The organism is Polynucleobacter sp. IMCC 30228 (assembly GCF_021395205.1).
Lineage (GTDB): Bacteria > Pseudomonadota > Gammaproteobacteria > Burkholderiales > Burkholderiaceae > Polynucleobacter.
Genome location: NZ_JAJVCS010000006.1, coordinates 1 through 56,853, shown reverse-complemented (window position 1 = coordinate 56,853; position 56,853 = coordinate 1). Strand labels below are relative to the sequence as shown.

General features: G+C 46.2%; 56 protein-coding genes and 2 tRNA genes (1 of these 58 only partly in view). 41 read left to right on the top strand and 17 right to left on the bottom strand.

All coding sequences use genetic code 11. The annotated features are described in order from the left end of the window. Positions 1-382: the beginning of an argininosuccinate lyase gene (gene argH / locus LZT21_RS11030; RefSeq protein WP_233990836.1), read on the bottom strand. Its footprint begins 1,043 nt before the window's first position; 382 of the gene's 1,425 nt are visible here — the first part of the coding sequence; the start codon lies at positions 380-382; the stop codon falls past the left edge of the window. 38 nt (positions 383-420) lie between these two features. Between argH and hemC the strand changes: the two genes are divergently transcribed. Then, the gene (gene hemC / locus LZT21_RS11025; RefSeq protein WP_233924736.1) at positions 421-1,374 is read left to right on the top strand and encodes a hydroxymethylbilane synthase; all 954 of its coding nucleotides are present in this window, start codon (positions 421-423) and stop codon (positions 1,372-1,374) included. Between the two features lie 21 nt (positions 1,375-1,395). After that, positions 1,396-2,244 carry a uroporphyrinogen-III synthase gene (locus LZT21_RS11020; protein WP_233990834.1) on the top strand — a complete coding sequence of 283 codons (849 nt, stop codon included), beginning with the start codon at positions 1,396-1,398 and terminating at the stop codon, positions 2,242-2,244. On the opposite strand, the gene LZT21_RS11015 is transcribed toward LZT21_RS11020, so the two are convergent. After that, positions 2,201-2,806 (bottom strand): chorismate lyase, encoded by a 606-nt coding sequence (locus LZT21_RS11015; protein WP_233924733.1) that lies wholly within the window; start codon positions 2,804-2,806, stop codon positions 2,201-2,203. The genes LZT21_RS11020 and LZT21_RS11015 overlap by 44 nt on opposite strands. A 2-nt stretch (positions 2,807-2,808) precedes the next feature. Then, entirely contained in the window at positions 2,809-4,353 is a 1,545-nt protein-coding gene (locus LZT21_RS11010) for a DEAD/DEAH box helicase (protein ID WP_233990832.1), read from the bottom strand. A 270-nt stretch (positions 4,354-4,623) separates the two neighbouring features. Between LZT21_RS11010 and leuE the strand changes: the two genes are divergently transcribed. Then, a complete protein-coding gene (leuE, locus tag LZT21_RS11005; RefSeq protein ID WP_233937572.1) occupies positions 4,624-5,295 on the top strand; it encodes a leucine efflux protein LeuE in 672 nt (223 codons plus the stop codon). An 80-nt stretch (positions 5,296-5,375) separates the two neighbouring features. Continuing rightward, positions 5,376-5,927 (top strand): peptide-methionine (S)-S-oxide reductase MsrA, encoded by a 552-nt coding sequence (msrA, locus tag LZT21_RS11000; RefSeq protein ID WP_233937573.1) that lies wholly within the window; start codon positions 5,376-5,378, stop codon positions 5,925-5,927. A gap of 56 nt (positions 5,928-5,983) precedes the next feature. Here msrA and pdxH read toward each other — a convergent pair whose 3' ends face one another. After that, on the bottom strand, positions 5,984-6,640 hold the full coding sequence (gene pdxH / locus LZT21_RS10995; RefSeq protein WP_233990830.1) for a pyridoxamine 5'-phosphate oxidase: 657 nt from the start codon (positions 6,638-6,640) through the stop codon (positions 5,984-5,986). A 22-nt stretch (positions 6,641-6,662) separates the two neighbouring features. Between pdxH and LZT21_RS10990 the strand changes: the two genes are divergently transcribed. From LZT21_RS10990 to LZT21_RS10980, 3 genes are all read left to right on the top strand, one after another. Beyond that, positions 6,663-7,469, top strand: coding sequence for a ThiF family adenylyltransferase (locus LZT21_RS10990; RefSeq protein ID WP_233990828.1), 807 nt, complete (start codon positions 6,663-6,665; stop codon positions 7,467-7,469). Positions 7,470-7,653: 184 nt separating this feature from the next. After that, positions 7,654-8,019 carry a hypothetical protein gene (locus LZT21_RS10985; protein WP_233924726.1) on the top strand — a complete coding sequence of 122 codons (366 nt, stop codon included), beginning with the start codon at positions 7,654-7,656 and terminating at the stop codon, positions 8,017-8,019. A gap of 274 nt (positions 8,020-8,293) precedes the next feature. Beyond that, complete coding sequence (locus LZT21_RS10980; RefSeq protein ID WP_233924725.1) at positions 8,294-8,497, top strand: hypothetical protein; 204 nt, start codon at positions 8,294-8,296, stop codon at positions 8,495-8,497. A gap of 11 nt (positions 8,498-8,508) precedes the next feature. Here LZT21_RS10980 and LZT21_RS10975 read toward each other — a convergent pair whose 3' ends face one another. Next, a complete protein-coding gene (locus LZT21_RS10975) occupies positions 8,509-8,724 on the bottom strand; it encodes a hypothetical protein (RefSeq protein ID WP_233924724.1) in 216 nt (71 codons plus the stop codon). A 172-nt stretch (positions 8,725-8,896) separates the two neighbouring features. Between LZT21_RS10975 and LZT21_RS10970 the strand changes: the two genes are divergently transcribed. Together LZT21_RS10970 and ald are read left to right on the top strand one after the other, a co-directional pair. After that, the gene (locus tag LZT21_RS10970; RefSeq protein WP_233990936.1) at positions 8,897-10,222 is read left to right on the top strand and encodes an amino acid permease; all 1,326 of its coding nucleotides are present in this window, start codon (positions 8,897-8,899) and stop codon (positions 10,220-10,222) included. Then, positions 10,219-11,343 (top strand): alanine dehydrogenase, encoded by a 1,125-nt coding sequence (gene ald / locus LZT21_RS10965; RefSeq protein ID WP_233990826.1) that lies wholly within the window; start codon positions 10,219-10,221, stop codon positions 11,341-11,343. The genes LZT21_RS10970 and ald overlap by 4 nt, the downstream gene beginning before the upstream one ends. An 8-nt stretch (positions 11,344-11,351) precedes the next feature. Here ald and LZT21_RS10960 read toward each other — a convergent pair whose 3' ends face one another. After that, positions 11,352-11,936, bottom strand: a complete 585-nt coding sequence (locus LZT21_RS10960) for a DUF3501 family protein (protein WP_233924722.1) — start codon at positions 11,934-11,936, stop codon at positions 11,352-11,354. Positions 11,937-11,964: 28 nt separating this feature from the next. Further along, positions 11,965-13,302 carry a heterodisulfide reductase-related iron-sulfur binding cluster gene (locus LZT21_RS10955; RefSeq protein WP_233937577.1) on the bottom strand — a complete coding sequence of 446 codons (1,338 nt, stop codon included), beginning with the start codon at positions 13,300-13,302 and terminating at the stop codon, positions 11,965-11,967. A gap of 109 nt (positions 13,303-13,411) precedes the next feature. Here LZT21_RS10955 and LZT21_RS10950 point away from each other — a divergent pair, with 109 nt between their 5' ends. The 16 genes from LZT21_RS10950 (at position 13,412) to LZT21_RS10875 (ending at position 29,003) form a co-directional block, all read left to right on the top strand. Beyond that, entirely contained in the window at positions 13,412-13,990 is a 579-nt protein-coding gene (locus tag LZT21_RS10950; RefSeq protein WP_233924720.1) for a TMEM165/GDT1 family protein, read from the top strand. Between the two features lie 15 nt (positions 13,991-14,005). Further along, complete coding sequence (pepN, locus tag LZT21_RS10945; protein WP_233990824.1) at positions 14,006-16,651, top strand: aminopeptidase N; 2,646 nt, start codon at positions 14,006-14,008, stop codon at positions 16,649-16,651. Between the two features lie 4 nt (positions 16,652-16,655). Next, complete coding sequence (locus tag LZT21_RS10940) at positions 16,656-17,648, top strand: class 1 fructose-bisphosphatase (protein WP_233924718.1); 993 nt, start codon at positions 16,656-16,658, stop codon at positions 17,646-17,648. 18 nt (positions 17,649-17,666) lie between these two features. Beyond that, a tRNA-Thr gene (locus tag LZT21_RS10935) sits at positions 17,667-17,742 on the top strand. A 124-nt stretch (positions 17,743-17,866) separates the two neighbouring features. Further along, entirely contained in the window at positions 17,867-18,232 is a 366-nt protein-coding gene (locus LZT21_RS10930; protein ID WP_233990822.1) for a glycine zipper family protein, read from the top strand. 155 nt (positions 18,233-18,387) lie between these two features. Further along, complete coding sequence (locus LZT21_RS10925) at positions 18,388-19,389, top strand: tripartite tricarboxylate transporter substrate binding protein (protein WP_233990820.1); 1,002 nt, start codon at positions 18,388-18,390, stop codon at positions 19,387-19,389. A gap of 82 nt (positions 19,390-19,471) precedes the next feature. Continuing rightward, positions 19,472-19,990, top strand: coding sequence for a tripartite tricarboxylate transporter TctB family protein (locus tag LZT21_RS10920; RefSeq protein WP_233924715.1), 519 nt, complete (start codon positions 19,472-19,474; stop codon positions 19,988-19,990). Between the two features lie 42 nt (positions 19,991-20,032). Beyond that, complete coding sequence (locus tag LZT21_RS10915; RefSeq protein WP_233937581.1) at positions 20,033-21,538, top strand: tripartite tricarboxylate transporter permease; 1,506 nt, start codon at positions 20,033-20,035, stop codon at positions 21,536-21,538. Between the two features lie 272 nt (positions 21,539-21,810). Continuing rightward, complete coding sequence (gene pufB / locus LZT21_RS10910; protein ID WP_233924713.1) at positions 21,811-21,960, top strand: light-harvesting antenna LH1, beta subunit; 150 nt, start codon at positions 21,811-21,813, stop codon at positions 21,958-21,960. Positions 21,961-21,975: 15 nt separating this feature from the next. Then, entirely contained in the window at positions 21,976-22,203 is a 228-nt protein-coding gene (locus LZT21_RS10905) for a light-harvesting protein (protein WP_233924712.1), read from the top strand. Positions 22,204-22,282: 79 nt separating this feature from the next. Further along, on the top strand, positions 22,283-23,683 hold the full coding sequence (locus tag LZT21_RS10900) for a PucC family protein (RefSeq protein WP_233990818.1): 1,401 nt from the start codon (positions 22,283-22,285) through the stop codon (positions 23,681-23,683). A 171-nt stretch (positions 23,684-23,854) separates the two neighbouring features. After that, positions 23,855-24,280, top strand: coding sequence for a DUF2946 family protein (locus LZT21_RS10895; protein ID WP_233990816.1), 426 nt, complete (start codon positions 23,855-23,857; stop codon positions 24,278-24,280). Positions 24,281-24,397: 117 nt separating this feature from the next. Further along, positions 24,398-26,644, top strand: coding sequence for a TonB-dependent receptor (locus LZT21_RS10890; RefSeq protein ID WP_233990814.1), 2,247 nt, complete (start codon positions 24,398-24,400; stop codon positions 26,642-26,644). A 79-nt stretch (positions 26,645-26,723) separates the two neighbouring features. After that, entirely contained in the window at positions 26,724-27,992 is a 1,269-nt protein-coding gene (locus LZT21_RS10885) for a sialidase family protein (RefSeq protein ID WP_233990812.1), read from the top strand. Next, positions 27,989-28,462 carry a TlpA disulfide reductase family protein gene (locus LZT21_RS10880; protein WP_233990810.1) on the top strand — a complete coding sequence of 158 codons (474 nt, stop codon included), beginning with the start codon at positions 27,989-27,991 and terminating at the stop codon, positions 28,460-28,462. Before LZT21_RS10885 ends, LZT21_RS10880 begins: the two co-directional genes overlap by 4 nt. Positions 28,463-28,526: 64 nt before the next feature. Next, entirely contained in the window at positions 28,527-29,003 is a 477-nt protein-coding gene (locus tag LZT21_RS10875) for a copper chaperone PCu(A)C (protein ID WP_233924705.1), read from the top strand. A gap of 25 nt (positions 29,004-29,028) precedes the next feature. Here LZT21_RS10875 and ilvD read toward each other — a convergent pair whose 3' ends face one another. After that, on the bottom strand, positions 29,029-30,759 hold the full coding sequence (gene ilvD, locus LZT21_RS10870; protein ID WP_233990809.1) for a dihydroxy-acid dehydratase: 1,731 nt from the start codon (positions 30,757-30,759) through the stop codon (positions 29,029-29,031). A gap of 132 nt (positions 30,760-30,891) precedes the next feature. Between ilvD and LZT21_RS10865 the strand changes: the two genes are divergently transcribed. Then, a complete protein-coding gene (locus LZT21_RS10865; RefSeq protein ID WP_233990808.1) occupies positions 30,892-31,872 on the top strand; it encodes a RodZ family helix-turn-helix domain-containing protein in 981 nt (326 codons plus the stop codon). Here LZT21_RS10865 and glnK read toward each other — a convergent pair. Genes glnK through ppa form a run of 3 tightly spaced genes read right to left on the bottom strand, consistent with a single transcriptional unit; the run spans position 31,869 to position 34,432 of the window. Beyond that, a complete protein-coding gene (gene glnK / locus LZT21_RS10860) occupies positions 31,869-32,207 on the bottom strand; it encodes a P-II family nitrogen regulator (RefSeq protein WP_233924702.1) in 339 nt (112 codons plus the stop codon). The two genes, LZT21_RS10865 and glnK, sit on opposite strands and share 4 nt — an antisense overlap. Positions 32,208-32,255: 48 nt before the next feature. Beyond that, positions 32,256-33,884 (bottom strand): NAD+ synthase, encoded by a 1,629-nt coding sequence (locus LZT21_RS10855; RefSeq protein ID WP_233990933.1) that lies wholly within the window; start codon positions 33,882-33,884, stop codon positions 32,256-32,258. Next, positions 33,884-34,432, bottom strand: a complete 549-nt coding sequence (ppa, locus tag LZT21_RS10850; protein WP_233924701.1) for an inorganic diphosphatase — start codon at positions 34,430-34,432, stop codon at positions 33,884-33,886. Before ppa ends, LZT21_RS10855 begins: the two co-directional genes overlap by 1 nt. A 106-nt stretch (positions 34,433-34,538) precedes the next feature. Between ppa and LZT21_RS10845 the strand changes: the two genes are divergently transcribed. Then, positions 34,539-36,596, top strand: a complete 2,058-nt coding sequence (locus LZT21_RS10845; RefSeq protein ID WP_233924700.1) for a sodium-translocating pyrophosphatase — start codon at positions 34,539-34,541, stop codon at positions 36,594-36,596. Positions 36,597-36,614: 18 nt separating this feature from the next. Here LZT21_RS10845 and trxB read toward each other — a convergent pair whose 3' ends face one another. Next, positions 36,615-37,571 (bottom strand): thioredoxin-disulfide reductase, encoded by a 957-nt coding sequence (gene trxB, locus LZT21_RS10840; protein WP_233924699.1) that lies wholly within the window; start codon positions 37,569-37,571, stop codon positions 36,615-36,617. Positions 37,572-37,621: 50 nt separating this feature from the next. Here trxB and LZT21_RS10835 point away from each other — a divergent pair, with 50 nt between their 5' ends. The 3 genes from LZT21_RS10835 to serS are packed head-to-tail and all read left to right on the top strand — an operon-like array spanning position 37,622 to position 41,998. Then, positions 37,622-39,931, top strand: coding sequence for a DNA translocase FtsK (locus LZT21_RS10835; protein ID WP_233937589.1), 2,310 nt, complete (start codon positions 37,622-37,624; stop codon positions 39,929-39,931). Continuing rightward, on the top strand, positions 39,931-40,686 hold the full coding sequence (locus LZT21_RS10830) for an outer membrane lipoprotein carrier protein LolA (RefSeq protein ID WP_233990806.1): 756 nt from the start codon (positions 39,931-39,933) through the stop codon (positions 40,684-40,686). The genes LZT21_RS10835 and LZT21_RS10830 overlap by 1 nt, the downstream gene beginning before the upstream one ends. 4 nt (positions 40,687-40,690) lie before the next feature. Beyond that, positions 40,691-41,998, top strand: a complete 1,308-nt coding sequence (gene serS, locus LZT21_RS10825) for a serine--tRNA ligase (protein WP_233990804.1) — start codon at positions 40,691-40,693, stop codon at positions 41,996-41,998. On the opposite strand, the gene LZT21_RS10820 is transcribed toward serS, so the two are convergent. Beyond that, entirely contained in the window at positions 41,995-42,417 is a 423-nt protein-coding gene (locus LZT21_RS10820) for a type II toxin-antitoxin system VapC family toxin (RefSeq protein WP_233990802.1), read from the bottom strand. The genes serS and LZT21_RS10820 overlap by 4 nt on opposite strands. Next, positions 42,417-42,662, bottom strand: a complete 246-nt coding sequence (locus LZT21_RS10815; protein WP_233990799.1) for an AbrB/MazE/SpoVT family DNA-binding domain-containing protein — start codon at positions 42,660-42,662, stop codon at positions 42,417-42,419. Before LZT21_RS10815 ends, LZT21_RS10820 begins: the two co-directional genes overlap by 1 nt. Positions 42,663-42,775: 113 nt before the next feature. On the opposite strand from LZT21_RS10815, the gene LZT21_RS10810 reads away from it, so the two are divergent. From LZT21_RS10810 to LZT21_RS10800, 3 genes are all read left to right on the top strand, one after another. Beyond that, positions 42,776-42,865, top strand: a tRNA-Ser gene (locus LZT21_RS10810). A 91-nt stretch (positions 42,866-42,956) separates the two neighbouring features. Then, on the top strand, positions 42,957-43,607 hold the full coding sequence (locus LZT21_RS10805) for an outer membrane protein (RefSeq protein ID WP_233990797.1): 651 nt from the start codon (positions 42,957-42,959) through the stop codon (positions 43,605-43,607). 24 nt (positions 43,608-43,631) lie between these two features. Beyond that, entirely contained in the window at positions 43,632-43,940 is a 309-nt protein-coding gene (locus LZT21_RS10800; protein ID WP_233936475.1) for a hypothetical protein, read from the top strand. Between the two features lie 33 nt (positions 43,941-43,973). Here LZT21_RS10800 and LZT21_RS10795 read toward each other — a convergent pair whose 3' ends face one another. Continuing rightward, a complete protein-coding gene (locus LZT21_RS10795) occupies positions 43,974-44,927 on the bottom strand; it encodes a reductase (RefSeq protein ID WP_233990795.1) in 954 nt (317 codons plus the stop codon). A 195-nt stretch (positions 44,928-45,122) separates the two neighbouring features. Here LZT21_RS10795 and LZT21_RS10790 point away from each other — a divergent pair, with 195 nt between their 5' ends. From LZT21_RS10790 to nadB, 6 genes are all read left to right on the top strand, one after another. Further along, the gene (locus LZT21_RS10790; protein WP_233990793.1) at positions 45,123-46,355 is read left to right on the top strand and encodes a cytochrome c peroxidase; all 1,233 of its coding nucleotides are present in this window, start codon (positions 45,123-45,125) and stop codon (positions 46,353-46,355) included. Between the two features lie 94 nt (positions 46,356-46,449). Beyond that, positions 46,450-46,596, top strand: a complete 147-nt coding sequence (locus tag LZT21_RS10785; protein WP_233924685.1) for a hypothetical protein — start codon at positions 46,450-46,452, stop codon at positions 46,594-46,596. Next, on the top strand, positions 46,597-46,821 hold the full coding sequence (locus LZT21_RS10780) for a hypothetical protein (RefSeq protein ID WP_233990791.1): 225 nt from the start codon (positions 46,597-46,599) through the stop codon (positions 46,819-46,821). It abuts the gene before it with no gap. A gap of 223 nt (positions 46,822-47,044) precedes the next feature. Further along, positions 47,045-48,859 carry an NAD(P)H-dependent oxidoreductase subunit E gene (locus LZT21_RS10775; RefSeq protein WP_233990789.1) on the top strand — a complete coding sequence of 605 codons (1,815 nt, stop codon included), beginning with the start codon at positions 47,045-47,047 and terminating at the stop codon, positions 48,857-48,859. Further along, complete coding sequence (gene fdhF, locus LZT21_RS10770; RefSeq protein ID WP_233990787.1) at positions 48,856-51,741, top strand: formate dehydrogenase subunit alpha; 2,886 nt, start codon at positions 48,856-48,858, stop codon at positions 51,739-51,741. The genes LZT21_RS10775 and fdhF overlap by 4 nt, the downstream gene beginning before the upstream one ends. Positions 51,742-51,754: 13 nt before the next feature. Beyond that, positions 51,755-53,371 (top strand): L-aspartate oxidase, encoded by a 1,617-nt coding sequence (gene nadB / locus LZT21_RS10765; RefSeq protein WP_233936491.1) that lies wholly within the window; start codon positions 51,755-51,757, stop codon positions 53,369-53,371. A 7-nt stretch (positions 53,372-53,378) separates the two neighbouring features. Here nadB and nadC read toward each other — a convergent pair whose 3' ends face one another. Together nadC and nadA are read right to left on the bottom strand one after the other, a co-directional pair. Further along, positions 53,379-54,248, bottom strand: coding sequence for a carboxylating nicotinate-nucleotide diphosphorylase (gene nadC / locus LZT21_RS10760; protein ID WP_233990784.1), 870 nt, complete (start codon positions 54,246-54,248; stop codon positions 53,379-53,381). Between the two features lie 17 nt (positions 54,249-54,265). Further along, positions 54,266-55,411 (bottom strand): quinolinate synthase NadA, encoded by a 1,146-nt coding sequence (nadA, locus tag LZT21_RS10755; RefSeq protein ID WP_233990782.1) that lies wholly within the window; start codon positions 55,409-55,411, stop codon positions 54,266-54,268. Positions 55,412-55,499: 88 nt separating this feature from the next. Here nadA and LZT21_RS10750 point away from each other — a divergent pair, with 88 nt between their 5' ends. Further along, positions 55,500-56,393: a peptidylprolyl isomerase gene (locus LZT21_RS10750; RefSeq protein WP_233924678.1), complete on the top strand. Its 894-nt coding sequence runs from the start codon at positions 55,500-55,502 to the stop codon at positions 56,391-56,393. 9 nt (positions 56,394-56,402) lie between these two features. Next, positions 56,403-56,729 (top strand): hypothetical protein, encoded by a 327-nt coding sequence (locus LZT21_RS10745; protein ID WP_233990780.1) that lies wholly within the window; start codon positions 56,403-56,405, stop codon positions 56,727-56,729. Positions 56,730-56,853: the final 124 nt, after the last annotated feature.

The window sequence follows — 56,853 nt, the reverse complement described above, 5'->3', positions numbered from 1 at the left end:
GCAAATCGGTGGCCACTTGATCGTTGCGTGAACGACCGGTATGGAGTCGTTTGCCAGCATCGCCAGCTAGCTCGATAAGACGAGCTTCAATATTTAAATGCACATCTTCCAAGGCCAGTTGCCACTGAAATTGACCTGCGGTAATTTCACTACGAATCTGTGCCATACCAGCTTCAATAGCCGCTAGGTCTGCTGGGCTAATAATCTTTTGTTGTGCCAACATAGCGGCATGCGCTAAGGATGCCGTGATATCTACTTGCGCAAGACGGTGGTCAAAACCAATCGAGGCGGTATAGCGTTGGACGAGCGCATCAACAGGTTCTGTAAACCTTCCTGACCAGGCTTGGGCTTTATTGGCAAGGGAATTTTTAGATGAGCTCATAAACACAGTATATTGTGGCAAGTTATATTGATATTTTAATGCCGATGCAGACCAAGCCTAACCCTCTCAGTTTAACCATTGCTTCGCGTGAAAGTCGGCTAGCCATGTGGCAGGCCGAATATGTGCGGGATTGCCTGCAAAGCCTCTATCCTGATTGTGTCATCACCATTTTAGGAATGACTACCCGTGGCGATCAAATTTTGGACCAATCACTCTCAAAAGTGGGTGGTAAAGGCCTATTTGTTAAGGAATTAGAGACTGCCCTTGAAGATGGCAGGGCTGATTTGGCAGTTCATTCGCTCAAAGATGTGCCGATGAATATGCCTGAGGGGTTCGAGCTAGCCTGCGTTATGGAACGAGAAGAGGCGCGAGATGCCTTGGTTTCGAATGACTTTAATTCGCTTGATGATTTGCCTAAGGGCGCCATAGTAGGAACTTCAAGCCTGCGTCGCGAAGCGGTGTTACGCGCCGCATTCCCGCATTTACAAATTCAGTCTTTACGGGGTAATTTAGATACCCGTTTAGGTAAATTAGATCAAGGTCAGTACCACGCCATTATTTTGGCGGCTGCAGGCCTTAAACGCTTAGGCTTAGCTTCGCGAATTAAAGCCTTGTTACCGCTTGACCCATTTACACCAGCGGCTGGTCAGGGTGCCTTGGGAATTGAAATTTATTCTCGTAATACCGCGATGCGGGCGATCCTAGCACCCTTAAACGATCCCGCTACTTGGTTGGCGGTAAGTGCCGAGCGCATGGTGTCGCGCCAATTGGGCGGCTCGTGTCAGGTGCCTTTAGCAGCGCATGCGGTATGGAATGGTGCTCAATTAGAGTTACGTTCATTTGTGGCCAGCCCCGATGGGTTGCAAATCTGTGAAGCTGCAGCCAGCAGTCCAGTGGTTGATTTAGTGATGGCCGAAGTGCTAGGCCTTAAAGTAGCTGACGATTTAATTTTGCAGGGTGCGGCTGCATTGATTCCTGCGCCACTGCCCTAGGCTTCTTGGTTTGATTGGCTCATGAGCGATTTAACGATTGCCCCGACCATTATTGTGACGCGCCCTATAGCGCAGGCGCAACAATTAATTGAGCAATTGCAAACTGCCTTATCTGTGGCGTCTAGTGGGATAGCGCAGCAGACTAGCGTGTTAGCTTTACCGCTACTTAAAATTATTCCCAAAACCGATTTTCAATTACAGGTGGATATCCCCGCGGCGATCAGTCAGGCCGATTTGGTCATTTTTGTCAGCCCGAATGCTATTGAGTGTGGCATGCGTTTACTGAGTGCGCCTTGGCACGAATTAGCGCCGATGCAGTTACAAGTTGGGGTGATGGGGGAAAGTAGCAAAAAATCACTCTTGCAACATGGGGTTGATGCCCAGATGATTTTGTTGCCAAAAAATCCACAGCAGTGGGATTCAGAAGGTTTATGGCAGACATTACAAGCAGAGCAAAAAAAACACGATTGGGATTGGGCTGAACGTCGTGTCATTATTTTTAAAGGGGACGGCGGCCGCGAGTGGCTGGCAGAAACCTTATTGGCAGCGGGGGCACAGCTAGAAACTTTTGCGGTTTATAGCCGAGTACCTTTAGAAAAATCAAACCCATTATGGCAAGCAATTCAGGCAAACTCTAGCGATAAAAAACTTTGGCTGCTCACCTCATCTGAGGCTGTGCGTTATTTAGGTCAGCCTGATCAAGATCGGACGACACTGAATTTACAGCAGGCCACTGCTTTATGTCCACATCAAAACATTGCGACGTTAGCTAGCGAAATTGGTTTTGGTGACGTGCGACTCTGCGGGTCTGGCGATGCAGCTTTAATTAAAGCAAGTTTGCAGTGGGTAGAGGAATTAGCAGTAGACTAGGTAAAAACAACTCGCTAACTAAAAGCGGATGGCCGTTTAAATAATAGATGGTGCGTCGTGCCCACAATTGCGAGGGAAGGGCGGTATATTTTTTTTGACAAGCCCGCCATAGCGCTTGTCTGCGGCTTAGGTGAGCAACATCTCGCACAGTTTTACTTCTGCGTCCATGCGTATTGGCAAATAAAACTGCACCTAAGGGTTTATTGCCCAATTTTAAAATGAGTCGGTTATGGCCTGATGAACTGCTAGTGGGAATGACACTACGTGCCACAACCACTGGCTCACCCTGAATGCAAAGTAGCACTTCACGCACGCGACAACGCTGCAGGGATTTTTTAAATAAGCGGGATTCTTCGGGCAAAATAGTTTGGACCTCATCGGCTAGCACGATGACTTCCAAACGACGGCCAAAAGCCACTTCAATTTTTTTAGTTAGCGAGCCTGCATCACTAAGCCACCCTTGCCAAGCGGGCGGTGCAAGATGCAGCCCACCCTGGGCGCGTAAATTACCACCAGAATCGACTCGATTCCATGCAGAACGGAGGCGATTGTGGTGAACCAAAATTAATTACTACTATAGGATTTGCGCGGCGCGCCCGATTTGGGCTTCGCAAATTTAGGGCCAGTACGATTATCGGTGGGTCGGGCAGAACGTGATTCTGGGCGGGAGTCTGAACGCGCGGCATAGCCACCCGTGCTGGTTTTGCCAGCATAGCCACTACCACCTGATTTACCTGCATATGTACCACCAGTTTTGCCAGCGTAGCCACCGCCTCCGCCACCGCTACCAGAACGCCCACCACCAGCACCAGTTCGTCCACCGGGTCTGCCGCCACCGCCACCACCACCTGAACGACCACGACCGCCGCCAGGCCGGCCAGAGCCAGCGTTGGGGTTAGCGGTGGGCTCAAGGCCTGCGATGACAGATGAGGGAATATCTTGTTGGGTAAAGCGCTCAATTGCCCGAATTTTGACGCGATCACGATGTTCAACCAAGGTAATAGCGGTGCCATTGCGACCTGCGCGACCAGTTCTGCCAATCCGATGGGTATAGTCTTCGGGCTTCATGGGTAAGCCAAAATTAATGACGTGACTAATGCGTGGCACATCAATACCGCGCGCAGCAACATCGGTAGCAACCAAAATTTTTGTATGGCCTTTACGTAAGGAATCTAGGCGTCGCATACGCACTGCTTGGGGCATTGCGCCGTGTAAAGCACTGGCTTCATAACCATTCGCCCGCAAGGTATCAGCAATTTTTTCGCTTTCAACTTGGGTGCTAGCAAAGACCACAGCTTGATCTAATTCAGGATCCGAAAGTAAGTGGGCGAGTAAGCGATGCTTGTGCGCCATGTTATCGGCCCAATGTAATTTTTGGGCAATATTGGCATGAACATCACCAGCATGGGCTAATTCAATACGACCAGCTTGTTTAGTTAAGCGGGTTGCCAAGGACATTACCTTGGGATCAAAGGTCGCTGAAAACATGAGGGTCTGTTTGCGTCCACGACATAGTTGATCAATCGCTTCGAGATCTTCGGCAAAGCCCATATCGAGCATCCGATCGGCCTCATCGATGACTAAATGTTGCACATCATCCAAACGAATCGCACGGGTTTTATTTAAATCGAGTAATCGACCGGGAGTGGCGACAACTAAAAGCGCACCTTTAAGCGCTTGTATTTGTTTGCCATAGGGCATACCACCCATGACGATTGCAATGCGGATCCCTTTGATGCCGCGCGATAAATTAATCGCATCAGCAGCAACTTGTTGCGCTAATTCACGGGTTGGGCAAAGCACTAATATTTTCGGTTGTGCGCGCCCAGGTACTGGTGAACCATGGGGGTTACTAGTCACTAATTGATGTAAGAGGGGTAATAAAAAGGCGGCGGTTTTGCCGCTACCTGTTTGACTGCTTACTAGCCAGTCGCCACCACTCATTGCAGCAGGAATAACCTGTGCTTGAACAGGTGTCGCAGCAGTAAAGCCTAAGCCAGTAACATTGTTCAGCAGGGGTTCTGCTAAACCAAAAGAGGCAAACAGAGTTGGCTCTAAGGGATTCTTGCCTTTGCTAGGCGTGTGTGTTGTTTCATTTGTGTAAGTCATGTCTTCACATCCCATTTGGGATGTCTCCGGTTGTGCGCTTCGGTTCTTCTCTAGAGGAGATAGGCGAGCGCGATGGTCTATATAAGGCATCGACCATCAGACAAGCGGCAGCGGGGCTATAAACACAATTTTTAAGCAACTTTGAATTACAGTAGTGCTGAATATGTGAAGCAAAATCGCTGAAAATGTGTAAATTGCTGGGGGCGATGTTTCAAAAAGCCTCTTATTATGGCAGATTTGATCAATTAAAGCAAGGGTTTATCACTCGCAATGAATTGGACTGAGCTCGGTTTAAGTGTTGGTATTGTGAATTTCCCCACCTATCTTTTGGGTACGATCATCATCGTACTTTTACCCGGGCCAAACTCATTGTATGTTTTAACCATTTCTGCACAGCGGGGATGGCGCGCGGGCGCATGGGGTGCGTGCGGGATATTTTTGGGCGACTCGGTATTGATGTTGGCCATTGCTCTTGGTGTGACGAGTTTATTAACCGCTTCACCAATGACGTTTGCGGTGGTGCGTTATGTTGGTGCGGCTTATTTAGCGTGGCTCGGGTGGGGGCTTATTCGCGGCGGGGTAAGACGCTGGCCAAAGGCGCAAGCACTTACACCCAAAGACACTTTTGCGGCAATTCGTTTGGCTCAACTTCATCCTTTATGGGCTGCATTGGCTTTATCGCTGACTAATCCGAAGGCAATTTTTTTCTTTGTTTCATTTTTTTCACAATTTGTTGACCCTACTTTTGCTTATCCAAGCTTGAGCTTTTTCTATTTAGCACTAGTTACTCAAATTTTGAGCATGGCATATTTAGCTATGCTGATTGGTACAGGACAATTTTTTTTACATTTATTTCAAACTCATTTACGTTGGTCAGCAATTTTATGGATGATGGTCGGTGGACTCTTTATTGTGTTTGGCATCCATTTGCTGATTGCTTAGGGCTCGGCTAAGATTAGTAAATACAAAGACCAACAATTACCAAGTTAAGATCAATCAAAATCCATCACAAAGGACAAGTTATGAATGGAGTGAAATTAGAAACAGCCACCTTGGGTGGTGGATGCTTTTGGTGTCTTGAAGCGGTTTACCAGCAGGTACGTGGAGTCACAGCTGTCGTTTCCGGTTATGCAGGTGGCGCAGGAGCCAACCCAACTTATGACGCAGTTTGCGCTGGCCTTACAGGACATGCAGAGGTGGTGGCGGTTGAATTTGATCCGCAGGAAGTCAGCTATCGCGATTTATTGGAAATCTTTTTTGTGATTCATGACCCTACGACCTTAAATCGACAGGGCAATGATATCGGCTCCCAGTATCGTTCGGTGATATATACCAATAATGCGGAGCAAGAGAAAACGGCCCATGAAGTGGTTGCCGAATTAACTCGCGAAAATGCGTATGGCGCGCCCATCGTCACGGAAATTCAAGCTAGCCCGATTTTTTATGCTGCTGAGGCTTATCACCAAAATTATTTTCGAGATCACCCGGCGCAAGGCTATTGCGCTGCCATCATTGCACCAAAGCTGAGTAAATTTAGAGCTAAATTTAAAGCGTTAATCAATCCCACTGCTTAAGTTGCTCAGCAAGCTTACTGCAGCTCACTTTTTACACCACAACGGGGTTTGAACGCTCAGGGAGCTAAACGTGAAATACGCCAAGCAGGGTTGACGCTTGGTGCCGCTGTCTTGACTAGCTGATAACGAATGCGATCATGTAAGCGTGATGGGCGGCCTTGCCAAAACTCAATTTCTTCAGCCTGCAGGCAATATCCGCCCCAATGATCTGGGCGTGGAGGGTTATCACCAAATTGCTTTTCAAAGCGCTGCTCTGCCGCCTCTAAAAAATCGCGGTTGGGGATTTCAGTGCTTTGGGGGGAGGCCCACGCGCCAATGCGCGAAGCTACTGGGCGCGAATGAAAGTATGCATCGCTTTCGGCGGTGCTAATGCGGCTAACCAACCCTGAAATGCGCACTTGGCGCTCGAGCTCATGCCAGTAAAATAACAACGCAGCTTGAGGCCGCTCGGCAAGCTCCTGGCCCTTCTGGCTTTGGTAGTTGGTAAAAAATGTAAAGCCGGTGATATCTGCACCTTTCAGTAGCACTGTACGCAAGGACGGTTTACCCGTAGCATCGGCGGTGGCCAAGGTCATGGCGTTGGGTTCTGGACACTGCGCGTTCATGGCTTGTTCAAACCAAGTATGAAAGAAAGTGAAAGGATCTGGCGGCACATCAGTTTCAGATAACTGCCCGCGAGCATAGTTTTTACGCAGTTCTGCAATGGTGTTCATGAATTCAGTATAAAGAGAGCTTATGAGTAAGGGAATAAGAGCAAATTTTGCCATCAACCAAGAGGCTGGTGAGGCAGCGACCGAAGGCCTTGGGGTTGCGGTAAACCGCCGCTTTGGTGGGGTAGCTAAATTGTATGGCGATACCGCCTATGCGAGGTTTCAACAAGCTACTGTAGTGGTAGCGGGTCTCGGGGGTGTTGGCTCTTGGGCAGCAGAAGCCTTGGCGCGCTCAGCAATTGGTCATTTAGTCTTGATCGATTTTGATCATGTTAGCGAAGGCAATACCAATCGACAATTACCCGCTTTAGAAGGTGAGTTTGGGCGTGAAAAAGTGGCAGTAATGGCCGAGCGACTCATGCGTATTAATCCTGCCTTACGTTTAACTTGCCATGACGCTTTTTTAGAACCAAATAACTTAGATTTATTCATTCCCTTAGGGGCAATCGTTTTAGACGCAACTGACGCTCTTGAAACCAAAGTTGCCCTCGCAGCATGGAGCGTGGCAAAGCAACAAGAATTAGTTATGTGTGGCGGGGTGGGCGGGAAAAGAGACCCGAGTTGCTTACGTGCTGATGACTTAGGACAAGCTATTCAAGACCCTTTGCTGGCAAAAATTCGGGCAGATTTGCGTAAAAACCACGGTTTTTCACGAGACTTAAAGAAAAAGATGGGAATTCGCGCCATCTACTCAAATGAGCCTCGAATGGGCAAAGCCATTGGGGGTTTAGCCTGCGCTGGCTATGGTTCAGCAGTAACGGTGACGGCGGGATGCGGTTTTTTAGCTGCTGCCGAGGTTTTGGCCTTAATTAGCCATAGAAAAGCCGCATAAATTTGCTAAACTCCTGACTTACTTAGTATTCTAAGTAGCAAAACTGTCAACAATTCATTTTTTGAGGCGTTGTATGGCTAGCTTCAAATAAAGGCTACTTCATTATGGCCGTTGTTTTTGAATCGAGTGGTTTTTGTTTGAACTTGCAGGAAACTGCTTTTTATTACCTATATAGGAGTTTTACATGAGCAAATTGATCATTGCTTTGGTTTCTGGTTTATTCGCAGTTAGTGTTTATGCCCAACCTGCTAAGCAAGCCCCAGCTGGTGATGCTGTACAGCCTAAGCTTGAAAAAGAGCAGCGCAAAGCTGAAACTGGCAAAGGTTTACCAACTGCTAAAGATTCAACTAAGGTTAAACAAGCCGCAGCTGGCGATGCAGTACAACCTAAACTTGAAAAAGAGCAGCGCAAAACTGAAACTGGTAAAGATTTAACTACTGCTAAAGATTCAACTTCGCAGAAGCAAAAGAAAGCTGGAGATGAAATTCAGCCTAAAATGGAAGATAAAACACGTGCTGCTGAAGGCAAAAAAATGCCTGCAAGTAAGTAATTTCTACCCGTTTTATGTAAAAAACCTCGGTTCGCCGGGGTTTTTTTTCGCCTCAATCCCCCAAAAACTTGGACAAATTTGCTAGAATTTCGCGTTATTTAGATTTCTAAGTAACAAAACTGTCAACGCTTTGCCTAGTAAGGCGTTGATTATTAAGCTTCAAATGAAAACTGCTTACCGAAAGCGCTTTATTGTGGTGAGTGGTTTTTAGTGGAGTGGTTTTTATTTGAACCTGCAGGCAACTGCAAATTTCTTACCTATATAGGAGTTTTACATGAGCAAAATTATCGCTGCTTTAGTTTCTGGTTTATTCGCTGTTTCCGTTTTTGCTGCTGAGCCAGCTAAAGATGCAAAAGCTGCACCTGCTGCCGCTGCTGCTAAGCCAGCTGCTGCTGCACCTGCTGCGCCTGCTAAAGATGCAAAAGCTGCTGCACCTGCTGCCGCTGCTGCTAAGCCAGCTGCTGACGCTAAGAAGTAATTTTTACTGCTTTAAAAAACCTCGGTTCGCCGGGGTTTTTTTTCGCCTGCGTTTTCACTTATTTCCCTGAATTTAGTTTTAAAAGCGCCTCCTGCTTGGCGCAAGATCAAAATTGATGGAATTGCATCAGGGATTTCCCTGTCAGAAATTTCGTATTTTGCTGTAGGAAGCTCAAGCAGGAATTTGATTTGAGTTATTGCTTGGCTAGAAATGCGAGCAAAGGCCAAGTAGTTTTTTCATTTCTATAACTTTTGGTAGTTTTAGGCTCTAGTGCTTTTCTCTGCGACTCCCTAGACTCTGCTTCGTTGCTTGCTTAGCAACGTCAGATCGAAAGGAGATCTTTTGCAAACAGAATCACACGGATTAAAACGCCATCTGAAGGTGCGGCATATTCGCCTCATGGCATTAGGATCGACGATTGGAGTGGGACTCTTTTTGGGTTCAAGTACGGCAATCAAACTAGCTGGCCCCTCTATTTTGTTAAGTTACCTGATTGCCGGAATAGTGGCATTTATTGTTTTGCGTGCTTTGGGTGAAATGGCGGTTCATGAACCAGTCGCTGGTTCATTTGCTGCATACGCGAGCAGTTATGTGAGTCCGCTAGCTGGCTATATGGTCGGCTGGGGATATTGGACCTATTGGATTTTGGTTGGTATCGCTGAAGTGACTGCGGTGGGAATTTATATGGGTATTTGGTTTCCCGATATTCCACAATGGACTTGGGCACTAGCATCCATTGTGTCAATGGGTTTGATCAACTTAATTGCCGTCAAAGTATTTGGTGAATTTGAGTTTTGGTTTGCCTTAATTAAAGTGGTCGCGATTATTGTCATGATTGCTATTGGCGTAGCCGTTATTTTTCTAGGCTATACCAATGAGTGGCAGCCACTCGGTTTGGCAAACCTATGGCAGCACGGCGGTTTTTTCCCCAATGGTATTGAGGGTTTATTACTTTCTCTCGAGATGGTTTTATTCGCCTATGTTGGTATCGAGATGATTGGCTTGTCGGCAGGTGAAGCAGAAAATCCCCGCAAAACAATTCCGATGGCGATTAATTCCTTGGCTTGGCGTATTTTAATTTTTTATCTTGGTGCGTTATTGGTGATCTTGGCCATTTTTCCTTGGAATGAAGTTGGCCAGCAAGGCAGTCCCTTTGTGGTGATGTTTGAGCGCATTGGTTTACGTGAAGCAGCTGGTGTCATTAATTTTGTGGTCATCACTGCTGCCTTATCGTCATGTAATGCGGGTATTTTTAGTGGCGGTCGTTTGCTATATGCCTTATCAGTGAATGGCTACGCTCCAGAAAAATTGGCAGCTTTATCAGTTGGCGGGGTACCCCATAAGGCGGTCATCCTGACAGTTTTGGTAGCGATGGCGGGAGTGGCATTAAATTACTTTGCGCCAGCTGCGGCCTTTCATTACGCCATGGCTGGAGGCACTTTTATTGGCTTAATGGTTTGGGTAGCAATTTTATATACCCAACTGCAATTTCGCCGCTCCTTGTCACCAGCACAAACTACTGCGTTGGCATTTAAAACGCCCTGGTGGCCATTCTCGTCTTGGTTCGCATTGGCATTCATCGGTTTAGTCATCGCCATGATGGCAATGAGTGACTATGCCCGAGCGGCCTTAATTGTGGGACCGTGTTTATTGGGGCTTTATTTTGTCCTGTTTTTCGTATTGGGTTTACATCGTAAAAATCAACTTATTAGGGAGAAAATATGATTATTGGTTTACCACAAGAAGTAAAAAATAATGAATTTCGGATTGGACTTACACCAAGTAATGTGCGCGCCTTAAGTATGCAGGGCCATACCATTTTGGTGCAGTGTGATGCTGGAAAGCGCATTGGCTTTACTGATGAAATGTATCGCATTGCTGGCGCTAAGCTAACTGAAGCCGCTGAAGAAATCTTTGCTAGCGCAGACATGATTGTGAAAGTGAAAGAGCCGCAAGCAGAAGAATGTGCGCTGTTGCGGGAGGATCAAATTTTATTTACCTATTTGCACTTAGCTCCCGACCCATTACAAACCAAGGCGCTATTAGCATCTGGCGCGATTTGTATTGCATATGAAACCGTCACTTCAGGTAATGGCACATTACCTTTGCTTGCACCAATGAGCGAGGTTGCGGGCCGCATGTCGATTCAGGCTGCGGCTCATCATTTAGAAAAATCCCATGGAGGCCCAGGAATTTTAATGGCTGGGGTACCCGGTGTAGCACCAGCGAAGGTGGTAATTTTGGGTGCAGGAGTGGTGGGGCGCAATGCCTTGCAAATAGCGGTTGGTATTGGCGCTGATGTGACCATCTTTGATTGTGATATCGAGCGCTTAAGAGCAATTGATGTGATTTATGGGAACCGCGTTAAATCACTTTACTCTGATCCTAGTATTTTAGAGGATGCCGTCTATCAGGCGGATGCTGTGATTGGCGGGGTACTTTTACCTGGTGCCGCAGCGCCTAAATTGGTCACGCGCAAAATGGTCGGCAAAATGAAATCGGGTGCGGTGGTGGTCGATGTGGCAATTGATCAGGGGGGATGTTTTGAAACTTCACTTCCCACTACTCATGCCAATCCTACCTTTGAAGTGGACGGAGTAATTCATTACTGCGTTGCTAATATGCCAGGTGCTGTGGCCAGAACCTCAACTCTGGCCTTAACCAACGCAACTTTCCCATTTGTTGAAGCTTTGGCTAATCACGGTTTAAGTGCCGCCTTAGAGTTCGATCCGCATTTGCGCAATGGCTTAAGCGTTTATCGTGGTAGGTTAACCTCTGCACCTGTGGCGCAAGCACAAAGTTTGAACTATATTTCGGCAGATGAATTGCTTGAGGCTTGCACTTAACTAAAAGGTTAACTCAGATCACTAACTAAAGAGGCTAAGGTTTCGTGAGCGAGGGTTTCAATGTGGAAGGGGTAGCCTTTATGGTCACAGCCCACCATCATTTGTGCTCCCGCTTGCAAAACCTTTTTCATATCGTCGCTGAGCTCAAAGCGCATAAAGTGCACTGCAGACGTTTTTTCTTCAGAGCTGCGCTCTAAATCTTCATCGGCAATCGCGTAAACCCGTGGCTGGCCTTCAATCTCAATGAAGACATGATTTTCAACGCCAAGCAATTTACTCAAGGCAATTTTGCGATCGGCTTCATTGGGATACTCGAGCATCATCGTCGCCTTGAAATTCGAGCCGTTTGGTACCAATGGGTTGTAAGCGTCGAGCTCATCTTGAATGCCCGCGTCATCGAAGGTTTTTTCAACGCGGAGCATTTCTTGAATCTGATAGCGCATCAGAAATTCATTTTCGAAAATCATTGTCAAGTGATCACCTAAATGCACGGTGCGGATACGGCGCTCTTCAATGGCTTTGTGGCGCATTTCTGGGCGCTCCTTGTGATAAGCCTCGAGGCTTAAAAGGCTACTGCGGGTAATCATTCCCATTGTTGATTTATCCTATCTTTCTGCTAGTTTACAGCCCATAGCCCTTAGCCATGAGAGTTAATGGGTGCGCCATAGGAGTCGGAGGCAAACCCAACTCAGCCATCCCTTGCTCGATATGGTGACCAGCCAGTTGGCAATCCGAGCTAATAAAATTAGGCTCTTCTTCCGCCATCCGTTTAAAAACCGGTTTACCGATTTTTTTCGCCATTTCATGAAATTCTTTTTTAACACCCCAAGTGCCAGAGTGGCCTGAGCAACGCTCAACTACATTAACTACAGTACCGGGAATTAAACGCAAAGCTTCAGCAGTTTTTTGTCCCACATTTTGTACTCGTGAATGGCAAGCAAGGTGATAGCTTACATGACCTAATTCAGTCGTGAAATTGGTTTTCAGTAAGCCATCTTTATGGCGTGCGACTAAGTATTCAAATGGGTCCCACATCGCCTCTTTCACGGCTTGCACGGCAGTATCGCCTGGGAACATCAGTGGCAGCTCTTGTTTAAACATCAGGGTACAAGAGGGAATTGGGGTGAGGATCGCATAGCCAGCGCGAGCAAGTTCGGCTAGCTTAGGCATATTCTTTTCTTTATTAGCTGCCACTGACTCTAAATCGCCAAGCTCAAGTTTAGGCATGCCACAACAAGCTTCCTTCTCAACTAGTTCATAGGGTATTTCATTATGTTGCAAAATTTTAATGAGATCTTGTCCAATACCTGGCTCGTTGTAATTGATATAACAGGTGGCAAAGATGGCCACTTTGCCCGGTGTTTTCTTGCCATCAATGACTGGAAAGGTAGATGATTTTGCTGCCAATTGAGGAAAGGTTTTTGTGGCGTATTCTGGAAGCCAGGCGTCTTTATGAACGCCGAGGGCGCCTTCTAACATCAAGCGCGCCAGTCCAGTTTTGTTTACCGCATTAACGGCTTGGGTGACAATTGGAATGCCCGCGAAGAAACCCATTTTGTCGGTGGCCGACAGAACTTTATCCCGAACAGTAGCTTTGTCATCTTGAAAGTTTTTGGCTTTTTGCCGCAACATTAAATGCGGAAAATCAATATTCCAAGGGTGGGGCGGCACATAGGGGCATTTGGTCATGTAGCACACGTCACAGAGGTAGCACTGATCAACCACCGTTTGATAATCGGCTTTGTTCACTTGTTCGAGTTCGCCGTCGGGGGTGCCGTCGATGAGATCAAATAAAGTTGGAAAGGATCCGCAAAGATTGACACAGCGTCGACAGCCGTGGCAAACGTCAAAGACGCGCTCTAATTCAGCATCAATTTTCGTCTGATCATAAAACTCAGGATTTTGCCAATCCAAGGGGTGGCGGGTCGGAGCTTCTAAATTACCTTCAGTCATTGCCATTACTATCCTTCAATATGCTTTTGAATATTGGAGAGTGTATGATTCTTCAGCTTAATAGCCAAATTGTATTAATTAAAGATCTCAATAGTAATTAACTAAATGGTCGAATATGTTTGATTTTTCAGCCTTCATCGTTTCAAGCTCGGTCGTCGCTTTGGCTGAAATTGGCGATAAAACGCAACTTCTGTCTTTAATGTTGGCCGCGCGATATCCCAAACAAGCTGGGCCCATTATTGGTGGAATTTTGCTTGCCACCTTGTTTAATCATGCAGGCGCTGCATTGGCGGGTCATTGGGTAGCAGACTTACTGAGCCCCATTGTCATGCAGTGGATTTTGGGGGTCGGTTTTTTATTGATTGGTTTCTGGTTGCTGATTCCAGATCATTTCCATGAAAGCAAAGAGCGGCGCGTCGCGAATCGAGCGTGGCCAGTTTTTATTTTTACCACGACTATTTTCTTTTTGGCAGAAATGGGTGATAAAACCCAAATTGCGACAATTGCGCTCGGCGCTCGCTACGACAGCGTGACTTCAGTAACCTTAGGTACCACAGTAGGGATGATGTTAGCCAATATTCCAGCAGTTTGGTTGGGGCGTAAATTTACCGAGCGCCTACCAATTCAATGGGTGCATGCCATAGCAGCAGTAGTGTTTATCGCCTTAGGGGTGGGCACCTTCATTTTCGCCTAAGCCTACAATACGGTGATGAAAAACGATTTGCCATTAAGCTTTCGCAGGCTTGAATACACCCCTCCACCCTTTACATTTACGCAAGTCGCTTTAGATTTCGCGCTTAATCCTGAGCGCACCATTGTGAAGAGTCGAATTTCAGTTGAACCTACAACCGGTGAGCACACTTCTCTAGTGCTTCAAGGGCAAGACCTAGAATTTATTAGCTTGCGAATTAATGGCGCCCCCCATCGTCAATTTGAAATTACGCCCGAATTATTAACCATTCACGCTTTACCAAATCAAGGTAAAGATGCATTTATTTTGGAAATCATCACCGCTTGTGTGCCAGCTAAAAATACCTCCTTGATGGGACTGTATGTTTCGAATGGTAATTTTTTTACCCAATGCGAGGCTGAAGGATTTCGAAAGATTACTTACTTTTTAGATCGACCTGATGTGATGGCACGCTATCGCGTCACTTTGCGTGCAGTGGAAGCTGATTTTCCGGTATTACTTTCAAACGGAAATTTAATCAGTACCGAGCGCTTAGAAAATGGGTGGCATAGTGCAGTTTGGGAAGATCCTTTTCCAAAGCCCTGCTACTTGTTTGCTTTGGTGGCTGGTAAGTTAGCGTGCGTAGAAAAAAAACTCACTGCGGCTAGCGGTGCTAGTAAGCTATTGCAGGTATGGGTTGAGCCTCACGATTTAGAAAAAACTCAACATGCCTTGGATTCATTGGTACATGCGATTCAATGGGATGAAAAACGATTTGGTTTAGAGCTTGACTTAGAGCGCTTCATGATTGTGGCGGTGAGCGATTTCAATATGGGGGCCATGGAAAATAAAGGCTTAAATATTTTCAACACCAAGTATGTGCTGGCCCAGCCAGAGACAGCAACCGATGCTGATTTTGCAGGCATTGAAAGTGTGGTTGCGCATGAATATTTTCATAACTGGACTGGCAATCGGGTCACTTGTCGTGATTGGTTTCAGTTGTCATTAAAAGAAGGCTTAACTGTTTTTCGAGATCAAGAATTTTCAGCTGATCAAATTGGTAGTGAGTCGGGTAGGGCAGTTAGTCGCATTGCCGATGTGCGCTTATTACGAGCGGCGCAGTTTCCTGAAGATGCTGGTCCAATGGCCCACCCAGTAAGACCTGATGCCTATCAAGAAATTAATAATTTTTATACCGTAACGATTTATGAAAAAGGCGCAGAGGTCGTGCGCATGTACCAAACTTTATTAGGTCGCGATGGTTTTCGTAAAGGCATGGATCTTTACTTTAAACGACATGATGGACAAGCAGTCACTTGCGATGAATTTTTAGCTGCGATGGCAGATGCTAATGGACGAGATTTAAGTCAATTTGAGGCTTGGTATAGCCAAGCTGGCACTCCACGCGTAAAGGTCGGAGAAAATTACGACTCAACTACGCAGCAATATCAATTAACCTTAACCCAAACTTGCACCTCGAAGGCAAGCCAGGCAGAGCTTAAGCCATTTTTAATTCCACTATTAATGCGTTTGTTTGTACCCGTACAAAACTTATCTGCTAATACACGAGCAAATCCACAGCCCAGTCAAATACAACCATGTGGCACAGAACAACTATTAGAATTCAGTGCCAGCTCACAAACTTGGACTTTTTATGATGTGCCCCAACGGCCCATTCTGTCGCTTAACCGTGGGTTTTCTGCACCCATTATTTTAGATTTTGCACAGAGTGAAACCGATTTATTGATGTTGCTAGCAGGTGACGATGACCCCTTTAATCGTTGGGAGGCGGCACAGAAACTGGCATTAGAATTAATCTTAGCTGGACGTTTGCCTGATGCGCGTCTTCTTGCCGCCTATCGTAGCATTCTGCTTGACGCGGAATTAGATCCCGCATTTAAAGATTTGGTCTTTACCTTACCTGCTGAAAGTTATTTGTACGAGCACTGCGTATCGATTGAGCCTTTACAAATTTATGCAGCGAGGCAGGCGTATCGCCTAGCCCTAGCTAAAACCCTGCAGCCCGATTGGCTCCGTGCTTATCAACAGATGCAAACTTCGGGGCCTTACTCGCCTGATTCAGTTAGTGTAGGCAAGCGTGCTTTAAAAAATCTTGCTTTAAGTATGTTGTTATTAGCGAATCCGCAAGACCTCAGTATTCAGCAATTGGCGCTTGATCAATATCAGCAAGCCAACAATATGACCGATCGTTTTGGTGCTCTCGCTGCCTTGGTATTGCAGGGCGCATCTAAAGCGACAGATTGTTTAGCTGATTTTTATCAGCGCTTTGCTGATAATCCACTAGTGATAGATAAATGGTTTACTTTGCAGGCCATGTGCTCGCTTGATGCCCCCTTAGAGCGAATCCGCAGTTTACGAAATCATCCTGCTTTTAAAATGACTAACCCTAATCGGGTGCGGAGCTTAATACATGCTTTTTGTCTAGCTAATCCAGCAGGGTTTCATCAATGGGATGGTAGCGGCTATGCTTTTTGGGCAGAAACTGTGCAAGCGCTTGATTTAATTAATCCGCAAGTAGCAGCCCGCTTAGCGCGCGCTGCTGACCGTTGGCGTTCTTTTGCCGAGCCTTATCAAAGCAAGATGCGGGCAGCTTTAGAGCAGGTGGCAGCAAACGCTAATCTTTCGGCTGATGTGCGAGAGGTAGTGAATAAAGCTCTAGAATAAGCAGATGAATTTCAAATCCTATTTAGCCGCATTCCGTCTTCAAGATCAAGCTTTGCCAGTGGGATTACAAGAGCTATTGTTGGCGCTAAGCCAAGCTTGTATCGGCTTGAGTCAAGCAGTTGCCCAAGGCCCCCTCATTGGCTTGTTGGGCACGGCTGGTACTGACAATGTGCAAGGGGAGATACAACAAAAGCTAGATATCATTGCCAACGATGCCTTAATTGCAGAGCTGAGCGGCTGTAGCGCTCTAGCAGGCATTGCCTCAGAAGAAATGGAGTTGCCCATTACCGTGGGGTCGGGTAGCGGGGATTATTTAATTTTATTCGATCCGCTGGATGGCTCTTCTAATATTGATGTGAATGTATCGATTGGTACGATTTTTTCTATTTTAAAAAAACCTACTCCTAATGTGCCACTAGAGCCAAATGATTTCTTGCAAGCAGGTTCGCAGCAAGTCGCTGCTGGATATGTGGTGTATGGCCCACAAACAACTTTAGTAATGAGCTTAGGCGCGGGCGTTGACCTTTTCACGCTGGATCCATTAACAGACCAATTTATTTTAATAAAACAGGGCATCAGCATTCCACAAGCTGCCAAAGAATTTGCCATCAATATGTCGAATCTACGGCACTGGGCTAAACCAGTGCAACGCTATATTGAAGAGTGTCTAGCTGGCACAACTGGGGTGCGGGCAAAAGATTTTAATATGCGTTGGATCGCCTCGATGGTGGCCGATGTGCATCGAGTCTTGATGCGCGGCGGTGTATTTATGTACCCATGGGATCAGCGTGAGCCCAATAAGCCAGGAAAGTTACGGTTAATGTATGAAGCAAATCCACTGAGTTTTTTAGTGGAACAAGCCGGCGGGCAGGCGATTGACGGTAAACAGCGAATTTTAGAAATTCAGCCGACTGCGCTTCATCAGCGGGTATCAGTAATGCTGGGCGCGGCTGAAGAAATTGAACTGTTACGTGCTTATCATTTACCCCTAAGCTAAAATTTCTATTAGAGTTAAGCCGGAATAGCTCAGTTGGTAGAGCAGCGCATTCGTAATGCGAAGGTCGGAGGTTCGATTCCTCTTTCCGGCACCACCTGTTAGTACCATTTAGCACCAATTTCAATATACTAGTGCCAAGAGAGTTGATCACCGTATTAAATAATTAGGCTGAAATAATTAGGCTGCCGTTTTAATCTGCGATAGAAAAGGAAATAGACATGAAAGCCTTTGCACTTTTTTTCACCCCATTATTTTTAGTGGCCTGCGCTGGGGCCAATGTCAAGCCGATCGTCGATATGCAGGGCGTTAATCAGGCTAAATACGATACCGATTTACAGCAGTGTCAGGCTTATGCAACTCAGCAAGATGGGGCAGCAAAGTCTGGTCTTACTGATGCGGCCATGGGAGTAGCTGCTGGCGCTTTATTGGGGTTAGTGGCAGGCGGCACGGGCTCTAATATTGCTCAGTCTGCCGGGGTTGGTGCCATTGTTGGCGGTGGCTATGGACTTTATCAAGGCAATAAGGCTCAAGAAGCCGTGGTGACTAATTGCCTAAGAGGTCGTGGTTATAAGGTCCTCAATTAAGTAGGGGTTTTTACTAAGTATTGCCCCCCGCCAGCCACAGAAGTTTTTTTTATTGATGCTGGTCAACAGAAGTTTGCCTTTTTTAAAGAAAAATCAGCGCATCAGTTCTTAACAGTCAAGGTAAGATTGGGAACTAACATTAATGGAGGGGATTCATGAAACAACAAAATCGGTTATTTTTAGCTATTAGTGTCGCAGTAGCAACTATTAGCATTAACCCAGCTTGGGCAGCTTGGGAACCTACTAAACCAGTTGAATTTATTATTCCTGCCGGCCCAGGTGGCGGGGCCGATCAAATGGCACGCATGATTCAAGGCATCATTACTAAAAATAATTTGATGAAACAATCAGTTATTCCAGTCAATAAAGCAGCTGGCGCAGGTGCAGAAGGCTTCTTGGCAATGAAAGAAGCTAAAGGCGACCCCCATAAAATTGTTATTACGCTTTCTAATTTATTCACTACGCCTTTGGCAACCGGGGTGCCATTTAATTGGCGCGATATGACGCCAGTAGCGATGATGGCTTTAGATCAATTTGTTTTGTGGGATAACGCGGAAAAACCGTATAAAACTGCGAAAGAGTTTATTGATGCGGCTAAGGCTGCCGGCCCAGGTAAATTTAAAATGGGGGGTACCGGCTCTAAACAAGAAGATCAAATTATTACCGTTGCCTTAGAAAAGGCTACCGGTACCAAATTTACCTACATTCCTTTCAAGGGGGGTGGTGATGTGGCAGTGCAGTTAGTTGGTAATCACATTGACTCTTCCGTCAATAATCCGATTGAAGCAGTTGCGCAATGGCGAGCAGGCAAATTACGGGCCTTGTGCGTATTTGATGAAAAGCGCATGCCCTATAAAGAAAAAATTACTCCCACTCAATCTTGGTATGACGTACCTACTTGTAAAGAAGTTGGCGTACCAACCGACTATGTAATGTTGCGCGGTATTTTTATGTCGCCTGGAGTATCCCAAGATCAAGTTGATTACTTCATTGGTGTTCTCAAAAAGGTACGCGAGACGCCAGAGTGGAAGAAATTTATGGCTGACGGCGCCTTTAACCAAACCTTTATGACTGGTCAGGAATATGTAAATTGGCTTGGTAAAAATGAGGCTTTACACGTCAAGCTCATGAAAGAAGCGGGCTTTATCGCGCAGTAATCATTGTTAGTCAATAAGGCTTCTACTGCGATATTTAGAAGCTTTATTTTATTTAAATACTTTATCTTTAATCGATTGAACTATGTCTGAACCTGCAAAGCAAGAAATGGTCGTTAGCGTTAGAACGATGGAAATTATTACTGCCTTACTATTTTTAATATTTGGATTTGTGGTAATGACTGGCAGTATTAAGTTAGGTGCATCGTGGGGCAGTGATGGACCACAATCGGGCTACTTTCCTTTTTACATTAGCTTAATTATTTTGCTTTCAAGTACGGTTACTTTGTATCAAGCAGTATTTCAAAACAAGCAAAAAAAAGACGACGCTTTTGTTGAAAAAGAGCCGTTCCGTCAAGTGATGGCGGTTTTTCTTCCAGCCCTTGTTTTTGTCTTGGGCGTGCAACTCATTGGCATTTATGTGTCAGCTGCAATTTACATTGCCGTATTTATGGTTTGGCTAGGTAAGTACGCTTACTGGAAGGCGATTGCCGTTGGTGTGGGGGTGAGTGTGGCCTTATATGTCCTCTTTGAAATCTGGTTTCAGGTACCACTACCGCATGGCTCTTGGTTTAACCCCTTAACCTTTTTAGGTATGCAATAAAAATTTACATAGATAGTTGCACGGCATTTTTAGGAGTTTACGTTGGAAGAAATTAATTTATTGTTTCAGGGCTTTGCGGTTGCAATGACACCGTTTAATTTATTGCTGATGCTCGTTGGCGTAACGTTGGGCGTGATCATTGGCGTATTACCAGGTTTAGGCGGCGCCAACGGCATTGCGATTTTATTGCCGCTCACCTTTACGATGCCACCTACTTCAGCCATCATCATGCTCTCGTGTATTTATTGGGGCGCTTTGTTTGGCGGAGCAATTACTTCGATCTTATTTAATATTCCTGGCGAACCATGGTCGGTGGCAACGACATTTGACGGTTATCCAATGGCGCGTAATGGAAAAGCAGGGGCTGCCTTAACCACGGCTTTTACTTCTTCATTTGTGGGCGCATTTTTTGCCATTGTGATGATCACTTTCTTGGCGCCATTGGTGGCGAAGTTTGCTTTGCAATTCGGGCCACCTGAATTTTTTGCTGTTTATTTTTTAACCTTCTGTAGTTTCGTAGGAATGAATAAAGGCTCACCGTTTAAAGTAATTTCCGCCATGATGCTGGGTTTTGCCTTGGCTACGGTTGGCATGGACACAGTTACTGGTCAATTACGCTTAACTTTTGGCAATCCTGAATTAATGCGTGGTTTTGATTTCTTAATTGCGGTGATCGGCTTATTTGGCATTGGCGAAATTCTTTTATCGATGGAAGAGGGCCTGTCATTTTCTGGGGCAACCGCCAAGATTCGTAGTCAAATTGTTTGGGAGACTTGGAAGCAGTTACCCAAATATTGGGCTACTTCCTTACGCAGTTGTTTAATTGGCTGCTGGATGGGTATTACGCCTGGTGGGGCAACTCCCGCCTCTTTTATGTCTTATGGCGTGGCAAAACGGGTTTCTAAGCGGGGCGAAAACTTTGGCAAGGGTGAGATGGAGGGTATTATCGCTCCCGAAACAGCGGCCCATGCAGCTGGCACTGCCGCCTTGTTGCCAATGCTTTCTTTGGGCATCCCAGGTTCGCCCACGGCAGCCGTGTTATTGGGTGGCCTATTAATTTGGGGTTTGCAGCCGGGTCCCTTACTGTTTGTCGAGAAACCAGACTTTGTTTGGGGCTTAATTGCCAGTATGTATTTGGGTAATTTGGCAGGGTTATTTGTCGTTTTAACCTGCGTACCTTTGTTTGCATCGATTTTGCGTATTCCCTTTTCGATCATTGCACCCGTCATTATTGTGATCTGTGCGGTCGGGGCTTATACCGTTCATAACGCGAATTTCGATGTTTGGTTGATGATGGGTTTTGGTGTCTTGGGCTATCTTTTTAAGAAGCTAGATTACCCAATGGCACCGATGGTTTTGGCGTTAGTGCTGGGTGACCGAGCTGAAGATTCCTTCCGCCAGTCGATGTTGCTCTCCCAGGGTAGCTTAGAGATCTTTTTCTCAAATTACCTAGTTGGTACCATTACGGCCCTCGCCTTAGGCCTCTTAATCTGGCCTTTAATTGGCAAATTCACCAAAAAACGCGCTGTAAAAGCGGGTATTAGCTAGTTAATCCCCCCCAACAAGACCCAGCCTCCCCCATCAGCGCCCTACAGACAATAGCCCCTCAGCGGGGCTATTGTCCTTTATCTATATAGGTATATCCCCTAGGTGGTTTATCTGCAAAATCTGTAAAATTTTGTTGACAAGTCGAAGTGTAATTTTTATATTACACATGTAGTCGAAGTGGTTTTACAGTTTCATGCAGTTGGCTTTAGTCATAAAACCCTCGTGCGGGTTTGGCACGAAAGTAGTTCGTCTTTCTAGGGGAGACAAAAACAATGTCAAACGGAAATGTAAGCCTTACGGGCTTAAACGACGCTGAATCGGAAGAGTTGCACCGCAATCTGATTCAAGGGACCCAGTTTTTCGGCATGATCGCAGCTCTTGCCCATTTACTGGCTTATATCTACTCGCCTTGGCTTAAATAAAAAGAGGAGATCAATATGATTTACGGAAAAATGTGGACCGTTGTAAAACCCACTGTTGGCATTCCTATTTTTATTGCAGCTGTAGCGATTAGCTCTTTCTGCGTTCACTTAGCAATTGTTTCTAACACCACTTGGGTCAAAGCTTTTTTACAAGGCAATGCACCGATGATGGCGAGTTCAGCAGCAACGATGGCAGCACCCATGGCAGCACCCATGGCGGCAGCACCTGCAGCGAAGAAGTAAAGTACTTTAGCTTTTCGTGCAAGGCTGGGATCGCACATCCCAGCCTTTTTCATTGCAGCGCTAAGGTAAAATTTTTTAGATGAACCGAGTTACCAAAAAGTTAATTCAAGGTTGGTCTGAGCTAGGCTCACGTTATTTACCTTTTGCTGATGCCGCCTCAGCCGATTTACCCTTATCTCGCCTCTTACGACTATCCCTGTTTCAAGTTTCAGTTGGTATGGCTCTAGTGTTGTTAGTTGGCACCCTAAACCGCGTAATGATTGTCGAGCTGCATGTGCCCGCCTCAATTGTTTCGGTGATGATTTCATTACCAATTCTGTTTGCCCCCTTTCGTGCCTTAATTGGCTTTCGTTCAGATAACCACCAGTCGGCATTAGGGTGGAGAAGGGTGCCTTATATTTGGATGGGCACCTTAGTGCAATTTGGCGGCTTGGCGATCATGCCATTTGCTTTATTGGTTTTATCCGGCGGTGGTCAATCTAGTCAAGCGCCGGTCTGGATTGGTTGGGCGGCCTCGGGCTTAGCCTTTTTATTTGTTGGCGCAGGCGTACACATAACGCAAACGGTAGGGCTTGCTCTGGCTACCGATTTAGCGCCTGTTGAAGCGCAGCCGAAGGTTGTGGGTTTAATGTATGTCATGCAACTGTTCGGCATGATTATCAGCGCCTTAATTTTTGGTTTAGCACTCGAACAATTTAGCCCTGCACGCTTAATTCAGGTAATTCAAGCCTCGGCAGTGATCACCATCGTGTTGAATGTGATTGCGTTATGGAAGCAAGAAACCCGAGCTCAAGTGCGTAGTCGCGTTAATCAGACCGAGCCTTCATTTATGCAATCATGGCGCACCTTTACGACCGGTGGTCATGCCGTACGTCGTTTGGTCGTAGTAGGTTTTGGCACCATGGCTTTTAGTATGAATGATGTGCTGTTAGAGCCCTATGGTGGTGAGTTGTTGAAAATGAGTGTGAGTGCAACCACTGCCTTAACTGCCACCTTAGCCATTGGCGGGTTATGGGGCTTTACTTGGGCCTCTAGGGTCTTAAGTCGCGGCAGCGATCCTTTTCGGATGGCAACGCTGGGTGCTTATGTCGGTATTCCCGCATTTATTTTTGTCATTGCAGCTGCGCCTTTGCAGGCCACCATTGTCTTTATTATCGGTACTTTTTTAATAGGCTTTGGCGGTGGTCTCTTTAGTCACGGCACCCTTACGGCGACGATGAACTTTGCGCCTGCCGACCAGCGGGGCTTGGCTTTAGGAGCCTGGGGTGCTGTTCAGGCTTCGGCAGCAGGGATTGCGGTCGGCTTGGGCGGGGTGATTCGCGATCTCGTAGTGGCCTTAGAGAATGCCAAGCTTCTACCAGAGGCCTTAAATGGCCCGGCAATTGGCTATTCCTTGGTTTATGCTTTGGAAATTGTCTTATTAATCGCTACAATTTTGGCAATGCTGCCGCTTTTACGGGCCCGAAGTAGTTGTACCTAAGCTATTTTCTTATAAAATAGCTTAACCCTATCAAAAGGAGACTTAACATGAGCGTTGTGCAAATTTTGTTTATTGTCTGGTTGGTTGTTTCAGTGATCACAATCATGCGAATGGTGAAACCCAATCGAAAATAATTTGAGTTTCACATACATTCAATTAAGTGAATGTTGAATGCCTCATTTTGTTAATGGCTTTGTTACGATGAAACGATTGCGTTCCTTTGCTGCAGTCTGCACAGCAATTGCATTGCTTGTCGGTAGCTTGTCGCCCGCTGTAGCTGCCATGCAAACAGGAAGTGCATCGGCCACCAGCCTGACAATGGAAATTTGTCAGGCGCAAGGGGATAAAGTAGCGGCGTTAACGATTGATCTTAGTACTACCGCAGAGTCGGCGCCGAGCAATCCTCTTGGCATGAATCACGATTGCCCACTTTGTATCATGTCCCATGCCCCAGTTGCGATTAATATCAGTATGGCAACGTCGGTTGTGCCAGTTGGCGCGCTTACACAAGCTTTTCCTGCGCTCTTTTATGTTTCACCCAAAACACTTTTTGTTTGGACTTCTCAGCCCGCTCGGGCACCCCCTACCCAGATCTAAAACTTGACCTCTTGGCCTAAAGCCTAAAGCCTAAAGCCTAGAGGTTTATCTTGCTTTTATTGCGCTCTGTTGCGCATTGATGGCAAGTAGGCTTAATTTAGTTTCTGGGAGTTTGCAATGCATTTCCGTCATTTTCAGTGGGCGCGACACTTCAAAAAGCGCACCTTACAAACTGTAGCCATAAATAGTGCAGGTTTTCTGTGGACTGTAGGGTACTTTTGTCTAGCGCAAGCGCAAATTGCGCCACCACCCGATTACGATCAAAAATTAAGTGGCGTGACAGTTAACGCTACCCGTTCAGATACACCATTAGATCAAATTCCCTTAAACACCACCATTCTGACCAAGGAGGTTTTGGAGTTAGCGCCAGATCAAACCATCGATCAAATTTTAAAAAATCAGCCAGGTGTCTTTTTAAATGATCAGCCTTATTACGAGAAAGATCCAACGGGCCAAAGTTTGAACGTACGTGGTTTAGGCAATGCTCGTACTTTGGTATTGGCAGATGGGTCGCCCTTAAATGATGCTTTCTATGGCACGATTATGTGGAATTTAGTGCCACTTTCTTCGATTGATACGGTTGAGTTTATACGTGGGGGTATTTCAAGCTTATGGGGTAACTGGGGTATGGGTGGGGTAATTAATATGAATACCCGCACACCTAAAAATAGCCAGCAAGAAGTCTCGGCCAATTACGGTACTTTCAACACTGTGAACCTAGCAGCATCGAAAGATATCATGGCTACCGAGAATATGCAGTTACGCATATCGGCCGACTATTTAAATACTGGCGGCTACACGAATATCGCGACGATCTCCCCAGCCGCAGCAAATAGTGTTAAGCCTGGCATGGGGGCAGCGGCCGCACAAAATTCCAACGTCCGTTTACAAAGCTACTTTAAGGCTGGTAGTGATACAAAAGGGTTTGTGCGGATAGGTTATGGCACGATGGCTGACTACTCTAATGCCATGAGTATCGCTACCAATTTAAAACAAACTACCGATATTGCTGCTGGCACGACGACCAAATTAAGTGAGAGCGATAAGGTGCTTGTTAATTTGTTTTATCAAAATACGGCTTTTAATAAACAAAATGGTTCTAATGCCGCAGTAAGTTCGGTTTTTAATACACAGAAGTTGGCCACTAATACCCCCTACATTAGTTCAAATTACTATGACCCGTATTCCACTACTGGTGCTGGAGTGCAATACATTAAGGATATGAAGGGCTTGGTAGACCAAGTTTTAGTAGGGGTAGATGGACGGAATATTTCTGGTTCTAACTTAACTAATAATTTAACCACTACTGGCGCTGTAAGCTCAGTAAATTATGCCCAGGGGCAGCAGAATTTTTATGGCGTAATGGGACAAGCGAAATCAACTACTAGCTTCATTCCACTACAAACTACCTTAGCTTTACGGGTCGATAACTGGAGCAGTTCAACCCCGACCTATTACAACACTGGTCCCGATGGTAAAAACGCGAGCTATCAAAATATCTCGAATCAAAATAAAACCATTTTGAGTCCGAATTTAGGTTTTTTATACGAGTTATCTAAAGAGTGGAACTTACGCAGCTCTATTTATCAAGCCTATCATGCACCTGGCTTAAATAACACCTTAAGATCTTATGCCTCATCAAGCGGGGGCAATAATTTTGCTAACCCAAATTTAACTGTTGAAATTATGAAAGGCTTTGAAGCTGGCACAGATTACCGTTGGAAAGAAGGCTTTTTGCAGCTAACCGCTTTTACTAATCAAATAACTAATGCCATTACGACCTACAACTTAAAAGCCAATAATGCGACAGACGTGGCCTTAGCCCAGCAATTGTGTGGCGCGGCAAAGGGCAGTAATCCGTTGAAAGCAGCTGCAGGCAATTGTGTTTCAACTAGTATTAATTACTATACGAATAATCAAAATCTGCAAAGTCAGGGCTTAGAAATGCAGTTTCATCACAATCTCTCCCCTCAATGGGCTGTAGATGCTGGTTATTCACTCACTAATACCGTTTTAACGGCAAGCTCGACAAGCGATCCAACCGGCAGTCAAGTCGCCGGCGTACCGCAGAATATTGGCAATCTTGGAGTAACTTGGTTTCCAGTGCCTAAGGCGAGCATCACTACCACCATGCGCTATGTGGGAAACTCGTGGATGGATACCGCCCATACCTTACCTGTACCAGCCTATGCAATCTTTGGATTAAGGGCTAATTACGAAATCAATCAAGCCATTACTTTATATGCTACTGCAGTCAATATGTTAAATCGGCAGTACATTACTTTTGGCTCGGGTAGCAATAACAATAGCTATGTGCTGGGAATGCCGCAAGCATTCACAGTTGGTGGCAAGTTTACTTTTTAGTCGATCGGTGATGATGAAGAGAATAGTAATTGTGAAAGAAGCTATTTTGAAATTGACCTATCCAGCTTCCTGCAGAATCTTGATTTGGACGCTCTGCTTGCTTAGCGATGGGACCTTTGCGCAAATGCCCGAACATGATCATAGTCAAATGATGGATAAAGCGTCACATCAGATGATGCACCCGCAGATGGAAGTCTGCAAGGGGACTAGTCTTGAGTGTGCCAATGCAGCAACACCATTTTTAACGAGCGCGGGACAACTCTTTTTAATTTGGACTGCAGGCGGCGCTGTATCTCTATCCCATTCTGCTGATTTAGGTATGACATTTAGTACGCCAGTAGAAATTGCTAACCATCAAAAGAAGCTTGACGTAGGCAGCGATGCAAGGCCGCAAATAACGGTTGACCCAAAAGGCAATATATTTATTGCCTATGCTTTTTTTAAAGATAGTAATTGGAATGCGCAAATTAATACCGCGCGTTCGACAGACAGTGGTAAAACGTTTACTCAAGCACAAGCGCTGATTCAGGGTGGGGCTAGTGAACGATTTCCGATCTTGGCGGCTGATGCCAAGGGCAAGATTCATCTTGCCTGGATTGATAAGCGCGTGGTCCAGGCTGCGAATAAGCAGGGCAATAAAAAATTGGGTGGTTCGATTGCTTATGCTAGCTCAATCGATGGCGGCGTGAACTTTCAAGCTGAAACCATTGTGAATCAAGAAAGCTGCGAATGTTGTCGCATAGGCATGGCCTTAAACCCGCAACAATTTCCTGTATTGGCCTATCGGGGAATATTTCCAGGTGGGGTGCGTGATCAGGCGACCCAAGTTCTCTCTTTCAAGCAGCAGACCTCACAGGGCTTACCGACGAAAGCGAATGATGGTGTAGGCCCAATTCAGCGGGTGGCGATCGACCATTGGAAAACGGATGTTTGTCCACACCATGGGCCAGCAATAGCGATTGCAGATACTGGAACAACACATGTTGCTTGGTTTACCCAGGGGAGTGCGCGACAAGGTGTCTTTTATGCCAATTCGAATAATGAAGGCAAAACTTATTCACCGCCACGTCAGTTAGGTAATGCGAATAGGAATGTTGCTCGCCCATATTTATTAACTATAGGCAAAGAAGTATGGCTGGTGTGGAAAGAATTTAATGGCGAAAAGGCAATTATTTATCTGCAGTACTCAAAGGACGATGGCAAGACTTGGTCGATTGCTAAACCGATTGCTGAGGCAGTAGGCTATACCGATCATCCTTTACTCATTAATCAAAACAAAAACGTATTTTTATCCTGGCTGACGCGCGCTCAGGGTTATCAACTGTTATCGATTGGACAAGCCGAATGAAGCGTTATTTATCAATGCTAGCAGCCACCTTTTTTATGCTGCAAGCCGTGCAAGCAAGTGAGTCAGTAAAGGCCTATCAAAATGGCACCTGGGCACAGCTCAGTAAAGCTAACTTAGGTGAGCCACTAGCAGTGCACTTTTGGGGAGTGACTTGTGCGCCTTGTATGGCAGAAATGCCCCAATGGGGTAAATTTCTCAGTCAAAATAAACAAGCTAAAGTGATATTTGTGCAAGTCGACGATGTTCCGCCAGAGATGGTGCAAAAAATGTTACAGCGGGCAAAGTTACAGAACGCAAATAATTTTTCTGTTTTTCAACCCTTTGATGACGCGATGCGTTATGAGGTTGATCCTCAATGGCATGGCGAAACGCCAATTACCATTTTAATTAATAAAAATGGGCAGTGGCAGCGCAAAACAGGGCCGATTCAATTCGCCGCATTAAAGGCTTGGTTTTTAAAACAGCAATGATTAATCGAAACTAATTATATTTAAAACAATTTTATTTACAGTATTTTTATCTCAGGAGAAGCAAATGAATTCAGCAAATCAAAGGCAACGAATGATGCAAGTAGTAATGTTTGTCAGCGGTATAGCACTAGCCTTTAGTGTTGCCGCACAAGATGCGCAAGTCGGTAAAATAAAAATTGAGGGTGCTTACACTCGCACCACTGTACCTGGTCAAAAAGTAGCCGGCGGTTTTATGAAAATTATTGATCAAGGCCCAGCTGATCAATTAATTAGCGCTAGCACACCTGTAGCTGATGAGGTGCAATTGCATACGATGTCGATGGAAGGCAATACGATGCAAATGCGCCAAGTGAAGGCGATTGATGTACCTGCTGCTGGAACAGTTGAATTAAAGCCTGGCGGCCTTCACTTGATGCTGATTGGCATTAAGACGCCATTAAAGGCGGGCGACTTCATTCCCGTGAAATTAAAATTTGCTAAAGCAGGCGAGGTAGAGGTGAAACTACCCGTGCAACCAATGGGTCACACGGGGGCGCATTAACTATTGAACTTGGGTTAGGTATTTGCTAGCCCAAATTCAAATCTGTGACTGCACCTTTGCTGGCGCTGCTAGCAAGGTAAGCATACTTGGCTAAAAGGCCGCGGGTGTAGCGGGGCTTGGGTTGCTTCCAAGCGGCGCGACGTTTGGCAATTTCAGCTTCGCTCACATTGAGTTGAATGAGTAATTTATTGGCGTCGATCGTTACTGAGTCACCTTCTTCAATTAAGGCAATGGTGCCCCCAACAAATGCTTCTGGGGCAACGTGACCAACGACCATTCCCCAAGTGCCTCCCGAGAAGCGGCCGTCGGTAATTAAGCCTACTGATTCACCTAGGCCTTGGCCTACCAGGGCGGAGGTTGGCGCCAACATTTCGCGCATACCTGGGCCGCCCTTAGGGCCCTCATAACGAATGATCATGACATCGCCCGGTAGAATTTTTTGCGCCATGATCGCAGCCATTGCATCATCTTCCGAATCAAAAACGCGGGCTGGACCCGTTATAGATGGATTTTTTAGTCCGGTAATTTTTGCTACACAGCCCTCAGGCGAAATGTTGCCTTTTAAAATTGCTAAATGGCCGTGCGGATATAAAGGGTTGTCGAGCATGCGGATCACGTTTTGATCAGCGCGCGGCACTGAAGGCACATCTTTTAATACTTCAGCAATGGTTTTGCCGGTAATGGTCATGCAATCACCATGGAGTAAGCCCCCATCGAGCAAAATTTTCATTACTTGGGGAATGCCACCAGCTTGATGTAAATCGGTCGCTAAATAATTGCCTGATGGCTTCATGTCAACGATGACGGGTACGCGTTTACGAATGCGCTCGAAATCATCAATCGTCCATTCAATTTCTGCTGCACTGGTAATGGCCAAGAAATGCAAAACTGCATTGGTTGAGCCGCCAACTGCCATGATCACACTGACGGCATTTTCAATTGATTTTTTAGTAATGATGTCGCGGGGGCGCAAATTATTTTTAATCGCCTCAACTAGAACAATGGCTGACTCATGGGCGCTGGCGACTTTTTCAGCGTCTTCATTGGCCATGGTTGAGGAGTAGGGCAAGCTCATACCTAGTGCTTCAAATGACGAGCTCATGGTATTGGCGGTATACATGCCGCCGCAAGAACCGCTTCCAGGGCAGGCGTGTTGTTCGACGCCTTTGAGATCAATTTCGCTTAAGCGACCAGAAGTAAATTCACCTACTGCTTCAAATGCGGAAACAATATTGAGCTCTTTGCCTTTGTAGTGACCGGGTTTAATCGTGCCACCATAGACATAAATACCTGGCACATTGGTGCGCGCTAAGGCCATCATGCCGCCGGGCATATTTTTATCGCATCCTCCAATCACCACGACCCCGTCTTGCCATAAGCCGTTGACGCAGGTTTCAATGCTATCGGCAATGACTTCACGTGAGACCAGGGAATATTTCATTCCTTCAGTGCCCATGCCAATACCATCTGACACAGTAGGGGTTCCAAATACTTGGGCTTTAGCGCCCGCTGCCTCAAGCGCTGTAATCGCCGCATCGGCTAATTTCTGTAAGCCACTATTACACGGGGTAATAGTCGAATGGCCATTGGCTACCCCGACCATGGGTTTGACAAAGTCCTGCTCTTGGTAGCCCATGGCGTAGTACATTGAGCGGTTGGGCGCGCGGGCCACACCCTCTGTAACCGCACGTGAACGGGAATTGAGGGGACGGTCGGCGCTATTACTTTTAGGGCCAACAGGACTTTTATTTGTCATATCACTTCTCCAAAATATGCAATTTAGGCATGCAAAAGACGCCTAAAGTAAGACTTTACAAGATTTATGCTGGGATTACCCCTAGGGCTAATAGCTTTTAGCTAAAATTATTGTTTCAATCGTCAGTTAATCATGAGCAAAAATAAGATATCAACGATTCGTTCTTTGGCATTTATTGAGGCCAGGAAAAGGCTTGGCCTGAGCACGGAAGCAGTGGCACTCAATGCCTGTCTTTCAAAAAAGCAAATTGAGCAAATTGAGAATGGTGAGCACAGTGCGTTTTACTCGCCCACCTTAAAATTGCGCTCAGCTCAAAGAGTTGCCGCCATTTTGGGCCTAGAGGAGGCGGATTATCTTGAAGTGGAAATTGAAGCCCCTCCACCCCCAGTTGCAGTCATATCAGAACCAGCACCAACACCAGCAACAACACCAGCAACAACACCAGCAACTCCTTCTCCTCCTCCAACTCTGGCGCCCACCCCTGCACCATTCTTAGAAATGGAAAAGGCGTCAGCTCCGATTTTAAAAGCGGGTACTGCACCCACCGATTTACAAATAAAAGATAAGCAGAGAAAATTATTTTTGTTTGCTAGCATGGCGGCGGCGCTTGTTTTTGCGATTATTAATTTTGGCCATGATTTTGCTATCGAAACTGCGCCAGTTTCTTTGACGCCAGTGCCTCCCGCAGTTGTACCCTCAGCGCCACTAGCTACTGCACCCGAATTAATTCAAGAGCCCGCTGTTTTAACACCTGAGCGAACGCCCGTTACCATGGTGGAAGCTAGTTCCAAAACTGCAGCTGTAACCAGTGATGTGGCTTGCCCAAGGCCAGAAAATAACCCTGTAATGTATAAGACTAGTACACCAAGCAAGGCCGGCGATATGGTATATGTGCAAAGCTTAAGTCAGCAAGTGGTTTGTGTCATCGACTCAGCCGGCAAAGAACAGAGCAAGACACTCGAGGCGGGCGCCTCGTATTCATTTTATGGTGCACCACCATTCAAACTATTGACAGCAAATCTTGCGCAAACCGAGATTTTTTTTCAAGGCCTACGCGTAAGACCGAGCAACCCTGAAGCAAAAACGCTTATCTTAGAAGAGACGAAGTTTTAGATTGCCGATTCGTTCGCTTCACCAGTACGAATGCGGATGACTTGTTCAACTGAGGTGACAAAAATTTTGCCATCACCAATTTTGCCAGTATGTGCTGCTTTCGTAATCGCCTCGATAACGCGCTCGACTGAATCATCTGCAACGACAACTTCTACTTTTACTTTTGGTAAAAAATCAACCACATATTCTGCGCCCCGATACAGTTCAGTATGGCCTTTTTGCCGGCCAAACCCTTTAACTTCAGTAACAGTTAGGCCAGTAACGCCAACGTCTGCCATGGCTTCGCGTACTTCATCAAGCTTGAACGGTTTAATGATGGATGTAATCAGCTTCATCTAATTCTCCTCAATAGATGGGGTAATCATACCCTTAGATGGGCTAACTTAGGCGCGAAAAGCTGAAGTAATGGGATAACGCCAATCGCGACCAAAGGCGCGGTTAGTGATGCGGACGCCTGGTGGGGCTTGGCGTCGTTTATATTCATTGAGCTTGATGAGACGTGTTACCTTTTCAACACTAGCAGCCTCGTAGCCCGCGGCAACGATTTCCGCCAGCGATTGGTTTTGTTCCATATAGCGTTCCAATATAGCGTCGAGCACTTCATAACTGGGTAAGCTATCTTGATCAGTTTGGTTATCGCGTAATTCGGCTGATGGTGCCCGCGTGAGAATACGTTCAGGAATAATTGGAGTAAGTTGATTGCGATAATGGCAAAGTCGATAGACCAAGGTTTTAGCAATATCTTTAATCACCGCAAAGCCTCCGGCCATATCGCCATAAAGCGTGCAATAACCGACTGCCATCTCACTTTTATTGCCCGTAGTTAAAACTAAGCGACCCGTTTTATTCGAGAGCGCCATTAATAATGTGCCGCGTACCCGCGCTTGAATATTTTCTTCCGTAGCATCGGGTGATAAGCCAGTAAATTGTTCTGCTAAGGCTGCTTCTAATGCAGCCACTGGCTTGCTGATCGGAATTTCATCGTATTGCACGCCGACATTGTTAGCGAGTTCACGCGCATCTAGCCATGAAATATCTGCCGTATATGGCGATGGCATCATCACTGCGCGCACTTGATCAGCACCCAGCGCATCTACGGCAATAGCGAGTACCAAGGCAGAATCAACACCCCCAGAAAGACCGATGATCACGCCAGAAAAATGATTTTTTTGGACGTAATCACGCACCCCCATGACTAAGGCTGCATACACTTGGGCCTCTATTGAGTTCATGTTTTTGTCATTAGCAGTAAGCGCAGTGACATCAGCTTCGGGCTCTCCAAGTGAAGTGATGTTGACTAACCCCAGACCGGTTTCAAATTGGGGCATCATAAAGGCAGTTTGACCATGAGAGTTCAAGACAAAAGAGCCCCCATCAAATACCAATTCATCTTGCCCACCCACCATGTTGACGTACGCTAAGGGTAGTTTAGTAAGGTTAACTTGCTCCCGCAGCACATTCAGGCGTAAGGTATTTTTTTCCAGGTGGTAGGGTGAGGCATTTAACACCGCCAATAAGCGCGCACCTGCATTTTTAGCCTGGAGTGCAGGACCTTCATGCCAAGCATCTTCACATAAGAGTAAGCCAATAGGGAACCCATCCACCTCAAAGATACAAGGCTGATTGCCAGGGATAAAGTACCGCACTTCATCAAACACTTCATGATTCGGTAATTGTTGTTTTGCGTAGCTGGCGATGACTTGGCCGTCACGCAAGACAGAGGCACAATTTTGTAGGCCTACGGCAGAACGCTGGGGGTGCCCAACTACAACAGAGAGGTTTGGGTAAGCCCCGAGGGTTTTGCATAGCTCAGCCAGGATATTTTCAGCCGCGGAAATAAATGCCGGCCGCAACAACAGGTCTTCTGGTGGATAGCCAGTTAAGGCTAACTCGGGGGTTAAGAGTAGTTTGGCGCCAGCAGCATGAGCAGCCTGCGCCGCAGCGGCAATTAATGCAGCATTACCCTCTAAGTCACCTAATTTAGGGTTTAGTTGCGCTAAAGCAAGCTTAATCAAGCCTTTTTTCCCTCTTTTTCCTCTCGATAGCGTTTTACACCCTCGAGAATTTCATGGTGGGCATCGGCAACCCCGCCCCAACCACTCACTTTGACCCATTTCCCGACTTCTAAATCTTTGTAATGCTCAAAAAAGTGCTTAATTTGGTTGAGGCGTAAGGGGTTCATGTCTTCTGGCTTCTGCCAATGGGTATAAATCGACAGAATGCGGTCTTCTGGTACTGCTAGTAGCTTGGCATCCTGCCCAGCCTCATCTTCCATTTGTAAGAGCCCAATAGCCCTACAACTGACCACCACGCCTGGAATGAGTGGGAAAGGGGTGATAACCAGCACATCCACGGGGTCGCCATCGCCAGCAATGGTTTGGGGAATATAGCCATAGTTACAGGGGTAATGCATCGCCGTACCCATGAAACGATCGACAAAAATAGCCCCCGTTTCCTTATCAACCTCATATTTAATGGGGTCGGCATTCATCGGAATTTCAATAATTACATTGAAGTTGGTGGGGGAATTTTTGCCTGGGGTGACATTATCAAGACTCATGAGGGTTTTTCCGGAAAAAATTAGTGGATACCCTGATATTAGCAAAGTGAGAAGTTATAGTTTGTGTTGGATACTTCTTAAGTTCGTTTTTTTGGAGATTTAAGCTATGAGTAATGTCACATTGGGTCTGTATTTTTCTTTGGTTTGCGGCGTGATTGCTGTGCTGTATGGCTTCTTTATGCGGCGCTGGATTTTGAAACAAGATACTGGCAATGCCAAAATGGAAGAAATTGCCGCGGCAATTCAGCAGGGCGCGGCTGCATATTTATCCCGTCAGTACAAAACGATTGCGATTGTTGGAATTGTCCTAACAATTTTGATTGGCCTCTTTTTAGACATTGCCACGGCCATGGGGTTTGTGCTTGGTGCGGTGTTATCGGGCGCCTGCGGCTTTATTGGCATGAATGTGTCGGTCAGAGCGAATGTGCGCACTGCCCAAGCAGCTACGGTCGGCATGAATGAAGCCCTGAACGTCGCTTTTAAAGGCGGTGCAATTACCGGCATGCTGGTGGTTGGCTTAGGCCTACTTGGTGTGGCTTTATTTTTCATGTTCCTGGTTTCCATCGGGGGCGGGCAAGATCTCTCGGCGGTATTGCATCCCTTAATTGGTTTTGCCTTTGGTTCCTCACTCATTTCCATTTTTGCGCGTTTAGGGGGCGGTATCTTTACTAAAGGCGCCGATGTGGGAGCCGACTTAGTGGGCAAAGTTGAGGCAGGTATTCCTGAGGATGACCCACGGAACCCTGCTGTTATTGCCGATAACGTGGGGGATAACGTCGGCGATTGCGCCGGCATGGCAGCTGACTTATTCGAAACGTATGCCGTGACCTTAATTGCGACGATGGTCTTGGGCGCAATGATGGTTTCCGGCGCACCTATTGCAGCCATTATTTATCCCTTGGTCTTGGGCGGCATTTCGATTATTGCTTCGATCATTGGCTGTTCTTTTGTGAAAGCCACACCCGGTATGAAAAATGTGATGCCAGCCTTGTATAAAGGTTTGGTGGTAGCGGGCGTACTTTCCTTAATTGCGTTTTATTTTGCAACCCAATTTATTATTCCCGACGATGCTTTAGGAATTCCTGGCAGTCAATGGCGTTTATTTGGTGCTACTGTAGTGGGCTTATTACTCACTGCAGGATTAGTTTGGATTACCGAGTACTACACAGGTACCGATTTCAAACCCGTGAAGCATATTGCCGAAGCATCGACTAAAGGTCACGGTACGAACATTATTGCTGGCTTAGGCATTTCGATGAAGTCAACTGCGATCCCAGTTATTTTTGTTTGTATCGCGATTTATGCGGCGTATTGGTTGGCTGGTATTTTTGGTATCGCCATTGCAGCTACCTCCATGCTCTCGATGGCCGGCATTGTGGTGGCGCTTGATGCGTATGGCCCAATTACCGATAACGCCGGTGGTATTGCTGAAATGGCAGGCTTGCCACAAGCTGTGCGCGATATTACCGATCCTTTAGATGCAGTTGGTAATACGACCAAAGCAGTGACCAAAGGTTATGCGATTGGTTCAGCAGGTTTAGCGGCACTGGTTTTATTTGCGGATTACACCCATGCGCTTGAAGCGATTGGTCAACAAGTCACCTTTGATTTATCCAATCACTTAGTGATTATTGGCCTATTTATTGGCGGCATGATTCCTTACTTATTTGGTGCGATGGCGATGGAAGCGGTAGGTCGTTGCGCTGGCGCAGTGGTTGATGAGGTGCGCCGTCAGTTCCGCGATATTCCCGGCATTATGGATGGCACAGGTAAGCCTGAGTACGGCAAAGCTGTCGATATGTTGACTTCAGCTGCGATTAAGGAAATGATTATTCCGTCGCTCTTGCCCGTGGTGATTCCGATTGTGGTTGGTCTGTTATTGGGTCCTGCTGCCTTGGGCGGCTTGTTAATGGGTACGATTGTCACAGGTCTATTCGTGGCGATTTCCATGTGTACTGGTGGCGGTGCTTGGGATAATGCCAAGAAATATATCGAAGAAGGTAACTACGGTGGCAAAGGTTCTGAGGCTCACAAAGCTGCAGTTACTGGCGATACCGTTGGCGATCCTTACAAAGATACTGCTGGACCAGCGATTAATCCGCTGATCAAGATTATCAACATCGTCGCTTTATTGATTGTGCCTTTGTTGCCAATCATGCGCTAACAATAAGAGGGGCAAGCTTTACTCAAGCCCCTCTAAATAACGCTGAGCATCCAGTGCGGCCATGCAACCTGTACCCGCACTGGTAATTGCTTGACGATAAATGTGGTCTTGCACATCACCTGATGCAAATACCCCAGCAATATTCGTAGCCGTAGCGTTACCTTGTAAGCCCGAATGGGTTTTGATGTAGCCGTTATGCATTTCAAGCTGACCAATAAATAATTCGGTATTGGGTTTATGGCCAATGGCGATAAACGCGCCAGTGAGCGCGATATCTTCGGTTTTGCCATTTGCTTGACGAATCCGCACACCTGTAACGCCTTTTTCATCACCCAACACTTCTTCTAAGGTCGAATTGAGTTTGAGCTCAACTTTCCCCTCGGCTACTTTAGCCATCAGGCGATCATTCAAAATGGGCTCAGCCCGAAATTTATCGCGCCGATGAATCACCGTCACCTTTTTGGCAATGCCAGTGAGGTAGAGTGCTTCTTCAACCGCAGTATTGCCACCACCAACAACGCAGACGTCTTGATTTTTATAAAAGAAGCCGTCGCAGGTGGCGCAACCTGAAACGCCGCGCCCCATAAACGCTTCTTCACTGGGTAAGCCCAAATATTGGGCCGATGCGCCAGTAGCAATGATGAGGGCATCACAGGTATAGGTGCCAGAGTCACCCACAAGGCGAATCGGCTTTTCTTGTAAGGCAGCCGTATGGATGTGGTCAAAAATAATTTCGGTATTAAAGTGTTCCGCGTGCTTTAAAAAGCGCTCCATGAGTTCCGGGCCTTGAACTCCTGCAGGGTCGGCTGGCCAATTCTCAACATCAGTAGTGGTCATCAGTTGACCGCCTTGGGCCAAGCCAGTAATTAGGGTGGGCTGTAAATTAGCTCGGGCCGCATACACTGCAGCTGTATAGCCTGCGGGGCCAGAGCCAAGAATGAGAACTTTGCTATGTTTGATATTCGTTGTATTCATCCCTAAATTATAGGTTTCCTTGGGGTGGGGGTGTTTACAATCAAGGAAATATGGCTCGAACCGTCTTTCCTCAATCGAATTCAACCCAACCCCCTAATTCCAGCGGGCAGGGCAGAATGCCCCGCTTATTATTGGAAGCCCGCTGGTTTGTTTCGCTGGGTTTATGTTTGGCTTTATTTGCAATACTGATTACGTATTCCAAATTAGATCCTGCTTGGTCACACGCTAGCTTTGATGTACCAACCAATTTAGGGGGTCGGACGGGTGCCTGGATTGCCGACCTAATGCTTTATGTCTTTGGTCTGTCCGCATTTTGGTGGGTTATCTTGTTTGGTAGGCGCGTTTTTACCGGTTGGAAAGAGTTATGGAGCACTCCAATGCCCCCCGACCCCGAAGCGAAGCCCGACTCCTTGTTACTGCGATGGTTGGGCTTTGGCCTCACTTTGCTTGCCAGTATGGGCTTGGAATCAATTCGCTTACATTCTTTGTCAATTGCATTACCTAGGCCCCCTGGGGGAGTTTTAGGTGAGTTAATTGGCGATCCTTTGCAAATGGCAGTTGGCTTTACCGGCTCAACAATCATTTTATTATTTGCGCTGTGCGCAGGCTTATCGCTCTTCCTCCACTTTTCTTGGCTCAATTTGGCCGAACAAGTTGGGCGGTATATGGAGCTCGGGTATCGGCGTTTGCGCGAACGGCGTGAAAGCGAAGTCGATCGTAAAGTGGGTGAACAGGCCAGTGTAGAGCGCGAAGAGTTTGTCGAGGAAGTGCGCGGTCGTATTGAAATCATGGCGCCAGTCCAAATTGTGCGCAGTGAGCCCGCGATTGTGCAAAGCGTGCGCGTGCAACGAGAAAAGCAACAACCCCTTTTTATTGATATTCCTGATTCTGAATTACCCCCACTGGCACTTTTAGATGCAGTGCCCGAGGCTAAAGAAACCATTTCTGCTGAGGTAATGGAATTTACCTCACGCTTAATTGAGCGCAAGCTGGATGAATTTGGCGTCGAAGTCAAAGTCATTGCCGCCTATCCAGGACCAGTTGTTACGCGTTACGAGATCGAGCCAGCAGTTGGCGTTAAGGGTAGCCAAATCGTTAACTTGTCGCGCGACCTTTCGCGATCTTTGGGTCTTGTGAGTATGCGGGTGGTAGAAACCATTCCCGGTAAAACTTGCATGGCTCTCGAGTTGCCCAACCCCACTCGTCAATCGGTATATCTCTCGGAGATTTTAAGTTCTCAGGTTTATAACGATAACCACTCTTTATTGACACTGGCCTTAGGTAAAGATATCTCTGGCGCGCCAATGGTGGTTGACTTAGCGAAGATGCCACACTGCTTGGTAGCAGGTACTACTGGCGCTGGTAAATCGGTGGGTATTAACGCCATGATTTTGTCTTTGCTATTTAAGGCTAAGCCAGATGAAGTGCGCCTCATCATGATTGACCCGAAGATGTTAGAGATGTCGGTGTATGAGAAGGTGCCGCATTTATTGTGCCCCGTTGTGACTGATATGAAGCAAGCCTATAACGCGCTGAATTGGGCCGTTAATGAAATGGATCGCCGTTACAAATTAATGAGCAAGTTTGGCGTACGCAATTTAGCCGGCTTTAATCGCAAAATTGTTGAAGCAGAAGAAAAGGGCGAGAAACTAACTAATCCCTTTAGCTTAACCCCCGATGATCCAGAGCCGCTGTATAAAGCCCCCGTGATTGTGGTGATCATTGATGAGTTAGCCGACTTAATGATGGTCTCAGGCAAAAAGATTGAAGAGCTCATTGCGCGTATCGCACAAAAAGCGCGCGCTGCAGGCATTCATTTGGTGCTAGCGACGCAGCGTCCCAGCGTTGACGTGATCACCGGCCTAATCAAAGCCAATATTCCGACGCGTATTTCGTTTCAGGTCAGTAGCAAAATTGATAGTCGAACCATTCTGGATCAGCAAGGTGCTGAGGCTTTATTAGGCATGGGCGACATGCTCTATATGGCTCCTGGTACTGGCCTACCGATTCGGGTGCATGGCGCTTTTGTCTCGGATGATGAAGTGCACCGCGTGGTTGACTGGTTAAAAGAAAAAGGTGAAGCCAATTACATTGATGGCGTGCTTGAAGGCGCCGATGAATCGACGATGGATGTCTTGAATGGCGGCGGTAGCGGTGGTGAAGCCGACCCCTTATATGACCAGGCAGTTGCGATCGTGCTGGAAAACAAACGCGCTTCCATTTCCTTGGTGCAACGACATCTACGCATTGGCTACAACCGCGCTGCTCGTTTACTGGAAGATATGGAAAAAGCGGGTTTAGTTTCGAAGATGAGCGGTAGTGGGAATCGCGAAATTTTTGGCCGGAAGGCTGAGGAGTAATGCGCATTACAGGTTTGCATTGTTGTCTGGTAGTAAGTTTGGCGATCTATGGTTCCTATGCGATAGGAGTAGCCCCTAATAAAGCCTCGCAAACTAGTGCCGCAATCAATTCGGCCGCTCCTTACGGCGCTAGTACCGACACCGTTTCTGCTACTGAACAATTACGCCAATTTGTGCGCAACTCTAAAACGGCAGAAGGTGATTTTGTGCAGCAGCAATTGCGTGCACCAAAACCGAATGAGTCGCAAGATAAAGGTTTGAAAGTGATTCGTCAAACACAAGGCCATTTTTATTTTCAGCGGCCTGGGCGGTTTGCCTGGGAGACCAACAAGCCTTATGAACAAAAGCTAATTAGTGATGGCAAGCAATTAATTATGTGGGATAAAGACCTAAAGCAAGCTACTTATCGGCCAGTAGGCGATGCTCTTGCTGCCACACCTGCAGCAATTCTGTTTGGCGAGGCAGCACTGGATGAGCACTTTGATCTGGTTGAAGATATCGAACACAATGGCTTGCGTTGGGTTGATTTAAAGCCGAAAGTAAAAAAAGGCGGTGCACCTGGTAATCCAGATTTGGCTTACACTAAAATTTCAGTAGGAATGAAGGGTGGCTTACCAAGCGCTTTAGAATTACTTGATGGCCTAGGCAATGTAGTGCTGGTGAGCTTTAGTCAATATCAATTAAATGTAAACTTCGCACCGAGTCGGTTTAGTTTTAATCCCCCGACAGGAACCGAAATAGTGAAATTAAAATAAACCGATGATTGATCCCCAACTTTTACGTAAAGATATCGAGAGCGTTAGAGCGCGCCTCTTCAGCCGTAAGTTTGAACTTGATGTAGCGCAATTTGCCCTTTTAGAAAATGAGCGCAAGCTATTACAAACTCGTACCGAAGATTTACAGGCCAAGCGCAATCAATTGGCTAAAGCCATTGGCATGAAAAAAGGGAAAGGTGAAGACGCTAGCGCTGAAATGAATGAGGCCACGCAAATTAATCTCGATATGGAAATGGGCGCTGCGCGCCTAGCTGTGGTGCAAACAGAGCTACACGATTTTTTAATGGGTATCCCTAACTTACCCGATGCATCTGTACCTCTTGGTAAGGATGAAACTGAAAATCAAGAAATTAAAAAAGTGGGCACTATTCCTTCTTTTACTTTCGACATAAAAGACCATGTTGATTTAGGTGCGCCATTAGGTCTAGACTTTGAGGCTGGCGCTAAGATTAGTGGCGCACGCTTTGTCGTTTTAAAGGGCCCGATTGCCCGATTGCATCGGGCCTTAAGTCAATTCATGATTGATTTACACGCTACTGAGCATGGCTACCAAGAAATTTATGCGCCCTATATTGTAAATGCGGCATCCATGCGCGGTACGGGACAACTACCCAAGTTTGAAGATGATTTATTTCGGGTGCCGCGCAAAATGGGCGCAGAAGACGGAGGCATTGAGGAGGAGAACTTTTATTTAATTCCTACAGCAGAAGTACCCGTGACTAATTTAATGCGTGATGAGATCGTCGCTGCTGAGCAGTTACCCTTGAAATTTGTAGCACATACTCCTTGCTTTCGATCTGAAGCGGGTAGTTATGGGCGCGATGTACGTGGCATGATTCGCCAACATCAATTTGATAAAGTTGAGCTAGTGCAAATTGCTAAGCCCGATGAATCGATGGCTGCACTTGAAAACCTCACTAGCCATGCAGAGAAAGTGCTTGAGCTACTCGAGCTACCGTATCGCCGAGTTTTACTTTGCACCGGTGATATGGGTTTTGGTAGTACTAAAACCTATGACTTAGAAGTCTGGATTCCATCACAAAAAGCCTATCGTGAAATTAGTTCTTGCTCGAATATGGGCGATTTTCAAGCCCGCAGAATGCAGGCTCGCTTTAAGCTGGGACAAGCTAAGCCTGAAATGGTGCATACCCTAAACGGCTCGGCCTTAGCGGTGGGAAGAACCTTAGTAGCATTGCTAGAAAATAATCAACAGGCCGATGGCAGTATTGCAATACCTAAGGCTTTACAGGGCTATTTGGGTGGGTTGGATGTATTGAAACCAGCGCGTTAAACTAATATTAACTTTAATTTCAGTCGCTTACTATTTCTAGCTAAAGTCTTATCTAGAGTAACGATTGCTTCAGCCTTGAGTTGTATTGCCGTAGCAAGATGAAGGGCATCAGCCGATCTTAATTTGGATGAGCTATCGAGCGTAAGGATGGCAGCACTGTAAAAATTTTTGTTATCAATAGAAAGTAATTCAATATTGGTGTTGCAAAGTTGTTGGAATACGCCCCAAGATTCATGACTTTGTTTTTTATTTACTTGCCCTGTTCTTTCTTTAATACTGAGCGCGCTGGCAAATTCTGTAAATGCCCATGCAGAGGAAATTAATTTCGTTTTGCAGCTTTGGTACCAATCGGCTACATCATTACTTTTGGGTTCCCGTGTGCATAGTGCCACTAAAACGCTGGTATCAACATAAATCATTAATAACGCGCCTTGGAACGAAGCTCTTCAATAACTGATGAACCCATTGGCATAGATGCACGTACGCGTTTAAGCTCGGCAGATAAGGCTATTCGATCGAAAGTGATGGGGCGAAGATGTAATGAGCCATCTAGGCTGAGTGTTACTTCAACTTGGTCACCATCTTTGAGGGGTATTTGACGGATAAATTCAGCCGGAATTCGTACGGCTAGACTATTGCCCCATTTAGAAATTTGTAAGTTCATGGCGTATCGAGACTTTCAAGTAAAAAAACTATATCTATTTTATAGATATACACTAATGTATATCCATTGTAGTACAGAAAGCGAGAAAACCGCAGGTATAATTTGATTAACTCGGAGAGGTGGCAGAGTGGTCGAATGTACCTGACTCGAAATCAGGCGTACTGTCAAAGGTACCGTGGGTTCGAATCCCACCCTCTCCGCCATAAGCCTATATAAATTAATAGCCATTAGCTATGCTACGATTTAGGCATAGATTTTCCACATTTCATAAAAATAGTAACTAAGGGCAGATGTATGAAAGTTAAATCATTAATAGTAGGCATTGGATTCATTAGCCTTACTACCCCTGCTTTAGCCCAGTCCGTCTTTGAAGGCTTTTATGGACAAGTTGGTATTGGTTATGAGAACTCAACCCCAAGCTATTCAGGCGGCACTTTGAATGGCATCACCTCTGGGCCGCTTTATTCTTATGGCATGTCAGGTGGCACGACCAATAGTTTTGCAGCTACGGCAACGGTTGGCTATTACTTTCCAGTCACAGGCAACTTCCTCCTTGGTATTGGGGCAGAGTATTCACCCTTATCGGGTAATAGTAGTAATGCCACCGTGACGATTCCAGCGCTCAAATACAGCGAATCCCAATCAATTAAAAAAGGTGACTCGTATAACCTCTTTATTTCTCCTGCTTACGCTATTGATAAAGAGAAGCTGGCTTACGCTAAGGTGGGCTACTCTAATGCCAATTATGAAATCGGTGGAGGCAACGACACCTATAACGGTTACTCCTTAGGTCTTGGCTATCGCCAAATCATTCAAGGCAACTGGTACGGCTTTGCTGAAGTCAATTACACGAGTTACGGCAATCAAAATGTCGCTACTAATGCATCAGGCACAGCGAGCTTTAAAGTCACTAATGCCCTAGTAGGCGTTGGTTATAAGTTTTAGTACATGAATAACTAAGGATAAATCATGCGTACCTATATAACTTCACTACTCTTAGCAACAACCCTCATACTGGCGTCTTGCGGTGGCGGTAACGATATAGCCTCAAGCGGAGCTAGTGCCGTAAGTGCGGCTGCTCCAGTAACAACAAATGATGCTACGACTACTGCATCAACCCCTACTGAACCCAAGATCAACGGTCAGGTTGATGAGCGCACTGGTGTAGCGCCAGTAATTGCCAAAGCAAATCTAGGACACCAATATTGCGTCACCTGCTCAAGCTGCCATGTTCCTATGGATAGAAATCTCTCCTTCTGCCCACCCCGGACCAACTAGACCTTAGTCTAATTGATTGGTGTACAGAGCGCCCTAACTACCCACTGTTTGTATCCGTAAGTCGCGCGCAGCAATACGCACTTTTTCGGCTTCCTCTCTGAGGGTTTTAATTTCTGTAGGGGATAGGCGTTCAATATTAGAGTAGTCTAATTTCCATTGCGCGTCTGTCGACCAAATTAATGGTGACTGAACGGTAGTGCGGGGTGCAGGGGCAGATTCTAGAATGCGTAATGCCAGTTCAAAATTGGTATCTTGTGAGGCTACATCATTGGGTATAGCAGCCGCATTCCCCAAGGGGAAGTCGCTAAATAACAGTCGTGGCACACCGCAATATTCAACGATATCTTTAGCTGCTCCCATAATGACCGTGGCAATGCCTTGCTCTTCAAGGTAGCGCGCCAGCAAACTTTGGCATTGATGGCAAATGGGGCAGTTTGGAATGAGGATGGCTACGTCCACCCCATCGGCTTTGCAGAGACTAGCAATTGCTGGCGCATCAACTTCAAGGGTGTGACGTTGACTTCGATTACTGGGTAGGCCATAGAATCGTGGCGATAAAGCGCCGAGGCGCATACTTGCGACTGCTCTTCTAGCGGCAGCCAAAGGAAACCACGCATTCATTTCGGCCATATCGGCATTTTTACGATCTACCCCTACGTGTGAGATCCGTAAATCCGGGTCTATTGTCGTTGGACCTGAGTACACCTCATAAAACTTGGCTAGTGCGTTATAAGCAGAGCCGGGGCCTTGATTGCCTTTGTCGGCTTGGTAAGGAGCGGCGGTAGTGATTAAAGCTAGAGTCGATTCCCTGAGAGGCTTTTTTAATGGGCTAAATGGCACGGTTAGATAGTGTGCCCAGACATATGGGTTTTCATAGCCAAGCCCTAAATAATAGGAGCGCGTGCGTTGCATATAAGAAACTGGCTGATCCCAAGAAGGGGCGAACTCGAGCTCTTCAACCATGGTATTTTTCTGTGTGGCGGTCATGGGGAAAACCTTTTTCAATCAATCAAAATGAAAAGATGAACAAGCGTAAAACGAGTTTAATTGATCCTTCCAAACCCTGATAATAATTGCTTTTTCTGGATAATTGAAGAATTTATAAGGATGAACAATGCAAGGTAATTGGATGATCAAGTTATGGTAAATTATTTTGAATAAATTTACCTTGGGCCGTATATAGTGATCAATAAAAATCCGCCTTTATTACTATCCCTGGCTTGTCTATTTTTAGTGTCATCTTGCGGGGGTGGTTCAAGTGGCACATCATCTGCATCTACCTCAAGCAGCACCTCATCGCCTACAAGCGTGGCAGCCACCACCTTGTCGGTAGCCGACGCTTTGTTTCATGAGAAAGCGTTATCGGCTAGCGGCCAATTAGCCTGTTCTGGCTGTCATACCGATGAAACTGCGCATTCAACAGCTGCTAATGTTGCATTACCGCTTGGGGGCGCATCAATGAATCAGCAAGTTTTTCGGGCCGCTCCCAGCATTCTTTATAAAGCCGCAACCCCTGCATTTAGTTTTGATGCCGAGGGCAATGCAGTTGGTGGTTTTGATTGGGACGGTAGGGTAAATACGCTAGCAGCGCAAGCTTCCGGTCCCTTGTTAGCAGTGAATGAGATGGCTAATGCTAGTGTGGCAGACGTAGCTAGCAAGGTACGACGCCTATCTTATTTTAGTGATTTTGCCGCCGTATTTAATTTACCCGCCAATCCATCTGATCAACAGGTGTTTGACACTTTATTAACAGCTTTGCAAACATATCAACAAATTGATCCCGATTATTTACTTTTTAATAGTAAGTTTGATCGATTTTTAGATGGCACTGTAGCTCTCAGTTCGCAAGAGGCGCGTGGTTTAGCTACTTTTAATGATCCTAATAAAGGCAATTGCGCAAGTTGTCATACTAGTCAAGTGGGGCCCGGGGGCACAAGACCTGTGTTTACTAACTTTAAGTATGCCGCGCTAGGTTTGCCACGTAATACAAATATCGAGGCCAATGCCGACAGTTCTTTTTATGACATGGGCTTGTGTGGCCCAGTAAGAACAGACTTATCCGCTAGAACGAATTTATGTGGCCAATTTAAAATTCCCACCTTAAGAAATATTGCTTTGACAGCGCCTTATTTTCATAACTCAAGTATTGCTACTTTGTCTGATGCGGTAGGGTTTTATGCGACTCGCGATATCAACCCCACGCGTTGGTATCCAACAGTGAACGGCGCAGTACAAAAATTTAATGATTTACCAGCAGCATTGCGAGGTAATGTGATTCAAACTAGGCCTTTTGGCCTCGCTAATGGTGCTACCCCGATTATTAATGCTGAGGATGTTGCCGATATCACGGCTTTCCTCTTAACTCTCAGTGACGACAAGACTGCTGCGCCAGGAAGACCAACCGTAGGGCGGTAAGATTGTGGTTGATCAAATATAATGATAATGACCTATTCATCTGCTTTTGAGCTAAATTTGCTGATGAGTAATTTAATTCAACTTGGAGCTGCAAATGACTGAGTCATCATCAAATAAACCGGAATTTGGTAAAGAACAACAAGAAGAGGCTATCGGCATAGTCGCTTTCTACCTCATGCCTGTATGCGTTGCCATTGTGGTGTTAATTGGGGTTTATTTTGCTAAACAGTGGGCGGGTTAATTGCGCCAATTAACTTACCTTGGTTTTTTTCTTATTCCCTTTAGCCTCATTTCCTGCGGTTCAATTCAAGAGGCGGCGCAAGAAGATTGCGCTGGGGCAGGTTACCGGGCAGGATCTGCCGACTACAACAGCTGCGTTTCAGAGCGTATTCGTGAGCGTAATGCTGATTACAGCAACACTTTTTTGCCAAGTAACCAAGGTTTTCAGTCGACAGACTCGAAATAAGGACTTATTTAAGGGTTAACCCTAATAAGCGCTCTGGCTTTTTCACGCATTTCGCTTAGTTTGAGCTTAGTCAAGAGTTTTTAGGCGCCATTCATCAATAATGAATAGACTTTGTAATTCGTTATTTATCAAATGATTTATAAATCTAATACAATAGTAGATACGTTTTTAAGGTTACCTTGTTTTATTTTGCTATGACGTTAATCAATAAAGATTAGGACTAATGAATCATCCCAAACCTGCTGGTGAAATGAAGGCTGTTGCAGTAGCAACCATAGATGACTTAAGGCAGCGCATTCGTCAAAAAAGCAAAATGAAGGGTCGCCAGCCAGATGATATTTCTGTTGCCGAGGTGCAGCAATTAATCGGCTTACCGCCTTATCGGCGTGATTTATTAATTGAGTATTTACATCACCTAAATGATGAGTATCGTGCTTTGCATGATCGGCATTTAGTCGCCTTATCTAAAGTGATTAATGTATCCATGGCAGAGGTATATGAGGTCGCAACCTTCTACCATCACTTTGAAGTGGTCCGCGGTGATGATCCTGTCGCAGAAATTACTGTACGGGTTTGTAATGGCCTCTCTTGTGAATTGCATGGCGCGCAAGATTTGTTAGCCCGTTTGCCAAAAGTATTGGGCGAGGGAACCAACTTTGCGAATGTCAAAGTCATCCCTGCTCCTTGCGTGGGACGCTGTGAACAAGCCCCCATTGCCGTGGTTTCGCAATATCCTGTTTTGTTTGCCTCGGTCGATAAAGTCGTTGCGGCCGTAGAAACCAAATCAACCCATCAGCCGATGGGTAAAAATGATGGTGATTTCAATCCCATTAATTATGTGGAGAAGGGTATTTCTCCACAGGGCACTAATCAGCTAATGTCACCAGCGTATGTTGGTTACGAGGCGTATCGCGCTAAAGGTGGTTACCAATTAGCAATCGATGTGAGTACGGGTAAGCATAGCCCTGAGGCTGTATTAGTAGCCATGGAGAATTCAGGTTTACGTGGCCTAGGTGGTGCGGGCTTTCCTGCGGGCCGCAAGTGGCGGATTGTGAAAGACCAAGCCGCACCGAAATTGATGGCAGTGAATATTGACGAAGGCGAGCCAGGTACCTTTAAAGACCGCACTTATTTAGAGCGTGATCCCCACCGTTTTTTAGAGGGCATGCTGATTGCCGCTCAAGTAGTTGGTATCGAGACTTGTTACATCTATTTACGTGATGAATATCATGGCTGCCGTGAATTACTACAAGCTGAATTAGCCAAACTACAAGCTAACCCGCCATGCGCTTTACCTCGAATTGAATTGCGCCGTGGTGCTGGCGCCTATATTTGCGGTGAAGAGTCGGCGATGATTGAAAGTATTGAAGGTAAGCGTGGGGAACCGCGTATGCGTCCACCCTATATTGCCCAAGTTGGCTTATTTGGACGTCCTACCCTTGAGCATAATATGGAAACGCTGTATTGGGTGCGCGATATTGTGCAGCGTGGCCCTGAGTGGTTTAGTTCATTCGGTTTGAATGGTCGTAAAGGCTTACGTAGTTTTAGCGTCAGCGGCAGAGTAAAAGAACCTGGCGTGAAGTTGGCGCCAGCAGGCATTACGATTCAAGAACTGATTGACAATTATTGTGGTGGCATGCAAGCAGGCCATACGTTCTATGCTTATTTGCCGGGTGGTGCATCAGGCGGTATATTGCCAGCGACAATGAATACCATTCCACTCGATTTTGATACGCTGCAGCCCTATGGTTGCTTTATTGGCTCTGCAGCAGTGATGGTGCTAAGTGAGCAAGATAGCGCTCGTAATGCCGCTTTAAATATCATGCACTTTTTTGAGCATGAGAGTTGTGGGCAATGCACCCCTTGCCGGGTTGGTACAGGTAAGGCCGCCACTTTAATGCAAGCCAAACAGTGGGATCAATCAACCTTAGAAGACTTGGCTACGGTCATGGTTGATGCCTCGATTTGTGGATTGGGCCAAGCTGCACCGAATCCGATTCGTTGTGTCCAAAAATACTTCCCGCAGGAGATTGCATGAACGCACCCGTAAATCCGCAGGAACTCGAATTACAAACGGTGGAGTTCAAGCTCGATGGCAAAACAATTATTGCTTATGATGGCGAAACAATTTTAAAAGCAGCTAAACGCCATGGCATTGATATTCCCCATTTGTGTTTTAAAGATGGTTACGCACCCGATGGCAATTGCCGTGCCTGCGTGGTTGAAATTAATGGCGAACGTACTTTAGCCCCCAGTTGCTGTCGCAATGCCACTGCTGGTATGGAAGTCAAGGCGCAAAGTGAACGTGCCGTTAAAAGCCAGAAATTAGTTTTAGAAATGCTCCTCTCGGATATGCCTGATAAAGGCTATAAGTGGATCGGCGATGATGAGAGTATGCAGTTTGGTGAGTTAAGTAGTTGGGCCAAGCAAATGGATGTCACCGTGCGCCCAGAATTAAAGGCGCTACGCCGCGCGCAACCCAAGGCGGATATTTCGCATCCAGCCATGGCAGTGAACTTAGATACCTGCATTCAATGTAATCGTTGCTTGCGGGGCTGTCGTGATGAGCAAGTAAATGATGTGATTGGTTACGCGATGCGTGGTAACCACAGTGAAATCGTCTTTGATTTGAACGACCCCATGGGCGAGAGTACTTGTGTAGGCTGTGGCGAGTGCGTACAAGCTTGCCCCACCGGCGCATTGATGCCTAAAGGGTTAATCGGTTCACAAAAAGTGGATAGTAAAGTTGATTCAGTTTGCCCATTTTGCGGTGTCGGCTGCCAAATTACTTACAACATTAAAGATAATGTGATTGTTAGTGTTGACGGTCGCGATGGCCCTGCAAACCACAATCGTTTATGTGTGAAGGGTCGCTTTGGCATGGATTACATTCATAGCCCGCAGCGCCTTACTAAGCCCTTGATTCGTAAAACGGGTGTACCTAAGGATGAAACTGCGTCGCAAGACCCGAATGATTGGTCCAGCATATTCCGTGAAGCGACTTGGGAAGAGGCTTTAGATGTTGCAGCGAGTAAATTAAAGGGCCTCAATGAAAAATACGGCCGCAAGGTCTTGGCTGGTTTTGGTTCAGCTAAAGGCAGTAATGAGGAAGCGTATTTATTTCAAAAATTAGTACGCACTGGGTTTGGTAATAATAATGTCGACCATTGCACGCGCTTATGTCATGCGTCTAGCGTGGCTGCATTATTAGAGGGCGTGGGTTCAGGGGCCGTTAGCAATCAAGTCAATGATGTGGAAAACTCCACGATGATTTTATTGATTGGCTCAAACCCAACAGTAAATCACCCCGTTGCAGCAACATGGTTTAAAAATGCCGCTAAACGGGGTACTAAGGTGGTGTTAGCCGACCCACGTGTGACGCAAATGGGTAAGCATGCGTGGCGCATTATGCAATTTAAACCTGATACCGATGTAGCGATGCTTAACGCCATGATCTACACCATCATTGAAGAAGGTTTGTGTGATCAGGAATTTATTAAAAATCGTACTAGTAACTTTGAAGCCCTCAAAGAAAATGTCAAGGGTTATAGCCCAGAATTAATGGCGCCTATCTGCGGTATTCCATCAGAAACATTGCGTGAAGTAGCGCGCGAATTTGCGACGACGAAGTCGGCAATGATTTTATGGGGCATGGGCATTAGTCAGCACGTGCATGGTACCGATAATGCCCGCTGCTTAATTGCTTTATCGACCATTGCAGGTCAAATTGGTAAGCCAGGTTCAGGCTTACATCCCTTACGTGGACAAAATAATGTCCAGGGTGCTAGCGATGCGGGTTTAATTCCGATGATGTTTCCCAATTATCAGCGGGTCGATAACGCTAATGCGCATGATTGGTTTGAAAAATTCTGGAGGACCCCATTAGAGTCCAAACCTGGCTATACCGTGGTTGAAATTATGGAAAAGATATTAGCGGCGGATAGTGATCCCGATAAAATTCGGGGTATGTACATCATGGGTGAGAACCCCGCTATGAGCGATCCTGATTTAAATCATGCACGCCATGCCTTGGCTTCGCTAGAGCATTTAGTAGTGCAAGATATTTTCATGACTGAAACGGCTTTATTGGCCGATGTAGTCTTGCCAGCGAGTGCTTGGCCAGAAAAAGTTGGCACAGTGAGCAATACCGATCGCATGGTGCAAATGGGTAAGCGTGCGATTCATCCGCCAGGTGAGGCAAAACCCGATTTATGGATTCTGCAAGAGTTGGCCAAACGCATGGGCCTCAATTGGAAGTATGCAGGGCCTGATTCAGGTGTTGCAGAGGTGTTTGATGAAATGCGTCAAGCGATGCACGCAGCAATTAAAGGCATTACTTGGGATCGTTTAGAGCGCGAGTCAAGCGTCACTTATCCTTGTTTAAGCCCAGAAGATCCAGGTCGACCGATTGTCTTTAATGATGCTTTTCCAACAGCGGATGGCAAAGTCAAGCTGGTTCCCGCGGATATTATTCCCGCGAATGAACGCCCAAATGATGAATATCCCTTTGTTTTAATTACCGGCCGTCAACTTGAGCATTGGCATACTGGCAGCATGACAAGACGTGCGACCATACTGGATACGATTGAGCCGATGGCTACTGTCTCCTTGTGTGGGGATGATATGGTGCAGTTAGGCGTAACCACTGGTGATGTAGTGACGGTTGCATCACGACGCGGCACCATTGCAATTCATGTGCGGCGTGATGATGGCACTCCGCGTGGCGCAATCTTTATTCCCTTTGCATATTACGAGGCTGCGGCTAACTTAATGACTAACTCTGCATTAGATCCCTTTGGCAAAATACCTGAGTTTAAGTATTGCGCAGTTTCTGTAGTTAAAGGCGGTGATGCGGCGGTTAAATTAGGTTACGGTACCAACGATGAAATATCGAGTGACAAGGTAGCAGCGCACACCTAAAGTGGATACTGCATTGCAAAAAACCGCTGAATTGCCAGTGCTGATTATTGGCGCTGGTTTAGCAGGGCTCACAGTGGCTCTGCATCTTGCTAAAACCCAAGCCGTGATTGTGATGGCTAAGCGTAGCTTGGGTGAGGGCGCTACTGCATGGGCGCAGGGCGGAATTGTTGGCGTGCTAGATCAGGCCGATAGTGTTGATGCGCACGTTGCGGATACCTTAAACGCTGGCGCGGGTTTAGTCGATGAAACAACTGCGCGATATATTGCGGAAGAGAGTGCCGCGGCAATACAGTGGCTTGTTGATCAAGGCGTGCCTTTTACCACTGATGTAGCGGGCCCGCTAGGTTTGCACTTAACTCGCGAAGGTGGTCATAGTCATCGCCGCATTGCACATGCTGCGGATGCTACAGGCAAGGCAATTCATGAGGTGCTCTTAGATCAAGCGCGGTCGCATCCGAATATTCGTTTAATTGAACATTGGATTGCACTCGACCTTATTACGAATCGACACTTGTCGAGTAAGGATAAGAAAAAATTACCCAATCGCTGTTACGGCGTTTATGCATTAGATATTAATAATTCCAAAGTAGAGACCATTGCGGCTAAAGCCGTAGTTTTAGCTACTGGTGGGGTTGGTAAGGTCTATCGCTATACCAGCAATCCCGATACGGCTACGGGCGATGGTATCGCTATGGCCTGGCGCGCTGGATGCCGAGTGGGTAATATGGAATTTATCCAGTTTCATCCAACTTGCTTGTATCACCCCAGTGATCGTACTTTTCTAATTACTGAGGCCTTGCGTGGAGAGGGCGGCTTACTCAAGTTGCCTGAAGGTGGCGCTACCCAAGGCCTACGTTTTATGCCTGAACATGATGAGCGCAATGAATTAGCGCCGCGTGATATTGTGGCACGCGCAATCGATTTTGAAATGAAAAAATATGGCTTAGATCATGTGAATTTAGATGCTACCCATTTAGGTGCAGCGTTTATTCAAGAGCATTTTCCAATGATCTATGCGCGTTGCTTTAGCCTTGGAATTGATATTACTCAGCAAGCTATTCCTGTGGTACCTGCTGCTCACTATACCTGCGGTGGGGTAGTGACCGATTTGCATGGCCACACCGATTTACCTGGCCTATACGCTGTAGGTGAGTCTACTTATACGGGTCTGCATGGTGCAAATCGCTTAGCAAGTAACTCATTACTAGAATGTGTTGTCATTGGCAAAGCAGCTGCTGCTGATATTGATTTAGCAGTCACTCCTGAATTACCAAATTTACCTTTATGGGATGAAAGCCAAGTTGAAAATGCTGATGAGCAAGTGGTGATTGCCCATAATTGGGATGAATTACGCTCATTAATGTGGAATTATGTTGGCATTGTGCGCACGACTAAACGGCTTGAGCGTGCCTTACATCGCATTGAGCTATTGCATCATGAAGTGCAGGAATACTATGCCAACTTTAAAGTGACTCGCGACTTAATTGAATTGCGTAATCTGTTAGATTGCGCTGAGCTGATTGTGGAATCGGCCTTAATGCGTAAAGAAAGCCGTGGCCTACACTATAGTCGCGACTACCCTAATACAGGGGCAGTTTCTCTCCCAACAATTTTGACACCTAAGCAGTAGGCTGAATTTAGCTAGACCGCTTAGCTAGCATCCGCATTGAAAAATCAACAGCCTGCACATCTTTGGTCAGTTTACCAAGCGAAATTCGGTCTACACCTGTAGCTGCAATAGCACGCATCAACTCGATGCCAATACCTCCTGAAGCTTCTAATAGTGCTCTGCCTTGATTAATGGCTACCGCTTTGTGCATTTTTTCGATTGAGAAGTTATCAATCAAAATATTTTTTGCACCCGCTTTAATAGCTTCATCTAGTTCAGCTAAATTCTCCACCTCAATCTGAATGCTGACACCTTCATTGAGTTTTTCTGCGGCATCAAGCGCTGCACGAATGCTACCAGCTGCAGCGATGTGATTTTCTTTGATCAAAATACCATCCCATAAAGCCATCCGTTGGTTTTCACCACCGCCAATGCGCACTGCATATTTTTGCGCTTGGCGTAGGCCGGGTAAGGTTTTGCGGGTATCCAGCACAACACAGCCATTGGGGTTGGGACTTAGGCCAACTATCGCTTCCACATATTTTCTAGTGTTAGTAGCGGTAGCAGAGAGGGTTTGAAGAAAATTAATTGCGGTACGCTCTCCTGAGAGTAAGGCACGTACATCCGCTTTAATTTCGCACACTGGCGTATCGACAACCATCCAATCCCCTTCTTGATAAAACCAAGTCAGTACGGCTTTAGGATCAAGCGCTTGAATTGTCCCTTCAAACCAAGACTTACCACACAGCACGGCTTTTTGTCGTACGCTTAGCTGGCTTCGCCCTATTTTGCTGGGCACAAGTTGCGCAGTCCAATCACAAACGCCAATATCTTCCCTCAAGGCATCTTGAATATTGCGCGTACGGGCTTGGTCTAAAGTTTCGTTGGCATCAAACATGAGATCGCAAGTAATCCTTAAGCTGCGCCAATGTGTTTGACAAAGCCATGCTGGGCTTTAGCTAATAAATCGGGATGCTGGCTCGTGAAATCGAGCATCCGATCGATACAGATGAGGGCCTTTATTCTGGTGGCCTCTTCAATGAACACTTCACCTGTTTGATTTTCTAGTGCATCCAGAATGCCTTGCAGTCCATTCATCGCCATCCAGGGGCAATGGGCACAGCTTTTACAGGTAGCGCTAGTTCCCGCAGTCGGGGCTTCGATCAGTTTTTTATTGGGCGCCAATTGACGCATGCGGTGCAAGATGCCTTTATCGGTTGCGACAATGTATTCATTAGCAGAGCCCTCAACTACAGCCTTAATCATGGCAGAAGTCGAGCCCACCACATCGGCAAGTGCGATAACTGCAGCCGGTGATTCTGGGTGAACCAATATTTGGGCCCGCGGATATTGCAAGCGCAATAATTCCAGCTCGGTGGCTTTAAATTCATCATGCACAATGCAGGCACCATTCCAGAGCAACATATCGGCTCCAGTTTGCGCTTGAATGTAATGCCCTAAATGTCGGTCGGGAGCCCAGAGAATTTGTTTGCCCTGTTCTTTGAGGTGATGGACAATAGCTAAAGCACACGAACTGGTAACCATCCAATCTGCTTGGGCCTTAACGGCGGCACTCGTATTGGCATAGACCACTACGGTGTGCTTAGGGTGAGCGGCACGAAAGTCAGCGAATGCATCGGCAGGACACCCCAAGTCGAGTGAGCAAGTTGCATCCAAGTCAGGCATAAAAATGCGTTTGTCGGGGCTGAGAATTTTCGCCGTTTCACCCATAAAGCGGACGCCAACGACGATTAAATTTTTCGCTGCATGGGCCTTACCAAAGCGCGCCATTTCAAGGGAGTCAGCTACAAAGCCACCAGTTTCCATGGCTAAGTCTTGAATTTCACCATCGACATAGTAATGCGCCACGATCGCCGCATCTTTCTCGATTAAGAGGGTTTTAATGCGGTTAATCACCGCAGCCTTTTGGTCTCCCGAGATCTGGGGAGGTGTTTGAGCCCAAGCTTGCGCAGTGCAGGTTCTACCAGCGCCATCTTGCTGGGGATAATCAAAAGAAATGGGTTTTGACGAGGCTGGCATAGCCACAGAAACAGGATTCATACCAAATCTTAACCCGAGCGGCGGGTTGGTGCTTTAGTTGGTAATTTCATCGAAAATGCAGGATTCTCGACTCGAATACAATAAAGCTATGAAAAAAATTATCCCTATATTTGCTCTTGGCCTCATTAGCTTCAGCTTGCCTGGTCTTAGTCAGGCTCAAACTACGAGCCCTAATCCTATCCCAGCTATTGGGGCGAGTGGATCTGCCGCAACTGCAGACAAGAAAATGACCACGGTCTCAGAGACGAACGCTGAATTTTTTGCGACCGTCAATGGGCAGCCGATTTCGACTGGCTTGTTAGCCTTAAATATTCGCAATGCCATGGGTCAGGGTCAAAAAGATGGCCCTGAATTACAAAATGCCCTCAAGCAGGAATTAATTAACCGCAAATTGTTAACTGATGAAGCCACTAAAAAAGGTTTAGAGCGTTTGATTGATTTTCCGGATCAATATACGCAACTTAAGCAAACTTTATTGATTCAAGCCTTAGTTGAAAATCATTTCAGCACTAACCCCATTACCGATGCGCAATTGCAAACTGAATACGAGCGGCAGCGTAAATTGGTAGGCGAAAGTGCATCTGCGTTTCAGTATTACTTAAGTCAAATTGTTGTGCCTAGCAAAGCAGATGCAGAAGATTTAATCCGCCGCTTTCAAAAAGGGGAGCCTTTTGGAACAATGGCACAAGCATACTCGATCGATCAAGCCACGAAAGGTAGTGGCGGCCAATTGGGGTGGTTGTTTCCTGGTCAAGTGATTAAGCCAATTGCCGACGTGGTTGTCAAAATGAATAAAAGCGCAATTACTACTACCCCTATTCAAACTTCTGAGGGTTGGGTGATTATTCGCTTAGACGATAAACGGCCCTTTAAATTTCCATCCTTAGAAGAGGCGAAGCCGCAACTTCGCCAAGCCATGGTGCAGCAATATTTAGTTGAAACCGTAAAGAAATTACGGGAAACCGCGAAGATTGTGCAGTAATTTCTTACGATGAAAAAACGTCTTCCTGCGGTTTTTTCTGGAATTTTGGCAAGTGTGTTGATTTGCATTTGCTCGCAAGTGTTTGCGGGTGAGAAGGTCGCTTATCAAAATTGGATCGTTGATATGAGTGGGGTGACCACTGAGGCGTATACCGCGAATGATTCTAATTCTTCTTTTGGGCTTTTTTGCAGCGGTGAAAAATGCCTCTTTTATTTACATCAAGCCCTGCAGTGTCAGCCGAATGCTAAATATTCAGTGCTCATGAATAGTGCCAATCTATCTACCGCTTTGTCGATGCAATGTACGCAAATTGGTAATAATTTATTTCAAATCTGAACTGACCTGATTTTTAGTACCACTCCAAAAGAGAGGATTTTTGATAATCTTCACCCTAAAGGAGTGCTAATCATGGCTAAAGGTCAACGTCTTAAACCCGAACAAATTGTCACCCTGTTACGCC

What these genes read in the sequence shown, in the direction of transcription:
- LZT21_RS10990 (WP_233990828.1), top strand. Translation starts at nt 6,663, where the DNA reads ATGAGTAAGGGAATAAGAGCAAATTTTGCCATCAACCAAGAGGCTGGT.
- nadA (WP_233990782.1), bottom strand. Translation starts at nt 55,411, where the DNA reads ATGAATCCTGTTTCTGTGGCTATGCCAGCCTCGTCAAAACCCATTTCT.
- LZT21_RS10955 (WP_233937577.1), bottom strand. Translation starts at nt 13,302, where the DNA reads ATGGCAATGACTGAAGGTAATTTAGAAGCTCCGACCCGCCACCCCTTG.
- ilvD (WP_233990809.1), bottom strand. Translation starts at nt 30,759, where the DNA reads ATGACAAATAAAAGTCCTGTTGGCCCTAAAAGTAATAGCGCCGACCGT.
- LZT21_RS10820 (WP_233990802.1), bottom strand. Translation starts at nt 42,417, where the DNA reads ATGATTTATGTTGATACCAGCGTTTTAGTGGCACTATGCACACGGGAA.
- LZT21_RS10940 (WP_233924718.1), top strand. Translation starts at nt 16,656, where the DNA reads ATGAATTTCAAATCCTATTTAGCCGCATTCCGTCTTCAAGATCAAGCT.
- LZT21_RS10865 (WP_233990808.1), top strand. Translation starts at nt 30,892, where the DNA reads ATGAGCAAAAATAAGATATCAACGATTCGTTCTTTGGCATTTATTGAG.
- LZT21_RS10775 (WP_233990789.1), top strand. Translation starts at nt 47,045, where the DNA reads ATGAATCATCCCAAACCTGCTGGTGAAATGAAGGCTGTTGCAGTAGCA.
- pdxH (WP_233990830.1), bottom strand. Translation starts at nt 6,640, where the DNA reads ATGAACACCATTGCAGAACTGCGTAAAAACTATGCTCGCGGGCAGTTA.
- LZT21_RS10845 (WP_233924700.1), top strand. Translation starts at nt 34,539, where the DNA reads ATGAGTAATGTCACATTGGGTCTGTATTTTTCTTTGGTTTGCGGCGTG.
- msrA (WP_233937573.1), top strand. Translation starts at nt 5,376, where the DNA reads ATGAATGGAGTGAAATTAGAAACAGCCACCTTGGGTGGTGGATGCTTT.
- LZT21_RS10805 (WP_233990797.1), top strand. Translation starts at nt 42,957, where the DNA reads ATGAAAGTTAAATCATTAATAGTAGGCATTGGATTCATTAGCCTTACT.
- LZT21_RS10875 (WP_233924705.1), top strand. Translation starts at nt 28,527, where the DNA reads ATGAATTCAGCAAATCAAAGGCAACGAATGATGCAAGTAGTAATGTTT.
- pepN (WP_233990824.1), top strand. Translation starts at nt 14,006, where the DNA reads ATGAAAAACGATTTGCCATTAAGCTTTCGCAGGCTTGAATACACCCCT.
- fdhF (WP_233990787.1), top strand. Translation starts at nt 48,856, where the DNA reads ATGAACGCACCCGTAAATCCGCAGGAACTCGAATTACAAACGGTGGAG.
- nadC (WP_233990784.1), bottom strand. Translation starts at nt 54,248, where the DNA reads ATGTTTGATGCCAACGAAACTTTAGACCAAGCCCGTACGCGCAATATT.
- trxB (WP_233924699.1), bottom strand. Translation starts at nt 37,571, where the DNA reads ATGAATACAACGAATATCAAACATAGCAAAGTTCTCATTCTTGGCTCT.
- LZT21_RS10750 (WP_233924678.1), top strand. Translation starts at nt 55,500, where the DNA reads ATGAAAAAAATTATCCCTATATTTGCTCTTGGCCTCATTAGCTTCAGC.
- LZT21_RS11020 (WP_233990834.1), top strand. Translation starts at nt 1,396, where the DNA reads ATGAGCGATTTAACGATTGCCCCGACCATTATTGTGACGCGCCCTATA.
- LZT21_RS10925 (WP_233990820.1), top strand. Translation starts at nt 18,388, where the DNA reads ATGAAACAACAAAATCGGTTATTTTTAGCTATTAGTGTCGCAGTAGCA.
- glnK (WP_233924702.1), bottom strand. Translation starts at nt 32,207, where the DNA reads ATGAAGCTGATTACATCCATCATTAAACCGTTCAAGCTTGATGAAGTA.
- LZT21_RS10920 (WP_233924715.1), top strand. Translation starts at nt 19,472, where the DNA reads ATGTCTGAACCTGCAAAGCAAGAAATGGTCGTTAGCGTTAGAACGATG.
- LZT21_RS10785 (WP_233924685.1), top strand. Translation starts at nt 46,450, where the DNA reads ATGACTGAGTCATCATCAAATAAACCGGAATTTGGTAAAGAACAACAA.
- hemC (WP_233924736.1), top strand. Translation starts at nt 421, where the DNA reads ATGCCGATGCAGACCAAGCCTAACCCTCTCAGTTTAACCATTGCTTCG.
- LZT21_RS10890 (WP_233990814.1), top strand. Translation starts at nt 24,398, where the DNA reads ATGCATTTCCGTCATTTTCAGTGGGCGCGACACTTCAAAAAGCGCACC.
- LZT21_RS10800 (WP_233936475.1), top strand. Translation starts at nt 43,632, where the DNA reads ATGCGTACCTATATAACTTCACTACTCTTAGCAACAACCCTCATACTG.
- LZT21_RS10745 (WP_233990780.1), top strand. Translation starts at nt 56,403, where the DNA reads ATGAAAAAACGTCTTCCTGCGGTTTTTTCTGGAATTTTGGCAAGTGTG.
- leuE (WP_233937572.1), top strand. Translation starts at nt 4,624, where the DNA reads ATGAATTGGACTGAGCTCGGTTTAAGTGTTGGTATTGTGAATTTCCCC.
- LZT21_RS10930 (WP_233990822.1), top strand. Translation starts at nt 17,867, where the DNA reads ATGAAAGCCTTTGCACTTTTTTTCACCCCATTATTTTTAGTGGCCTGC.
- LZT21_RS10895 (WP_233990816.1), top strand. Translation starts at nt 23,855, where the DNA reads ATGCCTCATTTTGTTAATGGCTTTGTTACGATGAAACGATTGCGTTCC.
- LZT21_RS10880 (WP_233990810.1), top strand. Translation starts at nt 27,989, where the DNA reads ATGAAGCGTTATTTATCAATGCTAGCAGCCACCTTTTTTATGCTGCAA.
- LZT21_RS10970 (WP_233990936.1), top strand. Translation starts at nt 8,897, where the DNA reads ATGGCATTAGGATCGACGATTGGAGTGGGACTCTTTTTGGGTTCAAGT.
- LZT21_RS10985 (WP_233924726.1), top strand. Translation starts at nt 7,654, where the DNA reads ATGAGCAAATTGATCATTGCTTTGGTTTCTGGTTTATTCGCAGTTAGT.
- LZT21_RS10950 (WP_233924720.1), top strand. Translation starts at nt 13,412, where the DNA reads ATGTTTGATTTTTCAGCCTTCATCGTTTCAAGCTCGGTCGTCGCTTTG.
- LZT21_RS10900 (WP_233990818.1), top strand. Translation starts at nt 22,283, where the DNA reads ATGAACCGAGTTACCAAAAAGTTAATTCAAGGTTGGTCTGAGCTAGGC.
- LZT21_RS10795 (WP_233990795.1), bottom strand. Translation starts at nt 44,927, where the DNA reads ATGACCGCCACACAGAAAAATACCATGGTTGAAGAGCTCGAGTTCGCC.
- ald (WP_233990826.1), top strand. Translation starts at nt 10,219, where the DNA reads ATGATTATTGGTTTACCACAAGAAGTAAAAAATAATGAATTTCGGATT.
- LZT21_RS10960 (WP_233924722.1), bottom strand. Translation starts at nt 11,936, where the DNA reads ATGGGAATGATTACCCGCAGTAGCCTTTTAAGCCTCGAGGCTTATCAC.
- LZT21_RS10905 (WP_233924712.1), top strand. Translation starts at nt 21,976, where the DNA reads ATGATTTACGGAAAAATGTGGACCGTTGTAAAACCCACTGTTGGCATT.
- LZT21_RS11010 (WP_233990832.1), bottom strand. Translation starts at nt 4,353, where the DNA reads ATGACTTACACAAATGAAACAACACACACGCCTAGCAAAGGCAAGAAT.
- serS (WP_233990804.1), top strand. Translation starts at nt 40,691, where the DNA reads ATGATTGATCCCCAACTTTTACGTAAAGATATCGAGAGCGTTAGAGCG.
- LZT21_RS10830 (WP_233990806.1), top strand. Translation starts at nt 39,931, where the DNA reads ATGCGCATTACAGGTTTGCATTGTTGTCTGGTAGTAAGTTTGGCGATC.
- LZT21_RS10980 (WP_233924725.1), top strand. Translation starts at nt 8,294, where the DNA reads ATGAGCAAAATTATCGCTGCTTTAGTTTCTGGTTTATTCGCTGTTTCC.
- ppa (WP_233924701.1), bottom strand. Translation starts at nt 34,432, where the DNA reads ATGAGTCTTGATAATGTCACCCCAGGCAAAAATTCCCCCACCAACTTC.
- LZT21_RS10815 (WP_233990799.1), bottom strand. Translation starts at nt 42,662, where the DNA reads ATGAACTTACAAATTTCTAAATGGGGCAATAGTCTAGCCGTACGAATT.
- LZT21_RS10835 (WP_233937589.1), top strand. Translation starts at nt 37,622, where the DNA reads ATGGCTCGAACCGTCTTTCCTCAATCGAATTCAACCCAACCCCCTAAT.
- pufB (WP_233924713.1), top strand. Translation starts at nt 21,811, where the DNA reads ATGTCAAACGGAAATGTAAGCCTTACGGGCTTAAACGACGCTGAATCG.